At 64.1% G+C, this 53,321-nt stretch carries 59 protein-coding genes, 1 tRNA gene and 1 pseudogene; 32 read left to right on the top strand and 29 right to left on the bottom strand.

From position 1 onward, the window contains the following. The 3 genes from sufC to KBY72_RS06355 form a co-directional block, all read left to right on the top strand. On the top strand, positions 1 to 623 hold a 623-nt coding region (gene sufC / locus KBY72_RS06365), incomplete at its 5' end, for a Fe-S cluster assembly ATPase SufC (protein ID WP_254993283.1). Next, complete coding sequence (locus KBY72_RS06360; protein WP_254993282.1) at positions 623 to 1,735, top strand: SufD family Fe-S cluster assembly protein; 1,113 nt, start codon at positions 623 to 625, stop codon at positions 1,733 to 1,735. The genes sufC and KBY72_RS06360, both read left to right, overlap by 1 nt. Next, complete coding sequence (locus tag KBY72_RS06355) at positions 1,732 to 3,057, top strand: SufS family cysteine desulfurase (protein ID WP_254960458.1); 1,326 nt, start codon at positions 1,732 to 1,734, stop codon at positions 3,055 to 3,057. The genes KBY72_RS06360 and KBY72_RS06355 overlap by 4 nt, the downstream gene beginning before the upstream one ends. A 9-nt stretch (positions 3,058 to 3,066) precedes the next feature. On the opposite strand, the gene KBY72_RS06350 is transcribed toward KBY72_RS06355, so the two are convergent. After that, positions 3,067 to 3,777, bottom strand: coding sequence for a class I SAM-dependent methyltransferase (locus KBY72_RS06350; RefSeq protein WP_254993281.1), 711 nt, complete (start codon positions 3,775 to 3,777; stop codon positions 3,067 to 3,069). Between the two features lie 73 nt (positions 3,778 to 3,850). On the opposite strand from KBY72_RS06350, the gene KBY72_RS06345 reads away from it, so the two are divergent. Further along, a complete protein-coding gene (locus tag KBY72_RS06345) occupies positions 3,851 to 4,000 on the top strand; it encodes a hypothetical protein (protein WP_254993279.1) in 150 nt (49 codons plus the stop codon). Next, positions 3,982 to 4,527, top strand: a complete 546-nt coding sequence (locus KBY72_RS06340; protein WP_254930951.1) for a hypothetical protein — start codon at positions 3,982 to 3,984, stop codon at positions 4,525 to 4,527. The genes KBY72_RS06345 and KBY72_RS06340 overlap by 19 nt, the downstream gene beginning before the upstream one ends. Here the strand turns inward: KBY72_RS06340 and KBY72_RS06335 are convergent. Next, positions 4,500 to 5,333 (bottom strand): methyltransferase domain-containing protein, encoded by an 834-nt coding sequence (locus KBY72_RS06335; protein ID WP_254930952.1) that lies wholly within the window; start codon positions 5,331 to 5,333, stop codon positions 4,500 to 4,502. The genes KBY72_RS06340 and KBY72_RS06335 overlap by 28 nt on opposite strands. Further along, positions 5,330 to 6,778, bottom strand: a complete 1,449-nt coding sequence (locus tag KBY72_RS06330; RefSeq protein ID WP_254960454.1) for a flavin monoamine oxidase family protein — start codon at positions 6,776 to 6,778, stop codon at positions 5,330 to 5,332. Before KBY72_RS06330 ends, KBY72_RS06335 begins: the two co-directional genes overlap by 4 nt. Positions 6,779 to 6,843: 65 nt before the next feature. Here KBY72_RS06330 and KBY72_RS06325 point away from each other — a divergent pair, with 65 nt between their 5' ends. The 3 genes from KBY72_RS06325 (at position 6,844) to KBY72_RS06315 (ending at position 9,288) form a co-directional block, all read left to right on the top strand. Then, positions 6,844 to 7,374, top strand: a complete 531-nt coding sequence (locus KBY72_RS06325; RefSeq protein ID WP_254930954.1) for a DUF1543 domain-containing protein — start codon at positions 6,844 to 6,846, stop codon at positions 7,372 to 7,374. Positions 7,375 to 7,550: 176 nt separating this feature from the next. Beyond that, complete coding sequence (mtnA, locus tag KBY72_RS06320) at positions 7,551 to 8,639, top strand: S-methyl-5-thioribose-1-phosphate isomerase (RefSeq protein WP_254960452.1); 1,089 nt, start codon at positions 7,551 to 7,553, stop codon at positions 8,637 to 8,639. Next, positions 8,632 to 9,288: a class II aldolase/adducin family protein gene (locus tag KBY72_RS06315; protein ID WP_254993277.1), complete on the top strand. Its 657-nt coding sequence runs from the start codon at positions 8,632 to 8,634 to the stop codon at positions 9,286 to 9,288. The genes mtnA and KBY72_RS06315 overlap by 8 nt, the downstream gene beginning before the upstream one ends. Here KBY72_RS06315 and KBY72_RS06310 read toward each other — a convergent pair. Together KBY72_RS06310 and KBY72_RS06305 are read right to left on the bottom strand one after the other, a co-directional pair. Next, a complete protein-coding gene (locus KBY72_RS06310; protein WP_254930956.1) occupies positions 9,270 to 10,640 on the bottom strand; it encodes a sodium:solute symporter in 1,371 nt (456 codons plus the stop codon). The genes KBY72_RS06315 and KBY72_RS06310 overlap by 19 nt on opposite strands. Continuing rightward, complete coding sequence (locus KBY72_RS06305) at positions 10,637 to 12,565, bottom strand: prolyl oligopeptidase family serine peptidase (RefSeq protein WP_254930957.1); 1,929 nt, start codon at positions 12,563 to 12,565, stop codon at positions 10,637 to 10,639. The genes KBY72_RS06310 and KBY72_RS06305 overlap by 4 nt, the downstream gene beginning before the upstream one ends. A gap of 88 nt (positions 12,566 to 12,653) precedes the next feature. Between KBY72_RS06305 and def the strand changes: the two genes are divergently transcribed. The 4 genes from def (at position 12,654) to rpsU (ending at position 14,389) form a co-directional block, all read left to right on the top strand. Continuing rightward, positions 12,654 to 13,238, top strand: a complete 585-nt coding sequence (def, locus tag KBY72_RS06300) for a peptide deformylase (protein WP_254930958.1) — start codon at positions 12,654 to 12,656, stop codon at positions 13,236 to 13,238. A gap of 12 nt (positions 13,239 to 13,250) precedes the next feature. Continuing rightward, a complete protein-coding gene (locus tag KBY72_RS06295) occupies positions 13,251 to 13,448 on the top strand; it encodes a hypothetical protein (RefSeq protein WP_254960449.1) in 198 nt (65 codons plus the stop codon). A gap of 90 nt (positions 13,449 to 13,538) precedes the next feature. Further along, entirely contained in the window at positions 13,539 to 14,141 is a 603-nt protein-coding gene (locus tag KBY72_RS06290; RefSeq protein WP_254993275.1) for a DUF3747 domain-containing protein, read from the top strand. A gap of 77 nt (positions 14,142 to 14,218) precedes the next feature. Next, positions 14,219 to 14,389, top strand: coding sequence for a 30S ribosomal protein S21 (gene rpsU, locus KBY72_RS06285; protein WP_010304532.1), 171 nt, complete (start codon positions 14,219 to 14,221; stop codon positions 14,387 to 14,389). 22 nt (positions 14,390 to 14,411) lie between these two features. Here rpsU and KBY72_RS06280 read toward each other — a convergent pair whose 3' ends face one another. Beyond that, on the bottom strand, positions 14,412 to 15,995 hold the full coding sequence (locus KBY72_RS06280; protein WP_254930961.1) for a YifB family Mg chelatase-like AAA ATPase: 1,584 nt from the start codon (positions 15,993 to 15,995) through the stop codon (positions 14,412 to 14,414). Positions 15,996 to 16,051: 56 nt separating this feature from the next. Here KBY72_RS06280 and KBY72_RS06275 point away from each other — a divergent pair, with 56 nt between their 5' ends. From KBY72_RS06275 to KBY72_RS06265, 3 genes are read left to right on the top strand one after another with little or no spacing between them, the layout of a single operon-like run. After that, a complete protein-coding gene (locus KBY72_RS06275) occupies positions 16,052 to 16,393 on the top strand; it encodes a histidine triad nucleotide-binding protein (RefSeq protein WP_254930962.1) in 342 nt (113 codons plus the stop codon). 38 nt (positions 16,394 to 16,431) lie between these two features. After that, positions 16,432 to 18,423 (top strand): ABC transporter ATP-binding protein/permease, encoded by a 1,992-nt coding sequence (locus KBY72_RS06270; protein WP_254960447.1) that lies wholly within the window; start codon positions 16,432 to 16,434, stop codon positions 18,421 to 18,423. Positions 18,424 to 18,439: 16 nt separating this feature from the next. Beyond that, a complete protein-coding gene (locus tag KBY72_RS06265; protein ID WP_254960446.1) occupies positions 18,440 to 18,640 on the top strand; it encodes a chlorophyll a/b-binding protein in 201 nt (66 codons plus the stop codon). 12 nt (positions 18,641 to 18,652) lie between these two features. Here KBY72_RS06265 and KBY72_RS06260 read toward each other — a convergent pair whose 3' ends face one another. From KBY72_RS06260 to psbX, 4 genes are all read right to left on the bottom strand, one after another. Next, on the bottom strand, positions 18,653 to 19,141 hold the full coding sequence (locus KBY72_RS06260) for a TolB family protein (RefSeq protein WP_254960445.1): 489 nt from the start codon (positions 19,139 to 19,141) through the stop codon (positions 18,653 to 18,655). After that, positions 19,138 to 19,683 carry a Tol biopolymer transporter periplasmic protein gene (locus KBY72_RS06255; protein WP_254960444.1) on the bottom strand — a complete coding sequence of 182 codons (546 nt, stop codon included), beginning with the start codon at positions 19,681 to 19,683 and terminating at the stop codon, positions 19,138 to 19,140. The genes KBY72_RS06260 and KBY72_RS06255 overlap by 4 nt, the downstream gene beginning before the upstream one ends. A gap of 35 nt (positions 19,684 to 19,718) precedes the next feature. Beyond that, entirely contained in the window at positions 19,719 to 20,615 is an 897-nt protein-coding gene (locus KBY72_RS06250) for a Ycf66 family protein (RefSeq protein ID WP_254993274.1), read from the bottom strand. 85 nt (positions 20,616 to 20,700) lie between these two features. Beyond that, positions 20,701 to 20,823, bottom strand: coding sequence for a photosystem II reaction center X protein (psbX, locus tag KBY72_RS06245; RefSeq protein ID WP_106632598.1), 123 nt, complete (start codon positions 20,821 to 20,823; stop codon positions 20,701 to 20,703). Positions 20,824 to 20,913: 90 nt separating this feature from the next. On the opposite strand from psbX, the gene KBY72_RS06240 reads away from it, so the two are divergent. Beyond that, positions 20,914 to 21,258 (top strand): YggT family protein, encoded by a 345-nt coding sequence (locus KBY72_RS06240; protein ID WP_106632599.1) that lies wholly within the window; start codon positions 20,914 to 20,916, stop codon positions 21,256 to 21,258. Positions 21,259 to 21,271: 13 nt separating this feature from the next. On the opposite strand, the gene accC is transcribed toward KBY72_RS06240, so the two are convergent. Beyond that, positions 21,272 to 22,630, bottom strand: a complete 1,359-nt coding sequence (gene accC / locus KBY72_RS06235) for an acetyl-CoA carboxylase biotin carboxylase subunit (RefSeq protein ID WP_254937700.1) — start codon at positions 22,628 to 22,630, stop codon at positions 21,272 to 21,274. 130 nt (positions 22,631 to 22,760) lie between these two features. On the opposite strand from accC, the gene KBY72_RS06230 reads away from it, so the two are divergent. The 3 genes from KBY72_RS06230 to msrB all read left to right on the top strand — a co-directional run bounded on the left by KBY72_RS06230 (position 22,761) and on the right by msrB (position 24,633). Next, positions 22,761 to 22,842, top strand: a tRNA-Leu gene (locus tag KBY72_RS06230). A gap of 16 nt (positions 22,843 to 22,858) precedes the next feature. Further along, complete coding sequence (locus KBY72_RS06225; RefSeq protein ID WP_254960485.1) at positions 22,859 to 24,154, top strand: glycosyl transferase; 1,296 nt, start codon at positions 22,859 to 22,861, stop codon at positions 24,152 to 24,154. 35 nt (positions 24,155 to 24,189) lie between these two features. Then, positions 24,190 to 24,633: a peptide-methionine (R)-S-oxide reductase MsrB gene (msrB, locus tag KBY72_RS06220; protein ID WP_254960442.1), complete on the top strand. Its 444-nt coding sequence runs from the start codon at positions 24,190 to 24,192 to the stop codon at positions 24,631 to 24,633. Positions 24,634 to 24,664: 31 nt separating this feature from the next. Here the strand turns inward: msrB and KBY72_RS06215 are convergent, their stop codons facing one another. Continuing rightward, a complete protein-coding gene (locus tag KBY72_RS06215) occupies positions 24,665 to 25,756 on the bottom strand; it encodes a PRC-barrel domain-containing protein (RefSeq protein WP_254960441.1) in 1,092 nt (363 codons plus the stop codon). 68 nt (positions 25,757 to 25,824) lie between these two features. Continuing rightward, on the bottom strand, positions 25,825 to 29,448 hold the full coding sequence (gene smc, locus KBY72_RS06210; protein ID WP_254960440.1) for a chromosome segregation protein SMC: 3,624 nt from the start codon (positions 29,446 to 29,448) through the stop codon (positions 25,825 to 25,827). Between the two features lie 117 nt (positions 29,449 to 29,565). Between smc and KBY72_RS06205 the strand changes: the two genes are divergently transcribed. Then, a complete protein-coding gene (locus KBY72_RS06205; protein ID WP_254960439.1) occupies positions 29,566 to 29,988 on the top strand; it encodes a glycine zipper domain-containing protein in 423 nt (140 codons plus the stop codon). Beyond that, positions 29,985 to 30,371 (top strand): phage holin family protein, encoded by a 387-nt coding sequence (locus KBY72_RS06200; RefSeq protein WP_254931635.1) that lies wholly within the window; start codon positions 29,985 to 29,987, stop codon positions 30,369 to 30,371. The genes KBY72_RS06205 and KBY72_RS06200 overlap by 4 nt, the downstream gene beginning before the upstream one ends. Here the strand turns inward: KBY72_RS06200 and KBY72_RS06195 are convergent. The 4 genes from KBY72_RS06195 to KBY72_RS06175 all read right to left on the bottom strand — a co-directional run bounded on the left by KBY72_RS06195 (position 30,368) and on the right by KBY72_RS06175 (position 35,050). Beyond that, a complete protein-coding gene (locus tag KBY72_RS06195) occupies positions 30,368 to 31,534 on the bottom strand; it encodes a class I SAM-dependent RNA methyltransferase (protein ID WP_254931636.1) in 1,167 nt (388 codons plus the stop codon). The genes KBY72_RS06200 and KBY72_RS06195 overlap by 4 nt on opposite strands. 854 nt (positions 31,535 to 32,388) lie before the next feature. Continuing rightward, on the bottom strand, positions 32,389 to 33,141 hold the full coding sequence (locus KBY72_RS06185) for an amino acid ABC transporter ATP-binding protein (RefSeq protein ID WP_254993271.1): 753 nt from the start codon (positions 33,139 to 33,141) through the stop codon (positions 32,389 to 32,391). A gap of 35 nt (positions 33,142 to 33,176) precedes the next feature. Then, the gene (locus KBY72_RS06180; protein ID WP_254960437.1) at positions 33,177 to 34,007 is read right to left on the bottom strand and encodes an amino acid ABC transporter permease; all 831 of its coding nucleotides are present in this window, start codon (positions 34,005 to 34,007) and stop codon (positions 33,177 to 33,179) included. Between the two features lie 179 nt (positions 34,008 to 34,186). Further along, positions 34,187 to 35,050: an ABC transporter substrate-binding protein gene (locus tag KBY72_RS06175; RefSeq protein ID WP_254993267.1), complete on the bottom strand. Its 864-nt coding sequence runs from the start codon at positions 35,048 to 35,050 to the stop codon at positions 34,187 to 34,189. A gap of 360 nt (positions 35,051 to 35,410) precedes the next feature. On the opposite strand from KBY72_RS06175, the gene KBY72_RS06170 reads away from it, so the two are divergent. Further along, on the top strand, positions 35,411 to 35,812 hold the full coding sequence (locus KBY72_RS06170; protein WP_254993263.1) for a hypothetical protein: 402 nt from the start codon (positions 35,411 to 35,413) through the stop codon (positions 35,810 to 35,812). A 177-nt stretch (positions 35,813 to 35,989) separates the two neighbouring features. Here the strand turns inward: KBY72_RS06170 and KBY72_RS06165 are convergent, their stop codons facing one another. After that, positions 35,990 to 36,169, bottom strand: a complete 180-nt coding sequence (locus tag KBY72_RS06165) for a hypothetical protein (protein ID WP_254960483.1) — start codon at positions 36,167 to 36,169, stop codon at positions 35,990 to 35,992. 220 nt (positions 36,170 to 36,389) lie between these two features. Between KBY72_RS06165 and KBY72_RS06160 the strand changes: the two genes are divergently transcribed. After that, positions 36,390 to 36,752, top strand: coding sequence for a hypothetical protein (locus tag KBY72_RS06160; RefSeq protein ID WP_254993260.1), 363 nt, complete (start codon positions 36,390 to 36,392; stop codon positions 36,750 to 36,752). Here KBY72_RS06160 and KBY72_RS06155 read toward each other — a convergent pair. Continuing rightward, entirely contained in the window at positions 36,749 to 37,111 is a 363-nt protein-coding gene (locus KBY72_RS06155) for a SemiSWEET transporter (RefSeq protein ID WP_254960433.1), read from the bottom strand. The two genes, KBY72_RS06160 and KBY72_RS06155, sit on opposite strands and share 4 nt — an antisense overlap. A gap of 72 nt (positions 37,112 to 37,183) precedes the next feature. After that, positions 37,184 to 37,393 carry a hypothetical protein gene (locus KBY72_RS06150; protein WP_315859526.1) on the bottom strand — a complete coding sequence of 70 codons (210 nt, stop codon included), beginning with the start codon at positions 37,391 to 37,393 and terminating at the stop codon, positions 37,184 to 37,186. A gap of 120 nt (positions 37,394 to 37,513) precedes the next feature. Here KBY72_RS06150 and KBY72_RS06145 point away from each other — a divergent pair, with 120 nt between their 5' ends. Next, a complete protein-coding gene (locus tag KBY72_RS06145; protein WP_254993257.1) occupies positions 37,514 to 37,753 on the top strand; it encodes a hypothetical protein in 240 nt (79 codons plus the stop codon). A 184-nt stretch (positions 37,754 to 37,937) separates the two neighbouring features. Here KBY72_RS06145 and KBY72_RS06140 read toward each other — a convergent pair whose 3' ends face one another. Beyond that, positions 37,938 to 38,306: a hypothetical protein gene (locus KBY72_RS06140; protein WP_254993256.1), complete on the bottom strand. Its 369-nt coding sequence runs from the start codon at positions 38,304 to 38,306 to the stop codon at positions 37,938 to 37,940. Positions 38,307 to 38,325: 19 nt separating this feature from the next. Next, the gene (locus KBY72_RS06135) at positions 38,326 to 38,778 is read right to left on the bottom strand and encodes a hypothetical protein (RefSeq protein WP_254960431.1); all 453 of its coding nucleotides are present in this window, start codon (positions 38,776 to 38,778) and stop codon (positions 38,326 to 38,328) included. A gap of 171 nt (positions 38,779 to 38,949) precedes the next feature. Between KBY72_RS06135 and KBY72_RS06130 the strand changes: the two genes are divergently transcribed. The 5 genes from KBY72_RS06130 to KBY72_RS06110 all read left to right on the top strand — a co-directional run bounded on the left by KBY72_RS06130 (position 38,950) and on the right by KBY72_RS06110 (position 44,751). After that, positions 38,950 to 39,918: a DnaJ C-terminal domain-containing protein gene (locus KBY72_RS06130; protein WP_254960430.1), complete on the top strand. Its 969-nt coding sequence runs from the start codon at positions 38,950 to 38,952 to the stop codon at positions 39,916 to 39,918. Positions 39,919 to 39,943: 25 nt separating this feature from the next. Further along, complete coding sequence (gene hemB / locus KBY72_RS06125) at positions 39,944 to 40,945, top strand: porphobilinogen synthase (RefSeq protein WP_254960429.1); 1,002 nt, start codon at positions 39,944 to 39,946, stop codon at positions 40,943 to 40,945. Between the two features lie 64 nt (positions 40,946 to 41,009). After that, on the top strand, positions 41,010 to 41,906 hold the full coding sequence (locus KBY72_RS06120) for a hypothetical protein (RefSeq protein WP_254960428.1): 897 nt from the start codon (positions 41,010 to 41,012) through the stop codon (positions 41,904 to 41,906). A gap of 20 nt (positions 41,907 to 41,926) precedes the next feature. After that, positions 41,927 to 42,316: a VOC family protein gene (locus KBY72_RS06115; protein ID WP_254960427.1), complete on the top strand. Its 390-nt coding sequence runs from the start codon at positions 41,927 to 41,929 to the stop codon at positions 42,314 to 42,316. Then, entirely contained in the window at positions 42,313 to 44,751 is a 2,439-nt protein-coding gene (locus KBY72_RS06110) for an endonuclease MutS2 (protein ID WP_254960426.1), read from the top strand. Before KBY72_RS06115 ends, KBY72_RS06110 begins: the two co-directional genes overlap by 4 nt. Here KBY72_RS06110 and KBY72_RS06105 read toward each other — a convergent pair. Further along, complete coding sequence (locus KBY72_RS06105; protein ID WP_254960425.1) at positions 44,739 to 45,965, bottom strand: ABC transporter ATP-binding protein; 1,227 nt, start codon at positions 45,963 to 45,965, stop codon at positions 44,739 to 44,741. The two genes, KBY72_RS06110 and KBY72_RS06105, sit on opposite strands and share 13 nt — an antisense overlap. Before the next feature lie 38 nt (positions 45,966 to 46,003). On the opposite strand from KBY72_RS06105, the gene obgE reads away from it, so the two are divergent. Continuing rightward, on the top strand, positions 46,004 to 47,014 hold the full coding sequence (obgE, locus tag KBY72_RS06100; protein ID WP_254960424.1) for a GTPase ObgE: 1,011 nt from the start codon (positions 46,004 to 46,006) through the stop codon (positions 47,012 to 47,014). 5 nt (positions 47,015 to 47,019) lie between these two features. On the opposite strand, the gene KBY72_RS06095 is transcribed toward obgE, so the two are convergent. From KBY72_RS06095 to KBY72_RS06080, 4 genes are all read right to left on the bottom strand, one after another. Further along, on the bottom strand, positions 47,020 to 47,238 hold the full coding sequence (locus tag KBY72_RS06095) for a CP12 domain-containing protein (RefSeq protein ID WP_106632635.1): 219 nt from the start codon (positions 47,236 to 47,238) through the stop codon (positions 47,020 to 47,022). Positions 47,239 to 47,442: 204 nt separating this feature from the next. Continuing rightward, positions 47,443 to 49,332, bottom strand: a complete 1,890-nt coding sequence (locus KBY72_RS06090; protein WP_254960423.1) for an ABC-F family ATP-binding cassette domain-containing protein — start codon at positions 49,330 to 49,332, stop codon at positions 47,443 to 47,445. Further along, complete coding sequence (locus KBY72_RS06085; RefSeq protein ID WP_254960422.1) at positions 49,329 to 49,970, bottom strand: DUF2301 domain-containing membrane protein; 642 nt, start codon at positions 49,968 to 49,970, stop codon at positions 49,329 to 49,331. The genes KBY72_RS06090 and KBY72_RS06085 overlap by 4 nt, the downstream gene beginning before the upstream one ends. Beyond that, positions 49,967 to 50,920, bottom strand: a complete 954-nt coding sequence (locus KBY72_RS06080) for a glutathione S-transferase C-terminal domain-containing protein (protein WP_254960421.1) — start codon at positions 50,918 to 50,920, stop codon at positions 49,967 to 49,969. The genes KBY72_RS06085 and KBY72_RS06080 overlap by 4 nt, the downstream gene beginning before the upstream one ends. 71 nt (positions 50,921 to 50,991) lie before the next feature. Here KBY72_RS06080 and KBY72_RS06075 point away from each other — a divergent pair, with 71 nt between their 5' ends. Continuing rightward, positions 50,992 to 51,960 (top strand): aspartoacylase, encoded by a 969-nt coding sequence (locus KBY72_RS06075; protein ID WP_254960419.1) that lies wholly within the window; start codon positions 50,992 to 50,994, stop codon positions 51,958 to 51,960. Here KBY72_RS06075 and KBY72_RS06070 read toward each other — a convergent pair. Together KBY72_RS06070 and KBY72_RS06065 are read right to left on the bottom strand one after the other, a co-directional pair. Continuing rightward, entirely contained in the window at positions 51,939 to 52,364 is a 426-nt protein-coding gene (locus tag KBY72_RS06070) for a hypothetical protein (RefSeq protein ID WP_254960418.1), read from the bottom strand. The two genes, KBY72_RS06075 and KBY72_RS06070, sit on opposite strands and share 22 nt — an antisense overlap. Positions 52,365 to 52,423: 59 nt before the next feature. Next, positions 52,424 to 52,780, bottom strand: a complete 357-nt coding sequence (locus KBY72_RS06065) for a hypothetical protein (RefSeq protein ID WP_106632617.1) — start codon at positions 52,778 to 52,780, stop codon at positions 52,424 to 52,426. Between the two features lie 260 nt (positions 52,781 to 53,040). Between KBY72_RS06065 and KBY72_RS06060 the strand changes: the two are divergent. Continuing rightward, a pseudogene (locus KBY72_RS06060) lies at positions 53,041 to 53,321 on the top strand (photosystem II q(b) protein); the annotation flags it as partial.

Raw genomic sequence — 53,321 nt, 5'->3', positions numbered from 1 at the left:
ATGCGGTGACATCCGGGTCGGTTTCCTATATGGGCGCAGACCTACTTGAGCTAGAGCCAGACCAGCGCTCTCGACTGGGCTTGTTTCTGGGATTTCAATACCCGGTGGAGATCCCAGGGGTTAGCAACCTTGAATTTCTGCGAGTCGCTACTAATTCCCGCCGCGCTCAAAGGGGTGAGGAGGAGCTGGACACCTTTGCCTTCGAAGACCTGGTGCGCGAGCGCCTCAAGGTGGTGCAAATGGATCCGGCCTTCTTAGATCGCAGTGTCAACGAAGGCTTCTCGGGTGGCGAAAAAAAGCGTAACGAGATCTTGCAGATGGCGCTACTTGAGCCTCTAGTGGCGATCCTCGATGAAACCGATTCTGGCCTTGATATTGACGCCCTACGCATCGTGGCTGATGGGGTCAATCAACTCGCGGGCCCGGACAATGCCACCTTGCTGATCACCCACTACCAGCGCTTGCTGGATCTGATCACCCCCGATTACGTCCATGTGATGGCGGCTGGCCAGATCCTGCGAACCGGAGGCAAGGAGCTGGCCTTGGAGCTTGAGCGCACTGGTTACGAATGGGTGGATCAGGAGCTGGCCAGCCTGAGCCGGGAACCTGCGGAGGTGCTGTGATGCCAGCTGCGGTTATGCCAAATACTGCTGATTGGCTCACCCAGCTTGCTGGCGTGCCCCTGCCGGGCCGAAGTCAGGAGGAGTGGCGATTCACAGGCCTGGCTGCCCTAGAGGCCTTGGAGCCCGAGCTCTGGAGTGGTGTAGACCCATTCGCCCAACTCAGCTTGCCCGCTGGCATTAGTCGCATCGGAGCTGATCAGGTGCAGGAGTTGCAGCAGCTGGTGCTCAAAGCCACAGGCGGCAGCGATGCTTGGTCGGTGCGGCTAAATCAAGGCGCTTCGCCCCGCTGTCTGGCTTTGCGGGTGGCTGGAGCGGCTGGTCCGCTGCAATTGAATTGTGACGCCGGTCCGGCGCCGGGGCTGCTGGCATTGCAGCTGGTGCTCGTGCTTGAGGAGGGCGCCAGCTTGGAGCTGCTGATCCAGCACGGCTCCAGTGGCCCCAATGCCACCAGCTTGGTAGCGGTTGCCCAGCTTGGCCGTGGCGCCCAGCTCAATCTGGGGCTGCTGGCTCCTGGCGATGCCAGCGCCAGCCTGCTCAGCCACCTGTCGATTAGCCAGGCCCCCGCCAGCTCCCTCCAGCTAACCACCGCAGTTGGGGGTTGGGCCCTAAGCCGGCTCGAGCCCTGCATCAGCCAGCTGGAGGGAGCGGCCCAGACCCGGCTGCGGGCCCTGCAGCTGGTGGATGGCCAAGAGTTGGCCGACACCCACAGCCAAGTGCGTTTTGAAGGCCCCGATGGGCAGCTCGACCAGCTCCACAAGGTGGTAGCTGATGGGGCCGGACGCAGCGTGTTCAACGGGGCCGTGCGGGTGCCGCGCAGCGCCCAGCAAACCAACGCCGCCCAGCTCAGCCGCACCCTCTTGCTCTCCGATCGGGCCCGAGTGGATACCAAACCCGAGCTGGAAATCGTCGCGGACGATGTCAAGTGCGCCCACGGCGCCACCATTAGTCGGCTGCAGCAGAACGAGCTTTTTTATCTGCAGAGCCGGGGTATTGGCGCTGAACAAGCCTCACGCTTGCTGTTGCGGGGCTACTGCGAGGAGGTGTTGCGCGAGCTTCCCGCGGCGGCGGCGGCCCTGAATCCGCTAAAGCTGCTGCTGCGGGAGCATCCATGACCACCAGCACTACCACTGCGGCTGCAGCAACCACCTCAGCAAACACCGCCGCAACCCCGCCCAGCATTGAGGTGGTCGCGCCAAATCTTGCTGCCCTGACCCGGCCCGATTTCCCCCTGCTGGCCCAGACGGCCTGCCTGGGTCAGCCGCTGATCTATCTGGATTACGCCGCCACCAGCCAGAAGCCGCGCCAAGTGCTGGCGGCCCTGCAGCACTACTACGACCACGACAACGCCAATGTTCACCGCGGCGCCCACCAGCTCAGCGCCCGCGCCACCGAGGGCTTTGAGGCTGCCCGGGCCAAGGTTGCCGCCTTCATAGGTGCGGCGAGTGCGCGGGAGATCGTGTTCACCCGCAACGCCAGCGAGGCGATCAACCTGGTGGCCCGCAGCTGGGGCGATGCCAATCTCGGTCCCGGCGATGAGGTGCTGCTCACGGTGATGGAGCACCACTCCAATCTGGTGCCCTGGCAGCTGCTGGCGGCCCGCACCGGCTGCGTGCTGCGCCACGCCGGGCTCACCGAAAGCGGCGAGCTGGATCTGGAGGATCTGCGCAGCCAGATCACCGAGCGCACCAGGTTGGTGAGCCTGGTGCAGGTGAGCAACACCCTCGGCTGCCTCAATCCGATCGAGCAGGTGGTGCCGCTGGCCCACGCCGCCGGTGCCCTGGTGCTGGTGGACGCCTGTCAGAGCCTGCCCCACCTGCCGGTGAATGTGGCTGCGCTCGGCTGCGATTTCCTGGTGGGCAGCTCCCACAAGCTCTGCGGCCCCACGGGCATGGGCTTCCTCTGGGCCCGCGAGGCCCTGCTGGAGGCGATGCCCCCCTTCCTCGGCGGCGGCGAAATGATCCAGGACGTGTACCTGGACCACAGCAGCTGGGCGGAGCTGCCCCACAAGTTTGAGGCGGGCACGCCGGCCATCGGCGAAGCGATCGGTATGGGCGCCGCCCTCGATTACCTCAACGCCCTGGGCCTGGAGCGCATCCACGCCTGGGAGCAGGTGCTCACCCGCCAGCTGTTTGATCGTCTACGGGCGATCGAAGGCGTGCGGATCCTGGGTCCCACGCCCGAGCAACAGCCCGATCGGGGTGCCCTGGCGGCCTTCACGGTGGATGGGTTGCATGCCAACGACATCGCTGCCCTGCTGGATTCAGCCGGCATCTGCATCCGCAGCGGCCACCACTGCACCCAGCCCCTGCATCGCCTTTACGGCATTCCGAGCTCGGCCCGCGCCAGCCTCAGCTTCACCACCACCCCCGAGGAGATCGAGCGCTTCGGCGAGGAGCTGGAGGGCACGATCGCCTTCCTGCGGGAGCACAGCTGAGCGCCTGAATCAGGCCGGCGTCAGCACCGCCAGCGCCTCGGCCTGGTCGGGTCCAGCCCAGATCCAGGCAAGGCTCCAGCCCTGGTTGCGGGCTGTGGTGCCGATGGCGGCTCGGTCAGCGGGAAGGTCGTAATGACTCACATGGAAGCAGGCATGGGCCAGTTGCTGCGGCTGGAGGACACCCCCCCAGTGGTCGGTCATCCGTTGGGTGTAGCGCAGTCGAAAGTCGTCAACTGATTCACCGGGTTCCCGAAAAATGTCCGCCCAGAGAAAAATGCCTTTGGGGTTGATCTTCTTCCGAACCCCCGCCAGGAAGGCCTCTTGGCTCTCCCCATCCAGGTGGTGGATGGCGAACGAGGAATAGAGGATGTCAACCGGATTGGTTTGTGGCGTTGCCGCTGTGGCCCACTCCAGGAGCTCAGCCTGGATCCAGTCGCAGGGATAGGGCACCTCCCCCAGGGCTTTGGCAGCAAGAGGCAGGACGGAGGAGGCCTGATCCAGACCCAGGAGCGAACCGAGGGGGAGGTCCCGTAGAACGGCCGCCAGGGGGTCGGCATCGCCACAGCCCAGGTCTACAAAGTGGGGGCGGTGCCCAGCTGGTGCTCCGTCGAAGTAGTGCTTCAGAACCTGCTCCACCGCCCCAACCAGGGCCCGATGGTGCATGAAGTCGTGTTGGACGATTGTTTTATAGGTGCTCCATTGGTTTTCAAAGAAGTCCATGGGTGCTCGGCAACCTGTTCATTCTGCTCGCCCCAGGCTGGTCCAATCTCTGAGTCCAAGTCTGTTTCTGGTGGTGCTCCATCAGGTCGTGCTCCACGATCGCCCGGTAGGAGCTCCATTGCCGATCGAAGAAATCCATCACCCTGGAGTCGATCTCCTCATCCTGCTGGACGATGCCGTGATGCCCTGGAATGCCAATCCGCCATGCCGCCTCAGACGCTGACCCCATTGCACCCCTGGCGATCGCTCTGGCTGGCTGTTGCCCTGGCCGCGCCGCTGCCCTGGAGTCCGGCGGTTGCGGCTCCCGGCCCGCTCCCTTGCGTTGCGCCGGCCGACCTCAGCACGCTCTCGGGCGCCTGGCAGGCCGAGGCGCAGACGCATGTGAACGGGGGAGTGGCGCCCAGCCTGCAGCGCTTGCAGCTGCAGGTGGGCCGTGACGGCCGCGTGCGGGGCCAGCGCGACTGGAGGGCGGTGCACACCGGCCCCGGGGCCGTGCAGGGCCACAACCGCCAGGGCCAACCCTCGTTTCAGGGGGTGGAACCCCTGATCGGCTGGATCGAGTCCCGCAGCTGCCGGGTGCTGCTGGTCGAAACCGAAGACAGCGGTCGGGTGAGCGGTTGGCTGCGCCGCGATGCGAGCGGGCCGTTTCTGGAGCTTGAGATCAGCCAGAGCGGCAGCGGCGCTGTCGTGCTGTTCGCCGACTTCCGTCGCCCGGCCAGCACTCAGGCGTCGGCGATGCCGCGCCCCTGATAGATGCTGAGGCTGATGGCCCCATCGGGGCGCTGGCCCAGCTGGCCAAACCGCTGCGCACCGAGCGCGATCCGCGCTGCCACCTCGGCGCTGGGAGCTGCCGCCAGCAGGGCCGGCAGTTCGGGTTCAATGAACCCCAGCAGGTAGGTGCAGAAGTCGTGCACCTGCTCGCGCCCACTGGGGCACCAGTGATGGATGCCCACCATCTGATTGCTCACGGCTGTGAAGCCCGCCTGCTCCAGCAGGGGCCCGAGTCGCGGGCCGGCATGGGCATCGCCGTGGCGGTTGAAGTGGGCCACAAAGGCGGTCAGCAGAGCCTGGATCGCCCTGTCCGGGGGCGACACCTGGAGGCTGGTGTAGTCGGTTTCGGTGAGGTGGATCGTGCCGCCGGGCCGCAGCACCCTGCGCGCCTCCCGCAGCAGCGTCGATGGATCCCCCAGGTGCTCGATCACCCACACCAGCCGCACCCGATCGAAGTGCCCATCGGGCCAGGGCAGCGCAGCGCCATCGCCCACCACCAGCTCCACAGGGTTGGAGCTGGCCGCACCCAGCCCCAGTGCATCCAGGTGACTGTGTGCTCCGGCGATCTGCTCGGGGCTGATGTCGATGCCGCTGAGCTGCGTCTGCGGATGGCTGCGCGCGATCTGGCCCAGCACGGCCCCCACGCCGCAGCCGATCTCGAGCAGCCGCTCGCCCGGGTGCAGCTCCAGATTGGCGGCCAGCAGGGGCGCCAGCAAGGCTGCCTGCGCGATCAGCCGTTGCTGTTCACGCGCGCTGCTGCCGTGGATGTAGGGCGGTTGGCTCATGCCGTCAGGAGCGCAGCGGCATCGCTGGCCGCCAGCTCACCGGCTTCGATCGCCCCTTCGAAATAGCCCGGCCAGCGGGGGGATGCTTCGGTGCCGGCCCAGAGCACCCGCCCGTGGTGGGCGGGGCCGGGGCCGCCCTCAGCGCCGGCGGCCAGGCGGGCGTGGCTGGTCCAGCAGCCCGGGGCAAGGAAGCTGGTGAAGGCGCCGCCGGTGAACGGCTCGCTGTTCCAGGCCTGCTCCACCAGCTCCAGCGGTTTGGCGGCCTCCGGACCCCAGTAGGCGGCGAGATCCTGCAGGATCAGCGCCCGCCGCTGGGCAGCGGGCAGGGCCGCCAGCGTCAGCGCCCGCTCGCCGGCCACGAAGCTCGCCAGCACGGCCGGCTGGCCGCTCGGCGGCCCGCTGTCGGCGGTGAGCTCCAGCCAGGGCCGATCGCCGATGCCCAGGCCGTTGAGGCCCTGCTCGCGCCAGAACGGACGGGCGTAGCGGGCCAGGATCTTGGTCATGCCTCCCATGGCCGTGCGCTGCAGCAGCGCCTGGTGGGCGGCAGGCAGCGCCGGCTCAAAGCGGATCGCCAGCCGCTGCGGCGGCGGCACGGCCGTGATCACGGCCTGCGCCTGCAGCGGTGCCAGGCCTTCGGCCATCACCTGCACCGTGTCGCCCTGTTGGGCGATGGCCTGCACGGGTGCGCCGAGCTGGAGACAGCCCGGGCTGTGGGCGTCGAGATCGGCCGCCAGTCGCTGGGCCACCGAGCCGGCACCGCCCTGCACGAGCCAGGCTTCGGGGCTCTCGGCCTGGGGTGCCACCGCCTGGGTCCAGGCGAGATGGAGGATCGAGGTTTCCCAGGGTTCGAAGCCGCCGGAGCCGCCCACCCGGCAGAGCCAGTCGAGCGGCAGCCGGGCCAGGGGAAGGCTGGTGTGCTGTGCGGCCCAGGCGGCCACGCTGAGCCGATCGAGCGACTCGGCCTGGGGGCTGCGCCAGGGCTGGCGCGGATCGATCCCCTCCACCAGCTCCGAGAAGGTCCGCTGCAAGGCCTGGGCTGCCGCCAACGCTTCGGCGTCCAGGTGCAGAGCATCGGGTTCAAAGAAGAGGAGGCTGTCGGCGAAGCGGGCCGCCAGGGGGGCCTGCAGCCGCTCACCGCGCCAGCACCAGATCCCGTCTCCGGTGTAGTGGCTGGGGTAGCGGCTGATGCCTAGCTCGCTCAGCAGCGCCGCGAAGCGGTGGTGGGTCGTGCCGCCCCACTGGCCGCCCAGATCCACCACGCTGCCATCGCTGAGGGTGCGGCTCACCATCCGCCCGCCCAGCCGCGTCCGCGCCTCCAGCACGCGCACGCGCAGCCCCTGCTGTTGCAGGCGGCGTGCGGCAACCAGCCCGGAGAGGCCCGCACCAACCACCAGCACATCCACCGCCAGCCCATCCATCACCAGCACATCCATCGCGGTGCCCATCCAGCAGCCAACAGCTCAGCTGCTGGGATGCTGGCGCTGATTTCTCCGCCCGACCAGCAACAGCCGTGAGCGCACCCGAGTTGTTTCTGGTGGTGCTGGGCGGCCGCGCCCCGGGCTGCCACATCGAGCTCCACGACGTGCGCTTCGTGGCGGGCGCCACGATCGAAGCGGCGCTTCCGGAGCTGCGGCGGCAGTGGTTCGGGAGGCGTGAGGGCCTGCACCTGGACAGCTACCTGGCGGTGCGGGCGGTGGATGGCTTCGCGGTGAGCCTCAGGCGCGAGCCGGCCGCGCCCCGGCCCGAGCGGCTGTGGTTTGTGAACCTGGGCGCCTACCGCCCCGATTGCCTCGCGGAGCTGCATCATTTCGGCCTGGTGGTGGCCCGCTCGCCCCAGGCGGCCAAGGCAGCGGCCAAGCGGCAGTGGCTGCGTGGGGCCCTGCAGCAGCACAAGGATGACCTGGCGGCCGTGGACGACTGCCTGGCGATCGAGCAGCTGGAGCTGCTGGGCGGTGAGCGCTGGCATGTGCAGCTGGAGCCCCACCTTGAGGGCCTGAGCCAGAGCCAGGTGCCGGATTGGTTTGGCTACCGGCTGATTTGAGCAGGTGGCAGGGGTGTGTGGTTGGGTTTGCGACAGGCTCCGGGAATCTGTACAGGTTGTACGAATTGCGAGACGGTCCTTCCCAAAATCTTTCTGCTGCTGTTCCTGGCGCTGATCTGCCCCAGTTCCCCACCCCCAGAGATGATCAGGAGAAGACTCGGCCCACTTCCGCAGCCATGAACATCGACGGCAAGCCCTGGCGCACGATCTGGCTGGAGCCGGATGGCCGCGCAGTGGGGGTGATCGATCAGACCCTGCTGCCCCACCAGTTCACGACGCGCACCCTGCGCAGCTGCGCTGAGGCGGCTGATGCGATCCGCACGATGGTGGTGCGCGGGGCGCCGCTGATCGGCGTGACGGGCGCCTACGGGCTGATGCTGGCCCTGCAGGCCGATCCGGGCGACGCCTCTCTGGCGGCAGCCTTTGAGCAACTCAATGCCACCCGGCCCACGGCGATCAACCTGCGCTGGGCCCTGGAGCGGGTGCGGGCCAAGGTGCAGCCGCTGCCGCCGGTCGAGCGGGCCGAGGCGGCCAGGTTGGAGGCCGCGGCGATCGCCGATGAGGACGTGGCCATGGGCGAGGCCATCGGCGAGCACGGGCTGGCGATCTTCCGGCAGCTGGCGGCGGCCAGGCCAGGCGCCAGGCTCAATGTGCTCACCCACTGCAACGCCGGCTGGCTGGCCACCGTCGACTGGGGCACGGCCCTGGCGCCGATATACAAGGCCCACCGCGCCGGGCTCAACATTCATGTGTGGGTCGATGAAACCCGGCCGCGCAACCAGGGCGCCTCGCTCACCGCCTTTGAGCTGGCTCAGGAGGGCGTGCCCCACACCGTGATCGTCGACAACGCCGGCGGCCACCTGATGCAGCACGGCCAGGTGGACGCGGTGATCGTGGGCACCGACCGCACCACCCGCCGCGGCGATGTGTGCAACAAGATCGGCACCTACCTCAAGGCCCTGGCCGCCCACGACAACGGTGTGCCCTTTTATGTGGCCTTGCCCGCCTCCACGATCGACTGGACGATTGGCGATGGCGTGGCCGAGATCCCGATCGAGGCCCGCAGCGCCGAGGAGGTGACCCACATCCAGGGGCGGGCGCCGGATGGCGCGATCACCACGGTGCAGCTAGCGCCAACGGGCAGCGCCGGCTTCAACCCGGCCTTTGATGTCACGCCGGCGCGGCTGGTGACGGGCCTGATCACCGAGCGGGGCGTGGCCGCGGCCACGGAGGCTGGGCTGCAGGAGCTTTATGGCAATGACTGAGCAGGAGCTGCGCCAGCAGCTCGTGGAGGTGTCCCGGCGCCTAAACGCCAGCGGGCTCAATCAGGGCACCTCCGGCAACCTATCGGTGCGGATTCCGGGTGGTCTGCTGATCACGCCCAGCTCTCTGCCCTTCGAGCAGATGCAGCCGCAGGATCTGGTGGCGATTGATCCCAGCGGCAAGCCGCTCGCGGCGGTGGCTGGTGGGTGGCGGCCCTCCTCCGAGTGGCGGCTGCACGCCGATCTCCTCACCAGCCGGCCTGAGATCCAGGCGGTGCTGCATTGCCATTCGATCCATGCCACGGCCCTCGCCTGCCACGGCAGCCCCATTCCCCCCTTCCACTACATGACCGCGGTGGCCGGCGGTGATGACATCCGCTGCGCGGCCTACGCCACCTTTGGCACAGCCGAGCTTTCGGCCCTGGCAGTGCAGGCCATGGAGGATCGGCTGGCCTGCTTGTTGGCCCAGCACGGCCAGGTAACCCTCGGCACCAGCCTCGATCAAGCCCTGCGCATCGCCGTTGAGGTGGAAACCCTGGCCCAGATGTATCTGCAGGCCCTGCAACTCGGCGAGCCACCGCTGCTCAGCGCCGCCCAGATGGCCGCGGTGCATCAGCAGTTTCGCTCCCTGCACTACGGCGCCGGCGCCTGATTGCGCGCCAGCCACAGCCCGGTGCCGCCAAACAGCAGCACCAGGGCAAAGCAGAAGCCGGTCCAAAGCGGCAGCCCCCAGCCCGCCACCGCCAGCGGCGCCACCACCGTCACCACCCCTCCAGCCAAAAACGGCTGCAGCATCAGCTGCTTGATCGAGAAGGCCGGTAGGGCGTCGCTGCGGTCGTCTGGATCGGCCATGCGCAGCAGCAGCAGGCCGCTAGCCGCCACTCCCGTGGCCTGGCCAAACTCAATCACCGCCCGCTCAAACCAGTCGGCGGGCAGCAGCCGCGGGGCTAGCAGCAGGGTCACCGCCAGGTTCCACACCAGGCCGCCTAGGGCAAGCACCGTGAGCGGCAGCCAGTCGGCCTTGAGCAGGGCCAGATCCAGCCCGGCGGTGGCGGCGGTGATCAGCAAATCTGCCGAAAGGGTGCCCACCTGGCCCTGCACCGCGGAAGAGGCCCAATGGGCTTTGCCGCTGCGCTCCAGCGCTAAACGCACCAGCAGCGACCCCACGATCGCTAACGGAAACACCGGCAGCGCATCAACAACGCTGGCAACGCCATCCCCCAACCCAGCGGTGAGCCAGCGCAATCCGGCCAGTAGCGCCACGCCCGTGAGCACGGCCATGCCCGCCAGGGCTAGGTTCACCGCCCAAGCCGCCGCCCTGGCCGCCACGCCACCTGAATCGCCGCTGGCCGTGCTGGTGGGTTCGCTGGGTGCGCTGCCTGGGGCATCGGCCAACAGCCAGCCGCGGCTGCGGGCCACCACCACCACCAGCCCCCCAACCAAAGTGGAGCTCAGCAGCCCCACCGTGGCCATGGCTAGGCCCAGGGCCTGGCCGCCGGGAAAGCCCAGGGCCGCATAGCTCGGCCCCATCGCCGCGGCGGAGCCATGGCCGCCCTCGTAGGCCACCTCGATCAGGCAGGCCATCACCGGGCTCACCCCCAGCCAGGGCTGCAGCACCAGCAGCACCGCCAGGCCCCCCACCACGAATTGCCCAAAGGCCAGCACCAGCGCCAGCGACACCTGCCCCGACACCGGCCGCCACAGCCCCTCCAGTTTGGGCAGGGGTTTGCCGAGCAGCAGCGAGCCAAACACCAGGGTGAGCAGCACCAGCGGCAGATCGGCCCATAGCTGCATCACCTGAGGAGGCAGCAGCGGCAGGGGGCCGTCCGGGGCCAGTAGCAGGCCCAGCAGGCCGGCCAGCAGGGCTTCGGGGATGCCCCAGAGTCGCAGCTGCAAGCGGGCACCAAGGGCTCGCCCCACCGCCAGGATCAGGCTGAGGCAGGCCAGGGCCAGGGCCAACCAGCCGAAGCTGGGCAGCAGGTCGCTCGCCAAGGTTGCGATCACAGGTTGAAGTGCCGGCGGAAGAAAGCCTCAGTGGCCTCCAGGACGCGGATCAAGGTGGCACCATCGCGGAAACCGTGGCCCTCCTGCGGGAAGCGGTGCACCTCCACCGGGATGGCGTTGGCTTCGAGCGCTGCTGCCATGCGGTCTGTTTGCTCCGGTGGCACCACCTTGTCATCGAGGCCCTGAAAAAAGATCACCGGGCAGCGGATTTGATCGGCGTGGGCCAGCGGTGAGCGGGCCTCGTAGGTGGCGCGCGCTTCCGGCCAGGGGCCGATCAGCCCATCGAGATAGCGGGCTTCAAAGCGATGGCTCTCAGACGCCAACGCGCTGGGGTCGGCTACGCCGTAGCGGCTCGCGCCGGCGCGAAATACGTCCGTAAAGCACAGGGCGGCCAGGGTGGTGAAGCCGCCGGCACTGCCGCCTTCGATGGCGATGCGGTCGGGATCGGCCTGGCCCGCCGCCACCAGGCTCTGGGCTGCTGCGGCGCAATCGTCCACATCCACCACGCCCCACTGGCCAGCGAGCCGCTGCCGATAGGCGCGGCCGAAGCCGGTCGAGCCGCCGTAGTTCACATCCACCACCCCCCAGCCTCGAGTTGTCCAAAACTGAATGGCCAAGTTCAGGGCCGTGCGGGCCATGGCGGTGGGGCCGCTGTGGCTTTTCACCAGCAATGGTGCCTCCCGGTGGGCTCCCCCGGCTGGAGGGTAAAACCAGGCGTGGCTGCGGGCGCCGCCGTGGCCCTCAAACCACAGCTCCTGCGGCAGGCTGATCGCCTGCGTCGCCAGAGGGCAGGCGGCAGCAGGGCTATGCCACCAGTTGCCGCTGGCCAGGTCCAGCTCGAGCAGGCCCGCTGGTTCAGTTGCTGAAGCGGCGATGCAGGCCAGCCGTCCCCGTTCGGCACAAATACCAGCCAGATCATCAAAGGCGATGGCCAGGGGCTGCCACTGGCCGGCACCTCCGCTCTGGCTCGGCAGCTCCACGCGGCCCAGCTGCCAGCGCCCCTGCAGGCAGGCGATGGCCAGCAGCTGCTCGCCATCCCAGGCCTGGGTGCCCATGCCGAAAACCCACTGGGGCAGGCCGAATTCCGCCTGCATGGGCAGCAGCGGCCGCCAGGCAAGCGGCGCCTCTGCGCTCAGGGTTTCTGCGTCGAATCCCTCGGCGTTGTCGAGCTGTTCGAGGTTCCAGAAGCCTGAGCGATCGTTTGCCACCACCAGGTGGGGCCCGCACCAGAGTGGCTGGAACACCGAAATGTTCGGGTTTGGTTCCACCCCCGATCCTGCGAGCAGGCGGCGGCCGCTGAGCTGGCCTGCCGCATCGAAGTGCCCCAGCCAGAGCTGGCTGCGCTCCCAGGGCATGAAGGGCTGCTGCCACTCCACCCAGGCCAGCCCTGCGCCGGAGGGGCTCAGGGCCGGGTAGCCGCAGAAGTCGGCTGGCACCACCAACGGCTGGGGCTCGCCACCTTCCAGCCCAACAGCCACCAGCTGGTCGCAGCCAGCACCTTTATCACTGCCGCTTTCCCGCACGCCGATCCAGCGGTCGCGGCCGGCATCGATCAAGCCGCCGCCGTAGCCACCTGGCGGGCTGAGCCGTCGCGGCTGGCGATCGCTGCCATCGAGCTCCAGCAGCCAGAGGCAGCGGTCACCGTCGTGGCTGAACACTGCTACTGGCCGGCCATCGCTCCTGTGGCCCAGGGCCGTACTGCCGCCACCGTATTCATGCACCCGGCTGCGCAGATTCCAGCTGCCAGGGGTTAGCTCCTCTGCTGGCTGGTCTGGCCCCAGGCGCCGCAGCAGGGTCGTGCGCCCCCCTTCATGGGGTCGCTGCTCCAGCCAATAGAGCACCCCGTCAAGTAGCCGTGGCTCCCGCAGGCTGGGGGTTTGGCCCACCACAACAGCGGCGGGAAGGGCTCCAGGGGGGTCAGCCACCGCATGCACCGAGGGATAACGACATAAAGTGGATGTCGTTCGTTCAAGTATCGCGTTGGCCCGCAGTTCAGCCGGCAGCTTTGCCCAGATGGCACGCTCCGCCGTTCAGGCCAGCCGCGGCGTTCAAGTGCCCAAGGATGCCCTTGAGGAGTCCCCCCTCACGATCCACACCCTTGGCGATGGGGTGCTGCGCACCCCGGCCAAGCGGATCAGCAAGGTTGATGAGAGTGTGCGAGATCTGGCCCGGGACATGCTGCGCAGCATGTATGCGGCCAAGGGCATTGGTTTAGCGGCACCCCAAGTGGGAGTGCATAAGCAGCTACTGGTGATTGATCTTGATCCCGAGAATGCCGCCGCGGCGCCGATGGTCCTGATCAATCCCGAGATCGCCTGCTTCGGTGCTGCAATCGAGACTTATGAGGAAGGCTGCCTCAGCATCCCTGGCGTTTATCTGAATGTAGTGCGCCCGGCCACGATTGAGGTCAGCTATCGCGACGAGATGGGCCGCCCCCAACGGGTCAAGGCTGATGGCCTACTGGCCCGCTGCATCCAGCACGAGATGGACCACCTCGAAGGTGTGCTTTTTGTTGACCGGGTCACCGATGAGCTCAGCCTCAATGAAGGCCTGCTGGAAAAGGGCTTTCAACGGGCAGATGTCCGTTCCATCCGCTGATCGTTCTTCTCCATGCCCATGAAACCCCTGGCCGGCCTGTTCCTGGCTCTTGCCTGCATACTTGGCATCGCCTCCACGGGCTCGGTGTTTGAGCTCGCCTACGGCGAACCCGACCTGGGACAGCAGACCACCCTCTGGATCCTGGGCCTGAGCCTGCCCGGCACGGTTGCGGCCCTGTTGGTGGCCATCCGGATCAACAAGCCGGCCTAGACCTTGCCGGATACCGCGCATACGATTAAGCACATGTTGCTTGCCAATGCCGTGATGAGATTGCCCCATCTGGGCGTCAATTCCCTCCCCATGGCAGCTGGAGCTTTCGCCGCTGGGGTGGCATTTGCTGCCACCCCAGCCATGGCCAGCGCCCTGTTTCAAGCTGCGGATCTCAGCCAGGAGCGTTTTGTTCTGGTGGCAGCGCCCATCGGCGATGGCGTCCGCGCCCAACTCAACATCTATGAGCAGGTCAAGCCGACTCGGCCTTGTTTTGCCGTGGCCCCAGGGTCACCAGCTCCGGTGAGCCCCCTGCTTGCAACTTTTGATTTCAGCGGCATCTGCAGCCGCTTCATCGATGCCAACGGCTACTCGGTGCGAGTCGGCGGTGCAGATCTGGCCACGAGTTACCGCCTAACAGTTCTGCGTCAGAGCGGCGACAACGTGCTGTTGGCCGTGCCAACCAAGGCCGGAGCGGGCCCTGAAATGCTAGTTGCTCGCACTAAGGGCCAGGGCGCTGGCTTCCTCCAGTTGGTGTTTGAACCGGGCTGGCAGCTCAAGCGCCGGGCCTACGGCGGTCGCAATCTGGGCCACGTGTATCTCTACCGCGATACCTGGCCTGATGCTGCGATCCAGCCTGGGCTGCCGGTAGTTGCGCCCAGCCCCATTTCAGGCCTCTCTGGCACCAAGCGCTGACCTCGAAGCAGGGGGGAGTGGTGTGAGCGGAAAGGCAGTTGCTACATTGGCAAGCTCTGTGAGCAGCGCAGCGCTTCATGACCCAGGTCACCGTCGGCGAAAACGAAGGGATTGAATCGGCCCTGCGTCGCTTTAAGCGCCAGGTGTCTAAGGCGGGCATCTTCGCTGACCTAAAGCGTCTGCGTCACCACGAGACACCTGTTGAGAAGTACAAGCGCAAGGCCCAGCAGCGCCGCCGCCGCCGTTGATCGCTTTGATCTGGTCTCCCGCTTAGCGAGATACCCCTTGATCAAACGACCGGTAGGTAAGCGCTTCGGCAATTGCAGTTGCGTCAATACTGGCTTGATCGTTTAGGTCGGCGATCGTTTGGGCAACCCGCAGCAGCCGGGCGCCAGCCCGGGCACTGAGCTGCCGGTGCTGAATCGCAGCATCCCACACTTCTAAGGCTTCGCTTTCCAGTTGAAGCACTTGCTGCAGCTGACCTCCGGCGATGCGGCTGTTGCAGCAGCCCCCGGGATTGCGGGCAGCCATGTGGGCCCGGGCCCGGCGGACTCTTGCTCGCACCTCAGCGCTTGATTCGTCGCTGGCCGGGCTGCCGCCCTGGTCCCTAAACGGTGCCGTTAGGGCGGCGCTGGATGGCCGTCTCATCACCACCTGCAAATCAATGCGATCCAGCAGGGGGCCCGACAACCGGCCCCAGTAGCGCCGCCGCTGGCCCTCCCCGCAGCTGCAGCTGCGCTCTGGGTCGCCAAACCAGCCACAGGGGCAGGGATTGGCCGCGGCCACCAGGGTGATGCGGCAGGGGAAGCGAGTTCGCTGGCGGGCGCGGTGAATCCAGACTTCGCCGTCTTCTAGGGGCTGGCGCAATTGGTCGAGCACGGACCGGCGAAATTCGGCCAGCTCATCGAGAAACAGCACTCCGTGGTGGGCCAGGGCCAGCTCTCCCGGTCTGGGTTGGCCACCTCCACCTATCAGCCCCGGCCCGGAGCAGCTGTGGTGGGGGCTGCGAAACGGGCGCGTTTGCAGCAAGCCCTGGCTGCTGTCCAGTAGTCCCGCCACCGAGTGGACGGCGGTGAGCTCAAGGGCCTCCGCTGGATCGAGCGGGGGTAGCAGCCCCGCCAGGCGCTGGGCCAGCATTGTTTTGCCGCTGCCGGGTGGGCCGCAGAGCAGCAGGTGGTGGCCTCCGGCTGCTGCGATCTCCAGGGCCCGGCGTCCGTGGGGCTGCCCTTTGACGTCGGCAAGATCTTCAGCTGCGGGCCTGGCGGTTATCGGCGCGTTGGCTTGTTTAAGCGCGATGGCGGAGGCGGGGGCACGGGCACGGGCAGGGGCGGCCGGACGGGCCCGCGGATGCTGCAGTCGCCATAAGGCCTGGCCGAGATCGGCGGCGCCCCACACCCGCAGCCCCTCCACCAATGCGGCCTCCCAGGCATTGGCCTGGGGCACGACCAAGGCCCGGGCGCCATGGTTCCGGGCTGCAATCGCAATCGCCAGCACCCCCCGGATCGGCCGCAAGCTGCCGTCCAGCCCCAGCTCCCCGGCGCTCCAAACCTCGTTGTTGCTGGCGGCATCCAGCTGGCCACTGGCCAGTAGCAGGCCCAGGGCGATCGGCAGGTCAAAAGCCGGCCCCTCCTTGCGCAGGTCGGCGGGGGCCAGATTCACCACCACCCGCGTCAGCGGCACCTTCAGGCTGCTGTGGCGAATGGCCGAGCGCACCCGCTCCCGGGCTTCTTGCACAGCCGCATCGGCCAGGCCCACCAGCTGCAGGCCCGGCAAGCCGGGAGCCAGATCCACCTCCACCAGCACTGGCCTGGCCTCCAGACCCTGCAGCGCCGCCGTCTTGCACCGTGCCAACATCACGCCATGTGCTACTACACCGTTAGTGCCACCCCTGTCCCACCCCCGTTGCTTTTGTGAGCCAAGACACGATCTTTGGGCGCATCCTCCGCGGCGAGATCCCCTGCGATCAGGTGTATGCCGATGAGCATTGCCTGGCTTTTCGCGATGTAACGCCCCAGGCTCCGGTCCATGTGCTGGTGATTCCACGCCAGCCGATCGCCCAGCTTGCTGATGCCACTGCCGGGCACGAGCTCCTGCTCGGCCACCTCTTGCTTGTGGCTGCCCAGGTGGCCCGCCAGGAGGGTCTGGAGTCGTTTCGCACAGTGATCAACAGCGGCGCGGATGCGGGCCAGACCGTGTTTCACCTGCATGTGCATGTGCTAGGGGGGCGTCCGCTGGCCTGGCCCCCGGGCTGACCGCGGGCCCGCGACAATGACCTGATTCGACCTGCCCCATGAACCCCCTCAAGGCTCTTCGCGGTCAACTGGCGAAGTTGCAACGCCTGGCCCAGCCCTATTTCCTGCCGGTAGACGACACCAAGAGCTGGCAGTTTCTACTGCTGGTGGTGGCATTGCTTGCGGTGGTCGTAGGTAGCACCTTGTTGCTGCTCACTGGGGTTTTGGCCCTGACCGGCGCCGTGATTCCCGAATTGCGCAGCCGTTTCCTGCCCGGGGTGCCCGAGCAGGTGGCAGCAATTTGGAACAGCCCGATCGGGCCGCTGGTGATGGTGCTGCTGGCCGGTGGGCTGGGCTGTTTTGTGGCTTTCCGAGGCAAGTTGCGTCACGGGCGCTGGTTGCCCTGGTTGTTGATGGCGGTGATCACCCTGCTGATCCTGGTTGTCAATGGTATCAATGTGGGGATTAGCTATGTAGCTCGCAACATCGAAAATGCTCTGGTCGGCTACAAGGCTGAGGAGTTTTGGAAGATCGTTGCTATTTATGCTTTTTGCTTGGTTATAGCTCTGCCGATCAGGGCTATTCAGAGTTATTTAATCCCCAAGCTTGGCCTGCTGTGGCGCGAGTGGCTGAGCGGCCGCCTGTTGAGCCGATACCTTTCAAATCGGGCTTATTACGTTCTCAATCCAAATGATGAGTCAATCGAGGAGATTGATAACCCCGATCAGCGCATTTCACAAGACGCGGCCAGCTTCACCGGCACCAGTCTCAGTGTCACGGTTGAGATAATATCTGCCCTGCTCACTTTCGTCAGTTTTATAATTGTATTGTGGACTATCAGCGACAAGTTGGCCTTGGTGCTGCTTGTCTACTCTGTTGGTGGCACAGGTCTAATTGTTTTTGCCAGCCGGAAGCTGGTGAACTTGAACTATCAACAGCTCAAGCTTGAGGCTGATTTTCGCTATGGGCTGGTCCATATTCGCGATAACGCTGAATCGATTGCTTTCTATCGGGGCGAGCAACAGGAGGGTCGTGAGGCAGGCAGGAGGCTGGAAGGGGCTATTAGAAATTATGAGCGCCTGATCATCTGGGAAGCGCTCATTAGTGTCATTCAGCGTTCCTATGATTATTTTTCTCGCTTCCTGCCTTGGCTGGTAATAGCTCCTATTTATTTCGCTAAAGATGTCGATTTTGGAGTCTTTGGCCAGGCAAGTATTGCTTTCAGTCAGGTGCTATTTTCGGTGAGTTATATTGTTAATAACATCGATCGTCTTGCGGCGTTCTCTGCTTCGATCAGCCGGCTTGAGGGTTTTCAGGGCAAGGTTGATTCAATCGGCATTGAAGCTGCAGCGCTTGAAGCCCAGTTGGCCGCCACGAGCACCGGTAGCAGTGGAAATTCGATCCTGGTTAGCCATGTCGATTTGGTGCCGCCCCGCACCAATCGCACCTTGATCCGCGACCTCAGTGTTGAGGTGAATCTTCATCAGCGTTTACTGGTTGTGGGCCCATCGGGCTGCGGCAAAACCTCTTTTCTGCGCATGGTCAGTGGTCTGTGGCCCCCGGCTGCTGGCCGGGTGGAGCGTCCCAGCGAGGGAGATCTGCTGTTCATTCCCCAGAAGCCCTACATGCTGCTTGGCAGCCTGCGCGAGCAGCTTTGCTATCCGCTCCAGCCTGATCGCTTTAGTGACGAACAGCTGCGCCATGTTTTGGAGCAGGTGCGGCTGCCCGAGCTTGTTGGGCGCTACCCCGATCTCGACATCATTCAGGATTGGCCTCGCCTGCTTTCCCTGGGCGAGCAACAGCGTTTGGCCTTTGCACGTCTGCTGCTCAATTCACCGAGTTTTGTTGTCCTAGATGAGGCCACCAGCGCACTCGATGTGGCAACTGAGCGTCACCTTTATTGCCTGCTGGCTGAGCGGGAGATGGCTTTTGTGAGCGTCGGTCATAGGCCCACCCTCACCGCCTTCCATGACACCGTGCTGGAGCTCGATGGCAGCGGCAACTGGCGGCTGCTACCCGCGGCCGGCTATGAAGTGGGCCGCCACGCCTGATCCCCTACCTGACCCCATGCCTGAACCAAGCCCCGACCAGACCCCAGAAATCAGCCCTACAACCAGTGCAACAACTAGCGAAGTGCCTGCCTTTGGTTGGAGCGGCTACGCCGAGCGGGTGAATGGTCGCTTTGCCATGGTGGGCTTCATTGCCCTGCTGCTGATCGAAGCCCTGAGCGGCGAGACGTTTCTGCGCTGGTCTGGCCTGGTGCCCTGAGCGTCTGGTGCCCTATGGAATTTGCACCAGATCCACCTGCCAGATCCCGCCCCTGCTCACCTGAACAGCTAGCTGGCGACCATCGGCCTGCAGCTGCACCTGGCGGGCAACTCCGCTGGGGACCATCGGTATGGGTTGCAGGCTCTGCACCGAACGCCGGTAGAGCACCAGCTCGGTGCGTCCCTCCAGCTGCCGCACCAGGGCAATTCGCTCTCCTGCTGCGTCGACGCTGACGCTCACCGGTTGGGCATCGGCCCGGTTGAGGCCCGGTAGGTCTATGGGCTGCTGGCGCTCCAGATCCAGCAGCAGCACTTGTTCGCGGCCGCCCCTGCCGCTGATTAGGGCCAGCCAGCGCCCTGAAAGGGCTGGATCCCGGTTGGCACCTATGGCTTCCAGCCGGGAGTTGAGCGGCACTATGGGCTGCGGCATGGGGGCAAGGCAGCCACCCAGCAGCAGGCCGGTTGCTGCCGCAATGGCTCTTTTTGCTAATGAGCTCCTCATGGCGAGGGCTCCGCTCCGCCCCCCTGAACGGCAAGGCCGCCGGGCAGGTCTGGCTCAAGAAGGCTGCGCAGATCAAACAGCTGCACGCGCCACTGGCCAGCCTGGGCCACCTGCACCGCCAGCTGGCGTGCCTCCGGGGACAGGCTGAGGCGCACTGAAGTGCTGTCCGCCGGTAGGGGAAGCCGGTGCAGGTTGCCGTTGGCTCGGTCTTCGATCAGGGCCAGTCTTTGGTTTCCCTGTTGCACCAGGGCCGCCACGTAGCGACCGTTCCAGCTGAGGGAGGGGGAGCTGTGGGGCTGGCGGTTTTGGAAATGGCGCAGGGGCACTATTCGGCCGCTGGGCTGCTCCTGCAAAAGCAGGGTGGCCCGGCCACCTCGATCAACCACTGAGGCAAGAAATCGCCCCTGGCCGCTGAGGGCGGGTTCTTGGCGGCTGTTGCCGTTGAACACCCCAACCGGGCCAGCACTGCGACGGGCCAGCCACGCTCCACCTGAACAGCCGCTGATAAGCAAGCTCAGGGTTGTCAGCAGCAGGGCAGACACCCCTAGGGGACCAAATATGTTGACGGCGAAAAGCTTCAGTCGTCGAAGCGGGAGCTGTTGTCCCGGGGGCTAATGCCTCGGGGGCTGGGCTCGGGGCGACTGGAGGGTTTCACTGGCGTGAAGTCCGCATCACTGATATCGCTTGCCGCTGGGCGATTGCTTCTGCCGCTGGCAGGGGTTGCTGGGCTGATCGGTGAGCCTTGGGGTACTCCCGCTGGTTGGGATGCCCTAGGAGCTTCTGAGGCCGAAGCAGGGGTCGTGGGCGCGGGCCTGCGGCTGGAGCGAGGCATGGCCTCACTAGCGGCTGTCGGCCGGCTGCCCCGTCGTGGCTCTACTGCGCCATCTCGATCACGCCTGCGGGCACCGAAATCGATACTGGGCCGGCTAGAGCTTTGGGGTGCCCAATCCTCTTGGGGAGGGCGGCGGCTGGCGGCCCTTTCAGGGATTGCGGCCCTACTGCTGGGACGGGGTGCCCGGTAAAAATCTTCCTCATCTGGCTCATCGCTTTCGCCGCGGGAGGGGATGCGGCGCCTAAGCGGCTCGGGCTCATCAAAGCTATCTGTAGAGGCCTCCCCCCAGGCGCGGCCACCCATCCTCGGCCTGTAGGGGCCTGGTTCAGGCATTGGTTCGTCGTCGTCGAAGTAGGACGACCGGCGAGCCTGCTCCGTGGTTACCCCCCGCAGGCGCACACTTTCGTAGGCGAAAAAGACCGTGGTGCCGGCGAGCAGAAACTGACCAAATTGCAGGATTGGATCGAGGCGCCAACCCTGAAAAAACAGGATGCCGCCGCAGAGTAACCCAATTGCAGCGAAAAAGACGTCGTAATCGCGGGCGAGTGCGGGCTTGAAGCTCCGCATGAAATAAAGCAGTGCACCGCCCACCGCAAGCACTATGCCCACGATGCTGGCCCAATTCAGGCTGGCATTAACCACGGTTTTTCACCCGACAGTCAGTCTCGTCAGTGTAGGCAGTTGAGCCCGAGCAGCTAGAGACCTGGAGATACTCAGGTGCAGGAGCTCAAAGGCGACGATCAAGCTGATCGTTTTGGCTGATCAGCACTAGCCCGATTGTGATGGGCACCACCACGATCACGGCGCCGGCAAGCAGGCTGGTCAGGAAATTGGCCAGGGATGGCGTCATGGCAGGAACAGCTCTATGGCTTGATTCGTGGCCCGATCCTAGGCAGTGGTGGCGGCTTCCTACGCTGGGAGCCCAGCTACTTAGAGCTTTGTGACGGCAGCCACCTCCCTACCCCAGTCCTGGCTGCCGTTGTTGTCGGGCTTGCACTTGGCCCTGGCCTTGGGACTGGCGCTTTGGACCTTGCTTTTTCTGTTTCGTATCGTGCTCACCTGGTATCCCCAGATTGATCTGAGCCGCGGAGCGATGCGCCTGGTCGGAGCCCCTACCGAGCCCTTGCTTGCCCTCACCCGTCGGCTGATCAAACCGATCGGTGGCGTTGATGTGACGCCGGTGGTGTGGGTGGGTCTGCTCAGCCTGGTGCGAGAAATTTTGGTGGGGCAGCAGGGGCTTGTCAGTCAGGTGCTGTTTCGGGCCCAGAGCGTCGGGATCGGCTGAACTCAGATCCGGCTTAGCTGCCCTTCTGCGGAAGCATGTCCTGTTCGACAAATTTGGTGTGTACGTCGCCCGCCTGGAATTCAGGGCGATCCAGCAATTGCAGGTGAAAGTCGATGGTGGTGGGAATGCCGGTCACCGCGCATTCCGATAGGGCCCGGCGCAGCCGCCTGAGGGCGTGGGGGCGATCGGTGCCCCAGACGATCACCTTGCCGATCAAGGAGTCGTAGAAGGGCGGGATCTCATAGCCGGTGTACACGTGGCTATCGACCCGCACGCCGGGGCCGCCAGGAGGTAGCCAGCCGGTGATTTTGCCGGGGGCGGGCCGGAAGTTTTGGCGGGGGTCTTCGGCATTAATGCGCGCCTCGATGGCGTGCCCGCAGAGCTTGATCTGGTCTTGGGTGACCGAGATCGGCTCCCCACCGGCAATACGCAACTGCTCGGCGATCAGATCTACCCCTGTGACCATCTCGGTGACCGGATGTTCCACCTGGATCCGGGTATTCATTTCCATGAAATAAAACGCCCCGCTGCGGTCCACCAGGAATTCCACGGTGCCGGCGCCCTCGTAGCCAATGGTGCGGGCGGCGGCCACGGCGGCATCGCCCATCTGGCGGCGCAGGTCGGCGTTGATGGCCACGCTCGGGGCCTCTTCCAGCAGCTTTTGGTGGCGGCGCTGGATCGAGCAGTCGCGTTCGCCCAGGTGAATCACGTTGCCGTGGCGATCGGCCAGCACCTGCACTTCCACGTGCCGGGGCCGGTCGATAAATTTCTCCATGTACAGGCCAGGGTTGCCGAAGGCAGCCTCCGCTTCTCCTTGGGCCGCTTTGAACAGGCTCTCGAGTTGATCGGGCCCAGGCACCAGGCGCATGCCGCGGCCGCCGCCACCAGCGGTGGCTTTGATCATCACCGGGTAGCCCATCGATTCGGCCAATCGCGCAGCCGCCTCCGGGCTGGCCAGCAAGCCGGCACTACCGGGGATGGTGGGCACCCCCACCCGCTCCATTGTGGCCTTAGCGGTCGACTTATCTCCCATCGAGCGGATGGCCTCGGGGGAGGGACCCACAAACGTGATGCCGTGGTCGGCGCAGATCTCGGCGAAGCGATCGTTTTCGGCCAGGAAGCCGTAGCCGGGGTGAATTGCGTCAGCACCCCGGGAGGTGGCCGCCGCCAAAATGTTTGGGATGTGGAGGTAGCTCTTGCTGCTGGGCGCCTCTCCAACGCAAACGGCTTCGTCGGCGAGCTGCACGTGCAGGGCGTTTTTATCCACCGTGCTGTAAACGGCGACGGTGGGAATGCCGAGCTCCCGGCAGGTGCGCAGGATGCGTAGGGCTATTTCGCCACGGTTGGCGATCAGCAACTTGCCGATGGGCATCCGCGGCGTCTCAGCTGATATGGGCTGAGGCGGACTGTATCAGTGCTGCCTGGACAGCTCCCTCAGACGATTCTGGTGCCGGCGATGGGTATATTGCTCGCACCGGAACGCTTAGCGATCCGAACCACATGCGGATGTGGTGGAATTGGTAGACACGCACGTTTGAGGGGCGTGTGGCTTCGGCCTTACGAGTTCAAGTCTCGTCATCCGCATTTCTTAATTCGAGCCATCCAGGCCTTGCCCGAATCGATCCGGCCCTCGGCAGCGATCGTGCTTGTCAGCAACGGCCCCGGAGAGCTGTCTACTTGGGTTCGTCCCCTCGCCCAGCGCCTGCATCGCCAGATACCGCTGCGGCCTGAGGTGCCTACGGCCGCCTGCAGCCTCAAGTTGCTGCTTGTGCCCTGTCCAAACGGCACGGGACAGGAGCATCGAGCCGCCGCCGCTTGGGGCCTGTTTGAGCGCATAGTGCCAGCTCGTCAATTTTGGTCGCTGCTACTGCGCCCCAAGCGGTTTGGTCCCTGGCCCCGCCAGGGACTGGTGGTGTTTTTAGGGGGTGATCAGTTTTGGACTGTGCTGCTCTCGGCACGGCTGGGTTACCGCCATCTCACCTATGCGGAATGGGTGGCCCGCTGGCCCCGCTGGAACGACCGCATCGCTGCCATGGGACCCCTGGCTGCTGACCAGTTGGCACCGCGTTGGGCATCCCGCTGCACGGTGGTAGGTGACCTGATGGCAGACCTCTCGGAGTCGGCCCGCAGCGAGGCGCCCTTGCCGGCAGGGGAGTGGTTGGCGCTGCTGCCGGGCTCGAAGCGGGCCAAGTTGCGTGTGGGCATGCCGTTTTTGCTGGAGACGGCCGATCGGCTGGCGGCCCTTCGTCCTGGCTGTCGCTTTCTGTTGCCCCTGGCTCCCACCACTGCGGTGGAGGAGCTGCTGAATCAGGCTGGCCCCGCCAATCCGATCGCCCGTACCTACCGGTCGGGTCAGCCCCGCCTGCTGGCTCCGGATCTACTTGAGACGCCAGCTGGCACCAGGATTCGGCTGGTTCGGGAGAATCCGGCTTACGGCAGCTTGAGCCAGTGTTCCCTGGCCCTCACCACCGTGGGCGCCAACACCGCCGAACTGGCTGCTTTGGGGGTGCCGATGCTGGTGCTGGTGCCAACCCAGCACTTGCACGTCATGCAGGCCTGGGATGGACTGGCCGGAATGCTGGGGCGGTTGCCCCTGCTGCGCTGGCTGTTTGGGGTGCTGATTACGGCCTGGCGCCTGCGCCACCGGGGCTTTCTGGCCTCTCCCAACATTGCCGCTGGCCGCTTGGTGGTGCCTGAGCGGGTTGGGGCGATCACCCCTGAGGCCATCGCCGCCGAAGCCGCCGACTGGCTGGCGGCACCGGAGCGACTGGAGCAGATGCGCGCCGATCTGCGCAGCCTGCGAGGCCAGCCGGGGGCGGTGGCCAGCCTGGCGGCCCTGGTGCAGGAGCTGCTGCCCCCAGAGCTGAGTGCCTCTGACCTGAACATCCCCAACTGAGCTGCCTAGGCTTGCGACTCATTTCGCTGAGTTCGATGGTCGACGCTGCTAGTTCTTCCGACCCTTCAGCCTGCGGCCTCGACAGTGGCTTGGCCCGCGGGGCCAGCGAGGAGCAGTGGCGCCAGCAGCTGACGCCTGAGCAGTTCCGGGTTGCCCGCCAGGGCGGCACCGAGCGTGCCTTCAGCGGCGCTTACTGGACCCAGAATGGCAATGGCAGCTACCACTGCATCTGCTGTGATGCCGAGCTTTACAGCAGCGCCACTAAGTTTGATTCCGGTACCGGCTGGCCCAGCTTCTGGGATGGGGTAAGCGCTGCTGCCATCAGCACCCACACCGATAACGCCCACGGCATGGTGCGCACCGAAATTCGCTGCGCTAATTGCGACGCCCACCTTGGCCACGTCTTCAACGACGGCCCGGCCCCAACCGGTCAGCGCCACTGCGTCAATTCGGCGTCCCTTGCTTTCAAGGCGAGCTGAGAGGGCTATTGAGCCTCGATCCTGGACTGTTTCACCAGGGATCTTCTAGGTCGTTGCTGGCCAGGTCTTCAGCCTCCACATCCAGGGGTTCGCGGTAGGGGGTGGGGGCGGGCCGCCTCTCTAGGGGGCGAGTTTCTCGTGGTCGAGGTTCTAGTGGTCGAGCATCAAGAGATCGAGCCTCGATGGGGCGTGCCTGCTTGGGCAGGGGTTCGGCCTGCAGGGGGCGGCGACTGGGTTCAGCTGGACGCTCGTCGTAGCGGGGTTCTTCGTAACTTGATTCCTCGTAACGCGGTTGCTCGTAGCGGCTCTCCTCCTCGTCGAGGTAGCGGCGCTGGCGCAGGGGTTCCCGTTGGCGCTGCTCATCGAGTTCGACGTAATCGAACTCCTCATCGGGCTCGAAGGTCTGGCTGGTGGCCGGCTGGATGCGGCGCTGTTCCTGCACTGCCGGCTGGCCTGCAGCCAGTTGGTTTTCCACGGGCACCATTCCGGTGCGGTATCGATCCCGCTCCTCTTGCTCCCAGCTCGGCCCACCAATACCAAGCTTCTCCAGTAGCCCGGAGCCCAACTGCTTGAGCTTGTCTTCGGCGCCCTCGTAAACAATGATTCGATCCGGCCCGCTGCTGACGATTTCCTCAACCGTGAGCTCCCAGGTGCTCAGCACGCCTTCACCCAGCAGGGGCACTCCCAGGGCGCCGATCACCAGGGTGGCCAGCTCGCCGGTTTCGATGTCGAAGCTGAAGCCCAGCACCCGGCCCAGCTGGTCGCCCGCTTCGGTGATCACCTGGCAGTTGATCACCTTGCTGTAACGGTCAGGGTTGAAGCCCTCCGCCAGCGAATCGGCGGAATCAACCAGGATCACATCGCCCACCTGGCGGATCCGGTCGAGGGGCATCCAGCGCGGCAGGCCTGGCAGGAAGCGGGTCAGAGGGTTGTCGCGCAGGCCCAGCGCCACCACTTCGCGCCGGTCGACATCCACCACTACCTCGCCCACCACGCCCAGCCGGCGGCCGGTGTCGCGGGTGATCACCTGGGTGCCCATCAGCTCGGAGCGCAACCAGAGGCGATCACTTGGGGCGGCAGCCGTTGCCCCGGGATCAGAGGAAGGGGGGATGGAGGAGGTCAATGAAAGGGTCGTACCCGTGGCCCAGTCGGCCCATTGTGGCTCACCTGCTCCGCTGGGGAAGGGGCGGCTCAGGCAGCGGGCGGTAACCCGACCACCTGGGTGTGGGCGCCCCGGGCCTGGGTGACACCAATGGTGCGGGTTGCGGCGGCGATCATCGGGCGCCGGTGGCTCACCACCATGAATTGGGCCTGGTCTGCCTGGCCGGCAATCAGGGCGGCGAGGCGCTCCACGTTGACGCCGTCGAGAAAGCTGTCGACTTCGTCTAATGCATAGAAGGGCGAAGGGCGGAAGCGCTGCAGGGCAAACAGGAAGCTCAGCGCCGTGAGCGATTTCTCGCCGCCACTCATGGAGTTGAGCCGCCGCACCGCCTTGCCCTTGGGGTGGGCCACCAAGGTGAGGCCACCTTCAAGGGGTGCTTCCGGGTTTTCCAGCTGCAGTTGCCCCTCGCCGTCGGATAGCCCTTCAAAAATTGTGCGGAAATGGCCATCCACCGCTGTGAAGGCTTCAAGGAAGGCCTCCTGGCGCAGGGTGGCCACGGTTTCGATGCGCAGCAGCAGCTCTTCGCGCTCCTTGCTGAGCACTTCGAGCCGCTCCTCTAATTCCGCCAAGCGGGTTTCGAGCTGCTCAAGCTCCTCGAGGGCGAGCATGTTCACCGGTTCGAGGGCTTCCATCCGGCCCTGCAGGCTGCGCAGCTCCGCCTGCAGGGCTTCCAGACCCGCCTCCCGCACTTCTGCGGGAATCTCCGGCCTTGGCTCAGGCAGTTCCCGCTCCAGTTGTTCGAGGCGCAGCTGGTCGCCACGCTGCTGTTCGGCCAGCGATTCGATCTCCTCGCCGAGGCGTTGCAGTTCCCATTGGCGCTGTTGCAGGGCCTGGCGCTGGGCGGCCAGCTGGGCTTCGGCGGCATCGCGGGCGCGGCGGCTTTCGCCAAAGCGGGTTTGCAGCTGCTGCTGCTCGGCTGCCAAGGTGCTGCGCCGCAACTGATCCGCCTGGTGCTGCTCTTTCCAGCGAGCTCGCTCCTCCACCAGGGTGTGAACAGCGGCCACCAGCCGCTGTTCATCGGCGCTCAGGGCCTCGAGCTGGTTGCTGAGGCGCTCGGCGCTCAGGGCCCGTTCGCGCCGGGCCGCCAGCAGCCCATCACGCTGGCTGCGGGCCGCGGCCAGGGCCGAGTCGGCCGCCTCCAGCTCGCTCTGCAGCCCCTGCCAGCGGGCTGCATCGCCGGAGGATTGCACTGCAGCTTCGGCCTCTTCCAAGGCGAGGCGTTGTTGCTGCAGCGGCAACAGCAGGGATTCGAGTTGCTGCTGGCGCTGCAGATCGCTCTGCAAGGCCTCCTGCAGTTGGCCCAGGCGACTGCCCAGCTGCTGCTGCCGTTGCAGCTGGGGGGCTAGGGCTCGCTGGGCGGCGCTGCGCTCGGCCTCCAGGCCCGCCTGGCGCTGCTGGTGTGAGAGCAGCCGGGGGCGCAGGGTCTCGAGCTGCTGGCCCAGCTCGGCTTCCTTGCGTCGGCAGGCCAGCAGGCTCTCGCCCAGCTCCAGCAAGCGCTGGCGCAGGGGTGCGGCTTCGTCGCCGTCCTGGCTGCGCCCGAAGCTGAGCTGGCTGCCCCGCTGTTGCAGGCTGCCGCCGGTCATGGCGCCGCTCTTCTCCAGCAGTTCGCCGTCGAGGGTCACGGCCCGGCAGCGGCCCAGTTCGCGTCTGGCATTGGCCAGGCTGTCGAACACCAGGGTGTCGCCGAAGACGTAGCGGAACACCTCGGCGTAAACGGGCTCGTAACCCACCAGATCCACCGCCTTGCCCACCAGCCCACCGCTTGCAGGGCCACCGCTGCCCGCACCGCCTGCCGCGCCACCGCGTTGCAGGGCGGCTCCGCCACTACCACCGGAGCCCCCTCGAATCTTGTTGAGCGGCAGGAAGGTGAGCCGGCCTGCCCGGCGACTTTTGAGCAGCTCGATCGCGCGGGCGGCGATGCGGTCGTCGTCGACCACCACCTGGCCAAGGCGGCCGCCGGCGGCCACTTCCAGCGCCAGGCGCACCCGCTCCTCCACTTCGCCGAGCTGGGCCACCGGCCCGTGGATGCCGTCCATGCCAGCCTCCAGCAATACCCGCAGGGCACCGGTACCGCGGCTTTCCTGCAGGGTTTCGCGGCGGCTGTCCAGTCGGGCGATCTCGCGCTCGAGCTGGGTTTGCTCCTGCTCGAGGCGGCTGCGGGTTCGCTGCTGAAGGGCCAGGGCTTCGGCTAGCTCCTGCACCTGCTGCTGCTCCAGGCGGGTGGCTTCCAGCACCTGCTGCCAGCTGCTTTCGGTGGCCTCCAGTTGCTGCTGGGCACTGCGATGGCTGGCCCCTTCCTGCTGCTCTTCGGCGCCGAGCTCGGCCAGGCGCTCCTGGTGCTGCCGCAGCCGCTCCTGTAATTGCTGCCGCTCGGCCTCCAGGGGGCTGATCTGCTCGCCCAGCTGCTGGCGGGCGCGGCTGCGCTGTTGCTGTTCTTCCAACCAGCTGCCGGAGCGCCCCGCCACCTCGCCAAGCCGGCGGCGCGATAGCTCCACGGCGGCTTCGGCATCGCGGCAGCCGGCTTCGGCATCGCTGAGAGCGGCTTGGTCGGAACTGGCCTCGAGGGCCTGCTGCTGCTGGCGCAGCTCGCCCTGAGTGCGGGCCAGCTCGTGGCGCTGGCGTTGCAGGGCCTCGGCATCGAGCTGGTGTTTGCCTGCCTGGCGGGTTAGTTCGCGGCCACTGGCCTCAAGGCCTGCCAGCTCGGCCTGCACGGCGATCAGCTGATCTTCACCTAGGGCTTTTACCTCAGCTTGGAGTTGCTCGAGCACGGTGGCGGCGGCAGCCAGGCCCGTTTCTCCCTCGCTGATCGCCTCGCGTTCAGCCTGTTGCTGACTGGCGAGGCTGGCGCTGCGTTGCCGCAGGGCAGCCTGGTTCGCCTGGGCTGCTTCAAAGGCCAGCACCTGCTCCTGCAGGCGGCCGTTGTGGTGGCGCTGGCGCAGGTCTTGATAGGTGCGGGCTTTAGCGCAGTCGCGCTCAAGTTTCTGGCGGGAGCTGAGCAGCTCCTGCTGCACGATTGAGCAGCGCTCCTGACGCTCCTGCACCTCATCAAGCTTGCCGCGGCTCTGTTCGATGCGGCTGTCGAATAGGGCTACACCAGCCAGCTCGTCGATGATGCCGCGCCGGTCCCGGGCGCCCATCGAGACGATGCGGGTGACGTCACCCTGCATCACCACATTGCTGCCTTCAGGATCCACCCGTAGGCGCCGCAGCTGGCTTTGGAGCTGTTGCAAATTGCAACTCACCCCATCGGCGCTGAAGCTGCTGGCATAGGTGCCGCCGGGGGCAACCCGCAGGCGCCGGCTCACCGTCCACTCCTGTTGGCCTGGCTTGATCCAGGGCCCTTCTTCGGGCGGCTCCAGGCCTGCTTCGGCCTGGTCGGGTTGCCACTCACTGAGGTCAAAGCGCACGCTCACCGAGGTTTCGGCGGCCTTGCCCTCGCGCAGCATGGCGCTGTTGATTAGATCCGGCAGGCGATCTGCCCGCATGCCGCGGCTGCTGGCCAGGCCCAGACAAAACAACACCGCATCAAGGATGTTGCTTTTGCCGGAGCCGTTGGGGCCCGTGACCACCGTGAAACCTTCTTGCAGCGGGATCGTGATCGAGCCGCCAAAGGACTTGAAGTGGGTGAGCTCGACCTGATTGATGTGAACCAACAGGCCCGTGCGCCGAGCAGCAGAAATGTAGCGGAGGGTTTCGAAAGCTCAACCCCCTCCTTACCTTGAGGACTGAGCTTCGCAGTCGCCCCCTGTCCCCATGACCGCAGAACTGCCATGACCGCTGAAACGCCTCCCCGCGCCGCCAGCCCAGAGGGCTTCCGCGACCGTTTTGAGACCCTTATCCCCACGATTCAGCGGGAGTGGCCGGCCGTTGCCCGCCAGACCCTGGAGGCGACTCGGGGCAGTTTTGATGAAGTGGTTGAGGTGATTTCCAGCCAGACCGGCCGCACCGCTAGTGCGGTGAAGGACCAGTTGCTTGAGCTGCTCGAGGTGGCCGGGGACCAGACCAGCCGCCTAGCGGACAACCTGGCGCCCTTGGAGGCCCAGTTGGAAAACCTGCTCGATGAGCTCAACACCACCTTGCGGCCTCGTATTGAGAAGCCGGTGCGGGAGCGTCCGCTGATGGCGATCGGCATCGCCACCGGCGTCGGGGTGCTGCTCGGTCTGCTGCTCGCCTCAGGCCGGCGTTCCTCATGACGGATCCGAACTCGCCAGGCCCAGCCCGGGTGGCGGCCGGTCGGGTCGGCGCCTTGATGACCTCGGTGATGGACCTGCACGTGCGCATCGCCCTGCAGGAGGTGGACCGGGAGAAGCGGCGCCTGATCAGCGGTGGCCTGCTGATCAGCGGTGGCCTGGCGCTGCTGCTGTTGGCGCTGATCGGCGCCGAGCTGGCCCTGCTGCTGTGGCTGCACGACGCCCAGGGGCTGAGCTGGATCCACGCCGCCCTGGCGGTGGCTGCCCTGGATCTGGTGCTGGCCGGGGTGTTCGTGCGGTTGGGCGGCCAGCTGCTCAAGGGGCCCTACCTGCCCCAGACCACCGCCGGTCTCAGCAAAACCACTCGCGCAATCTTGGGTCGTTAACGCACCTCATAGTGCAGCCAGCGGCAGTCAATGCCTCCGTTGCTGATTGGGATGCGGCGGCTGGCCTTCATTTTGAGGGCGCCGGTGAGCTCCGGGTTGCCGCTCAGCAGCCACAGGCTCCAGCCGCCGCAACGCTCTTTCACTATGCGGCCCAGGTCGGCGTAGAGAGGCTCCAGAGCATCACGCTCGCCGATGCGCTCGCCATAGGGCGGGTTGCACACCAAGATGCCCGGCCCTGGTGGAGGCACGAAGTCGCGGCAGTCGCCCAGGCTCAGTTCCAGGGCACTTGCGATGCCGGCAGCCTCAGCGTTGCTGTGGGCTTGATCAAGCACGCCGGGTTCCTGTTCCATGCCAACGATCGGCGCCATGGGGTCTCCGCTGGGGAGCGTCTCTCGGGCCAGGGAGCTGGCCGCTTGCCGCTCTTGCTGCCAGAGCTGGGAGTCGAACTTTGGCCAGCGCTCCAGGGCGAAGCGGCGGCCCAGACCCGGCGCCCGGCCCAGGGCCATGCAGGCCGCCTCAATCAGCAGGGTGCCGGAGCCGCAAAGGGGGTCGGCCAGGGGCACCGAGCCATCCCAGCCGGTGAGGGCGATCAGGCCGGCGGCGAGGTTTTCCTTGAGCGGGGCCAGGCCCATGGCAGCCCGGTAGCCGCGGCGGTGCATGCTGCCGCCGCTGCCATCGAGGCTCAGGGCTGCTTCGCCGCCGCCAAGGTGCAGATGGATGGAGAGGTCGGGATCGTCTAGGTCAACGGAGGAGCGGGCGCCCCACTGCTGGCGCTGCAGATCCACCAGGGCATTTTTGACCTGCAGGGCGCTGTAGTGACTGTGGTTGAGGCCAGGAGCGCTGCCGGTGGCATCGACGCGGAAGGTGGCGCCAGGAGGCAGCCAGCGGCTCCAGTCGACGGCGCGCTGCACACCGTCGTAGAGCTCGTCCTTGCTGCGGCAGGGAAATTGAGCCAGTTCAAGCAGGAGCCGGAAGGGCAGGCGGGCTTGCAGGTGCAGCCGGTAGAAGCCAGCCAGGTCTGTTTGGAAGCGCACGGCCCGGCGTAGGCGTGCTGCGGCTTGGCAGCCCAAGGCCGTGAGCTCAGCTGCCGCGGCTTCTTCGAGCCCCGGTGGCACAACCGCTATGCCGCTGATTGATGTGCTGTTTGGTTCGGTGATGCCCACCCCTGCGCCTGCCCTTGCTTGCTGCCACAATGAACCAGTCTGGTTTCGGCCTGACTAGGTGGCTCACACCAGTGCTTCGGACAGCGGTTCGATTCCGCTCAGCTCCACTTAAACGGGGCTGCAATGGTTTCGACGGGGTATAAGGAGGGTGACTGAAGCCTGCTCGGTAAGAGCACACACGTAACAGCGAACAACATCGTTGCTTTCTCCCGTCAGACCGCCCCTGTGGCTGCCTGACCCTGTAAGGGAGATGGGGTGAGGTCAGCCTTATCACCCAAATGATCCATGGGCCCTGGAAGGGGCCTTTTTAGTAGGTGCAAAAAAACGGTTTTTGGCGACAAGCTTTTGGGCCATGTCCAGGGGCTTGTGCAAGTTTTGTGCAAAATGAACCCAGTACAGCTTCAGAGCCTTCCTGTGCTGGCACTCGCGATGGTACCGCTGGCTCTGCTGTGTTGGGTCTGGATCCGGATGCTGCATTGATCACTACAGCAGTTGACCTGTTGGGCGCCAACCAAGACCGTTATCAAAAGGCTTCCAGACTGCAGACGCTCAAATCACCAGCAAGTGATGAGCAGCTATCAGATCCGTAGCTACTACACAGATGTCTGCTGCTCAGATGATCGCGAGTACTACTGGATTGAGGCCCTTGATGCCACCGGCGTATATCGGCCAGCGCCATTACAAGCTCTCATCATCGATGTAAGAGGGGGTGCCGTATCACTCCGCGAGGTCGGAGACTTGAACTCCACTGATGGCAATCTGGGTCGACGGTCTGGAATTTCAAGGATGCTGGAGTAGCGTTTGCGCTCTGTTCTTTGAAGGCGGCTAAATGTTGTCTAGAGCCTACAATATGGTCAGCGTACTTTAGTTAGGAACGCTTTCGTGCGAGCTTGCTGTGGGTTATCTAGCACTTGGTCGGGGGAGCCTCTCTCCACGACCATGCCGGCATCCATGAATACCATTTCGTCGGCCGCCTCACGGGCGAACCCCATTTCGTGGGTAACGACTACCATCGACATTCCAGACGCAGCCAAAGCTCGCATGGCTGACAGGACTTCGCCGACTAGCTCGGGGTCCAGCGCAGAGGTGGCTTCGTCAAAAAGCATCAATTTTGGTTTCATCGCAAGAGCACGAGCAATCGCGACTCGTTGCTGTTGTCCTCCAGAAAGTTGACTAGGAAAACTATCGCCTCGTGTGGACAGTCCAACCATGGCCAACAGTTCTCGAGCCGAATTGATCGCTTCCTCTTTGGATAGTTTGAGGACTCGTTGCGGTGCCTCAATGATGTTCTCAAGGGCACTCATGTGTTGGAATAGGTTAAAGTTTTGAAAAACCATGCCCACACTTGCACGATTCCTGCATGCTTCTCTCTCTTTGAGTTCGTGCAACCGCCCCTTCTCTTCTCGGTACCCCACGAGCTGACCGTTTACAGCTAGCCGACCGCCATCAATCGACTCGAGGTGATTGACGCAGCGCAGAAAGGTGGACTTTCCAGACCCAGAGGGTCCAACCAAGCAGGTTACTTGGCCGGGCATTACCACCAGGCTAATCCCAGAAAGCACCTCTACACTTCCGTATGACTTTCTGACCCCCTCGGCAACCAACATCGGCTCAACCATCGGTACTCTCCAGCTTCTTTTGATCAAGGCGCTGGTTTGGCCGCGGTCGCACGATACCGCCCGAGTAGCCACCGCAGCATTTGCGGAGGCTTTTGACGAGGGCTACCATTCGAAAGTTTTTGCTCAAGAATTGATTGCCCTACGGTGAGCACTGACGTGATGGTTATGTACCAAAGGCTAACCACAATAAGAAGGGGAATTGTTTGAAAAGTACGCGTGTAGATCGACTGCGCGGAATAGAGCAGATCGGCAAGCGCCAAAATGCTAACCAACGAGGTGGTCTTCAGCATCAGTATTGTCTGATTGCCGGTGGGCGGGAGGATGAGCCTAAGAGCCTGAGGTAGAACTATTCTTCGCAGAGTCTGGGAATGCGTCATCCCAAGGGCTTTTGCTGCCTGAGATTGCCCCGAATCGACACCAAGAATCCCACCGCGAACAATCTCAGCCATGTATGCCCCCTCATTTAGACCCAAGCCGAGGATGGCAACGGCAAGCGGTGTGATGAGTGCGTTTGCATTAAATGACACAAAGGGTTCAAGGAATGGTAGCCCTATGGTGAATTCTGGGTAGAGCGCTGAAATGTTGTACCAGAAAATCAACTGAACCAACAACGGAGTCCCTCGGAAAAACCACAGGTACACCCAGGCACAGCGAGCCACGGTGGGGTTGGGGGAGAGCCTCATAACAGCAAGACCCACTCCGACAACAATTCCAAGCAGTTGCGCTATCAATGTCAGACCAATGGTTAGTCGGACGCCACTGAGGATGATGTCGCTAAAAAGGTACTCGCCTACTATATCCCACCTAAAGCGTGGGTTGGTGATGACTGATATTAGAACTTGGGCCGCAATCATAAGAACTATGACCGACGCCACCCGCCTGCCAGGATGACGAGCGGGTATCGGGGGCAATTCGTGGGCCGGTCTACTTTCTGGCAAAGCCTTATACTTTTAGTCAGTGACTCGAAATGCATTTGGAAAAAGCTGTGCCTTGCCATGCCTGAACAGCCCGGCAAGTTACAGAGCTCTATGTGTTACTTGTCAACCGTTCCAGCGTTGATTGTTGCAGTGGAGAGAATCACGTTATGAAGTCCCCATTTGGTCCAAATGGTTTCAAAATCACCCGAGTCCATTAGCTGCTGAATAGCTGCTTGGAACACTGGTGCGAGATCTCCCTTGCGAAGCAAGATCCCGTTAATGTCCTTACCATCTTCGGGGCGAAGGAAGACCTCCAACTCGACCGCTTCACCCTCTGTTTGCTTAGCGATCCATGAGGCTGCGTGTGCGCCGAAGAAACTTAGGTCAGCACGTCCCGAGCGTACGGCTGTTACACCATCTGCCTGGGTTGGATATTCTTGAATATCAATTTCCGCTTTGCCACCTTTGACGCAGGCTGCGCTTTGCCTAACCACATTCTCAGCCGCTGAGGTCGCTAGGGCTACCGCTACCGCTTTCCCACATAGTTCAGCCGTTGCTTTCTTTAACTCGGGGTGTTGACCCTTGAGAACTAAGAGGCCTCTTGAGGTGGTGAAGTAATTTACGAAGTCAACAACCTGTTGTCTAGAGGGCCGGTCAGCAAATCCGGACACTGCGCCATCGAAACGTCCTGCCGCGACACCGGGTATGATGTTTCCAAAAGGGGACACAGTTAGCAAAATCTTAACACCGAGAATCCTGGCTAGAGCCTCCACCATGTCGACTTCCGAGCCAACGATAACGCCACCCTCGTCATAAAACTCAAGTGGAGGGTCTGTCGGATCAGTTGCCAAGACTATGTAGCCCTTGTCTTTAATGTCCTGGGGAAGCTGTTCGTACAGAGCCTCGTTGTAGGCGATTCCAACAGGCACTGCAGAAGGTGCGGCCGGCTCCGATGCTGTCTCCGCGACTGATTCGGTCACCCTAGGCGTACAGCCAGCTAAAATAAGACTCAAAGAAGCCAAACAGGCTGCCCAAAGGATCTTGGTACGAGTCATACTATTCATTCTTTCCTCTTTCCTAAGTGCAGTGCCAACGAGGACTCGCTGGCTAGTAATCTGAGGGGGAAGATCTTGGCAACCAGGAAGGTTTGCAGGTGCACAGATCTATTCGCTATGGTAATCCATAGCGGTGACTTTCAGGAAAGATGGCACTCCTTGGCTGCCATTCAGACATCTTTTATTAAGTGTAGCGCCAAGACCAGATCTGGCTCTTCTGTTGGCTTGTTTATCCACACTTCTGCCGGTTGACTCCAGCAGCGGCTTGCACAACTCATCGGCTTTGTGCTGCGCTGTCTGCGCATCGCTGCCAGGGAAAGGACATTGCTCAACGCGCTGGCTGCCATGGCCCTGACCCTGCTGCTGCTGCTGACGGCACCCGGCGCCGATGTGAGTAGCAGTACTGGGCAGCAGTTCCTCTGTGAGGGCGATCCCCTGGAAGCCTTGCCTTTCAAGGGCTCGGTGGATGCGGCGAATATCCCCAACAGCAAGGCCAACTCCGTGCCAGGAGCCTTCGTGGTGCTGCGTTGGCGGAACGTGAGTCTGCAACTCCCCCGCACCAACAACGCCGGCGTGCCCAGCTACTCCGATGGCCGCTGGTGGTGGCAGGAACTCGATCCGGATCACCCAGAGTTCGCCCAGCTGCGCGGTACTGTGAAGGGCTACAGGTGCGAGCGCCAAGACTGAGGGTTTGATTCATCACGCGCCGCTGACTCTTGGCTGCCGGTGCTCACCACCGTGAAGATCCAGTCTGCGTAGAGCGTCTTGGGCCTGACTTCTCTCTGAATCCAGGCGCCAAAAAGCACAACAACAATTGCAATGACGGTGGCGCCTGAGTCCCAATGGGTGTGAGTCCGGGCCCGCTCAGTTCCCGAACTGGCGGTCCAACCACTGGGTCAGTACATAGACCCCAATGAACATCGGCAGATAGGCGATCCACATGTTCGGTAGATCGAGCTCTGTGTTGTTGATCAATACCAGCCCGCCGTAGCTGATCGCGCCATAGATCAGGGCTCTGCGCAGTGGTCCGGTGATCTTGTTCAAGCGCAATCGGTGTAGGGCTTGGGCTCAGGCTAGGCCCAGGCCGCAGCTCCCCCCCCCCCCAGCTCTCCGCCTGGTAAGGCAAAGGATGGCTGGGCTAACAAAACAGAACCCCTGGGGCATACGACCACTCTAATTTCCAGGGCATGTTCAACCTGATCGTGCTATGCAAGGCCCTAATTCTCTTTAGTTTAGAATCCAGGCAAGTCAGCCATTCTCCTTTGTGGCCAAATTTCAATTTGAATTCACCCTTAAACAAGACGCCGAGTTCAGGCAGCTTGTGGCCAAACAGAGAATTGCTGCCATAGCCATCGCCGTGCTTATTCTTGTTAAGGCGTGGGGGTCTTTTGCTGGCGTGATGTCTGCGAACTGGCAACAATTGATGTTTGAGGCACTCTCTTTTGTGGCATCCATGTACTCCTGTTATGCGCTGTACTTGAGCAGCCTCAATCTCTATAGGATCACCAGGTCAAGTGGGAAGGACATGGACCATCTATTTGCTGGTTTGCAGGGGCTACAGAATTGCTTTGCCGCATTGGCTCTGGCCGTACTATTCAGCATTGTTCCCGATTATCTGATCGGCTAGGGATCTTGGTTGCGCTGCTTCCCGGATTTGATGATTCCACGTTTTGCTGTCATTCTGCCAGTGCGTATCTTTTTGTGGTTGCCCTTTTCCGTTAAATGATCTTCCAGCTTACGCTGCAGAATCAGGCCGGAGAGTACAACGGTGATTGCATTGGCAATGATTAGGGGGCCGTTACGCGCGAAGATGCCATAGACAAGCCAGAGGGCAATTCCACTGGTAAAAAGGGCATACATGCTGAGGGAGATGCCCCGAGTGTCTCCGCTGCTGAGGGTTCTCATGGCCTGGGGAATAAAGCTCAGCGTGGTTAAAGATGCAGCTATATACCCAAGGATTTCAATGGCTGGAGATGGTTGGCTCATGGTGATTTAATTAAAACATCTTAATATCTTCGCTGGTCTAATAATATCAAGGTAGTTATTAAGATTTTAAGGCTAGCAAGGCTTGAATTGAGACATGTTTTGATCGCCGGCGCGTGCGGCAATTTGCTGCCTCACAGGGGAGTCCTCAAGCTGGAAGATCAGGGTGAGGTTGTTGGCCGACATCGCCCCATAGGCAAGGGGCTGCAGTACCCGGGCGGCACCGGCCAGCAGTTGGGGCAGGGCCATCTCCGGCATGATGTGGCAGGTGTTGGCCGTGAACACGGCATCGAAGCTCTGGTGGGGCCACTGCCCGGCTTGTTCACATCGAGGGGAATCGGCGGCAACAGCTAGGCCCCTGTTGCCAGGAGGGTTGGGGTGAGAGCATCCAGCTGGGCCTGCAGCATGGCTATCTTGGGCGCCATGGCTACTCTGGCGGCCTGGCTTTGTGGTTGCCTGGAGGCTGGCACCCTCTGGTTGTTCTCCGAGCGATGGCCTGTCCCCACTGCGGCAGTTGGTCGGTTAAGGCGGATCGCAGCCTTGCTGGACGCCTGGTGTGTGGTCGTTGCGCCAGGCCGCTGGGGGCAGCCCAGACGCCCCGGCGTCAGCGGCGCTCCCGATCGAGGCGCCCAGGTCTGTCTTTAGGCATTGGCCTGGTTGCGTTGCTTGCCTTGGCGGCGCTGTTGGCAGCTTGGGACGAGCAGCGGCTCAGATTCACTGCGCCGCTCGAGCGCCTCGCCCCTAACTCGCAACTAAGAACCCCAGGATTGTTCTGAGCCTTGCGCTTCATAGATCGCCCAGGGCCCTCAGGGTTTGCACGGCGGCTGCTTCAGGGTCGCCCGATTGCCCGCATCACTGCGCCCTGGCATAGGCCGCCATGGGAGCAAAACGGAATCGCCTGGCCATTTACCGAAGCGCCGCTGGACGCACCGCTAGCCGTTTTTTTAGTTGAGCTAACCGGAGCGGAGGAAGGGCCTGGGCTGGAGCCTGAACCTGCTTCAGCTTGCTGGGTGGTGGCGGTGTTAACGGAGTTGCGGGCTTTATCGAGCGCACCTGTGTCAGCAGGCATGGAGGTGCCCTGCAGGGTGCCTTGAATAGCGCTGGCTCCAACCATGGGCGCCAATCCTTGGGCTATTGCATTGCCGGCTGGCAAAAAGACGGCCGCAACCAGAGCTGCTTTCAGCAGATTCGAAGACATATTGAGAGGCGACTAGGAATCAAGGCTGGATTGGCTTGGCAGCTCCGGTAAAGCCGCTCCACACTTTGAGCTCTTCAATTGTTTGTACACCTTCGCGGCGCTCCTTGCCCGCCAGGTCCCAGGTGGGGAAAGCCCGTATCTGGGCGGCCATGCAGCGGCTACGGCCATCGTCAGTTTTGTCGCACTCCACATAGGGGAGGGAATTGCCCCCTTCCTTGCCAAACAGGTTTTTTTGCTGGAAGCAGGCCGGGCACCACCAGGCGCCATAAAAAACAGCTCGCTTAGCGCGCAGGTGGGCACTTAGCGCTTTTTGCTCCGGGGTCGAAGCAGAAAGGGCCTCCCCCAGGGTGGCAGTGGTGGAGCTGCCGGAATCTGTGCCGCCGCTACCGGCGCTGGCAGTGGCCGTAAAGCCAAGCAGCACCGTGCTTAGGGCAATAAGCAGGCCGGAGCTCAGGGAGCCAAACCAGGGCATCAGCTTCCAGAAGCAATAATTAAAAATAGTTCCGTTGCTTGCTTTTGCCTGTGTGTGTGGGCAAAACACAGCCGATGGCCGCGCCGCCGCGTTCGGCCTTCCGCCCTTCCTTGGCCCAGCGGAAGTTCCCAGCGGCTGAGACACTAAACAGGTGCGGTGGTTTTGGGGTCGATGAGCGCGAACGGCTACCGCGATTACTTCAGTGTCCTCGGGGTTGAGCGTGGCGCTGATGCCGACGCCATCAAGCGTGCCTTTCGCAAGCTGGCCCGTCAGTACCACCCGGACGTGAACCCCGGCGATGCGGGGGCTGAGGCCAAGTTCAAAGAGGTGAGCGAGGCCTATGAAGTGCTCTCCGATCCAGATAAGCGCCGGCGCTACGAGCAATTTGGCCAGTACTGGAGCCAGGCGGGCGGTGGCTCGGCCAGTGGCGGCGTTGACGTTGATTTTGGCCGCTACGGCAACTTCGACGACTTCATCAACGACCTGCTGGGTCGTTTTGGCGGCCCCTCCCCCGGCGCAGCCCCGGGAGGTTTTGGTTTCAGTTCAGGCTTTCCTGGTGGCTTTGCTGGGGGCATGCCCGGCGGCGGCCGCGGCGCCCCGATCAATCTCGATGCCGAAGCCAGCATCAGCCTCTCCTTTGCCGATGCTTTCCGCGGCTCCGAGCGCACCTTGGCCGTCAACGACGAGCGGGTGCAGGTGCGCATCCCGCCCGGTGTTAAGCACGGCAGCCGCCTGCGGCTGAAGGGCAAGGGCAACCTGCAGCCCGGCACCGGCCGCCGCGGCGACCTGTACCTCAACCTGCAACTGCAGGAGCATCCGGTGTGGAAGCTCGATGGCGACCAGCTGCGCGCTGAGTTGCCCCTCAGCCTCGATGAATTGGCCCTTGGCGGCGAGGTGCGGGTGGCGACCCCCGACGGTGAGGCCTCCGTGCAGGTGCCGCCTGGGATGACCCTGGGCCGCAGCCTGCGGCTCAAGGGCATGGGCTGGCCCCTCAAGGACGGCCGCGGCGACCTGCTGCTTACGCCGGTGCTCAAGTTGCCCGAGCAGCTCAGCGCCGAGGAGCGCCAGCTGCTGGAGCAGTTGCGTGCTGTCCGCAGCGCCGATCCCCGCTCTGGCTGGATTCAGGCGGCCCGTCTCTAGGATCCGAGCCAGCCAGGCCGTTTTCATGGAGCTCACCTACCGTCCCCGCCGATTGCGCCGCACCCCGGCTTTGCGGGCGATGGTGCGGGAGCATCACCTAAGTGCTGCCGACTTTATTTATCCGCTCTTCGTGCACGAAGGCGCCACCAATGAGCCAATTGGTGCCATGCCAGGAGCTATGCGCTGGAGCCTCGAAGGCTTGGTGCAGGAGGTGGGCCGCGCTTGGGACTTGGGCATCCGCTGCGTTGTGCTGTTCCCCAAGGTGGCCGATGGCCTTAAAACCGAAGACGGCGCCGAATGCTTCAACGAAGGTGGCCTGATACCCCGAGCTATTCGCCGGCTTAAGGAGCTGCACCCCGAGATGGCGATCATGACGGACGTGGCCCTCGATCCCTACTCCTGTGACGGCCATGACGGCATCGTTAGCGAGGAAGGGGTAGTGCTCAACGATGAAACGGTGGCGATCCTCTGTCGCCAAGCCGTTGCCCAAGCTCGGGCCGGGGCGGATCTGATTGGCCCCAGCGACATGATGGATGGACGAGTTGGGGCTATCCGCGAAGCCCTCGATGAGGAGGGGTTCGAGCATATCGGCATTATTAGCTATACTGCTAAATATTCTTCCGCTTATTACGGCCCCTTCCGCGAAGCTCTTGATTCGGCCCCTCGGGTTGGCGCGGGCAAGCCGATTCCGAATGATAAATCAACCTATCAAATGGATCCGTCCAATGGACGTGAAGCGCTCACCGAAGCCCTGCTCGATGAACAGGAGGGTGCTGATATTTTAATGGTTAAGCCTGGCCTTGCCTACCTAGACATTATCTACCGTCTGCGTGGCGAAACCGAGCTGCCAATTGCGGCTTACAACGTAAGTGGTGAATACGCCATGGTGAAGGCCGCCGCTGAAAAGGGCTGGATCGACGAGCGGGCCGTGGTGCTGGAAACCCTGCTGTGCTTTAAGCGGGCTGGGGCTAATTTGATCCTCACTTATCACGCCTGTGATGCTGCGCAGTGGCTGCGCCAGGGGTAATTTTATTAATTCCCGATATTTTTGGATTTGGCCTTGTCTGGCTACAGCTACTTACATCGCTTTGATGACTGCGCTGGCTAGGGCTAGTGGCATCAGTTATCTGTTGTTTCCAGAGCTGGGGGCGCTCGCTTCTGTTGTGCTTGCCGATCCGCTCAGCAGCTGGGCCCGTTCCCCAAAACTCCTGGCCCTGACACCGGTATTAACTGCTGTCCCTGGAGTGCTGGTCACCCGCACCATGCCCTATGGCCCCACTGCGCTGATATTGGATCTGGCGATCTGCTTGCTTGTGATCCGGCTTCTACGCTCGCCGGTTATTCCGGCAATTTCAGCCGGGGTATTGCCCTTAGTGCTGGGAATTACGAGTTTTTTGTACCCGGTGGCGATTCTGGTGGGCACAGGTGGGCTGGCCCTAATCGTCATGCTTCGCTCTCAATTGATGCCGCCGCTGGCTCGGGCTCAAGTCTCCCCCACGGTGCCAACTATCTCAACTTTGGTTGCTCCCAAGTCCTGGTTGCAAAGGGTTCCTTGGCTGCTGCCTTTGGCTGTTTTCTTGCTGGGGGCTCTGGTAATGGTTCAGCTGCTGGGATCCCACTTGGTTTTGTATCCCCCTTTGCTGGTGATTGCCTGGGAGATGTTGGCTCATGCTAATGAGTGTCCCTGGCAAGGCCGCTCCTTAGCCGTCCTGGTGGTTACTGCTGGAGCGGCGGTTACTGGAATTGCATTGGTGCTGGCTCTGGGGGTGAGTCCGCTGGCCGCATTTTTGGCTGTTTTGGTTACTGCGTTGCTGCTCAGGTTGGCTCGCCTTCGTTGTGCTCCGGCTTTCGGTTTAGCCCTGCTTCCCTTCGTAATTACTGCACCCACGCTCGCCTATCCCCTCCTCACCTTGGCTGGCACCGCCTGGCTGATGTTGGTGGTGAAGCTCGACCAGATCCTCAAGATCCGCTTCTGTAACCCACAATGAACTCACCCGGTTCAGTTGCCATGGCTCCTGCTGCTGTTCATCACCTTGGCCATGTGGCACTGCGGGTGCAGGACATGGAGCGGGCTAAGGCCTTCTATGTCTCCCTGGGCCTGCAGCTCTGCTGGGATGCCCCCGATTGGGCCTATTTGCAGTGGCCTGGGGCCGGCACGGGCTTGGCCCTGCTCAGCCCTAGTTACAAAGCTGCCGGGCCCCATTTTGCGTTCCATTTCCGCGACCGCTCAGAGGTGGATGAGGTGCACGCCCAGCTTGTGGCGGCCGGCCGCTCCTGCGGCCCAGTGCATGACCACCGTGACGGAACTGCCAGCTTCTATCTCCAAGATCCGGAAGGCAACTGGCTAGAGATGCTCTACGAGCCCCCTGGCGGCATCCCCTCCAACCTGCCCGGGTGAACGACGTCACTGCCCCATTGGCTCCAATTCAGCAGGAGGCCCTGGAGCTGCTCGAGTGGCCGCGGCTCGCTGAACAACTGGCCAGCTTCGCCAGCACAGCTCCGGGCCGCTGTGCCTGCCTGGAGCTGGCCCTGCCCGCTTGCCTCGCAGCCAGCCGCAGCCTGCTCGCTGAAACCACCGAGCTGCTTGGCCTCGACGGGCTGCTGGAGGGGGGTCTGAGTTTTCAGGGAGTTGCCGATATCGCGGCGCTGGTGACCCTCTGCGCCAAGGGCGGCACGGCTCCGGGCGAGGAGTTGCTGGCTTTGGCTACCACTCTGGCTGCGGCCCGCCGGCTGCGGCGCCAGATCGACGATCCCCAGCTGCGGCCGGTATGTACGGCCCTAGTGGCCGAGCTGCGCACCCTGCCGGAGCTGGAGCAGCGGCTGCATTTTTGCCTTGAAGAGGGCGGCCGGGTGGCGGATCGGGCCAGTCCGCCCCTGGAGGGATTGCGGCGCCAGCTGCTTGGGGCTCGCTCAGATCGGCGTGATCGACTGCAGGAGCTGATGCGTCGCTGCGGCGCCATGCTCCAGGACACAGTGATCTCGGAGCGCAACGGCCGTCCTGTTCTGGCTGTGAAGGCTGGCGCTGCCGCTCAGTTGCCAGGGCTGGTGCACGACAGCTCGGCTTCGGGACAAACGGTGTTTATCGAACCCCAGGCGGTGATTGCCCTGGGCAATCGCATACGCGACCTGGAGGGGCGCGAGCGGGAGCTGGAGCGGGCCGTGCTGACGGCCCTGAGCGCCCAGGTGGGCGAGGAGGCTGAAGCTCTGGCCGCACTCCAGCAGGTGCTGGTGCGCCTGGATGCGGGGGTGGCTCGGGCGCGCTACGGCCAATGGTTGGGGGCGGTACGCCCGGAGCTGGCAGACGACCCCAGCGCCCCCTTCGAGCTGCGTGAGCTGCGCCACCCCCTGCTGCTTTGGCAGCAGCGGCGTCAGGGAGGTCATGCGGTGGTGCCCGTGAGCCTGCTGGTGGCAGGGGAGTTGCGGGTGGTGGCGATCACGGGCCCCAACACCGGCGGCAAAACCGTGACCCTCAAAAGCGTCGGCTTGGCAGCTCTTATGGCTCGGGCGGGCCTGTTCTTGCCCTGCAGCGGCACGCCTCGGCTGCCCTGGTGCAGCCAGGTGCTGGCTGACATCGGCGATGAGCAATCGCTGCAACAAAACCTCTCCACCTTCAGCGGCCACATCCGCCGCATCGCCCGCATCCTCGAAGCTCTTCCTGGGTCTGGAGCTGCTGGCGGCGCCTCCCTGGTGCTGCTCGATGAGGTGGGAGCCGGCACCGATCCCCTCGAGGGTTCGGCCCTGGCCACGGCCCTGCTCAAGCACCTGGCCGATCGGGCCCGGCTCACGATCGCTACCACCCACTTCGGTGAGCTCAAGGCGCTCAAATATGCCGATCCACGCTTCGAGAACGCTTCGGTGGCCTTCGATGTGGACACCCTCTCGCCTACTTACCGGCTGCAGTGGGGTATCCCGGGCCGCAGCAACGCCCTGGCGATTGCACGCCGGCTGGGACTGGGGGAGCCGGTGCTGGAGCTCGCCGCCGCCCAGCTGGAGCCCCTTGGCGAGGGCGAGGTGAACCAGGTGATCGCCGGCCTGGAAAATCAGCGTCAACGCCAGCAGGAAGCCGCCGAGGAAGCAGCCGTCCTACTGGCTCGCACCGAGCTGTTGCACGAGGAGTTGCTGTTGCGCTGGCAACAGCAGACCCAGCAGAGCGCCGAGCTTCAGGAACAGCGGCGCCAGCAGTTGGAGCGCTCGATTCGTCAGGGACAGAACGAGGTGAAGCGCATCATCAGGAGGCTGCGCCAGGGACCTGATGGGGGGGAGGCCAGCAGCGCTGCCCTAGGCGAAACCGCCCGCCAGGCCGGCCAGCGTTTGAAATCGCTGGAGCAGCAGCACCGCCCCACCCCGGAGCGGCGCGAGCACCGGGGCTGGATGCCCGCCGTTGGTGATCGGGTGCGGCTGTTATCGCTGGGCAAGGCCGGTGAGGTGCTTGCCATCGCCGATGACGGCCGGGAACTCACGGTGCGCTGTGGGGTGATGCGGCTGACCCTGGAGCTGGCTGGCATCGAGGGGCTGCATGGCGAAAAACCCTCACCCCCTGAGGTGCGCGTGCAGGTGAAGGGTCAGAGGGGGCTGGGGGGCCGGGGCCCGGATGTGCGCTCCGAGCGCAACACCGTTGATGTCCGCGGCCTGCGGGTGCATGAAGCCGAGGCGGCCTTGGAGGAGCGGCTGCGCGCCGCTAATGGTCCCGTGTGGGTGATCCACGGCATCGGCACGGGCAAACTCAAGCGCGGCCTGCGGGCCTGGTTGGCAACCGTGCCCTACGTGGAGCGGGTGAGTGACGCCGAGCAGGGCGACGGCGGGGCTGGCTGCAGCGTGATTTACGTGAAATAGGGCAGGGTCGGCTCCAGGCTTGCGGGCTCAGGGGGCAGGGGCAGGGCCTCGCCGCTCACATCAAACAGACGCCAGCCGCGGGGATCTATGTCGAGGTTCAGGCTGGCCCCCGGCGGCAGGATTGTTTCAGGGCCGACCCGCACCTGCACCAGGTGACCGCCCTCCTCCAGGCGGCAGGTGAGTAGTTGTTCGTTGCCCAGGGCTTCGCCATGGCTCACCTCGGCCCGCAGGTTGCGGTTGGTGGCGGGAGCTAGCTGGAAGTGCTCGGGCCGCAGTCCGCCAGTGAGCTCCTCCCCTGCCCGTGATGCCAGCATCTCGGCCAGGGGCCCCTCAACCGCCAGCTTGCGGCTGCCCAGTTGCACCTGGCCCGCACCTATCGCGGTTACCGGCAGCAGATTCATGGGCGGGCTGCCGATGAACTGGGCTACAAACAAATTGGCGGGCCACTGATAGAGCTCCATCGGTGTGCCGAGCTGCTGCAGCCTTCCGGCATTGAGCACGGCGATCCGGTGCCCCATGGTCATGGCCTCCACTTGGTCGTGGGTCACATACAGGGTGGTGGTGCCCAGGCGTCGCTGCAGCTCAACGATTTGGGTGCGGGTGCCGGTGCGCAGCTTGGCGTCGAGGTTGCTGAGCGGTTCGTCCATCAAAAACACCGCCGGCGCCCGGGCGATGGCCCGGCCCAGGGCAACCCGCTGCTTCTGGCCGCCGGAAAGCTCCTTTGGCAGCCGATCGAGTAGCTGGCCGAGCTCCAGGGTTTCCGCTACCTCGGCGATGCGCTGGGCGATGCGCTCCTCCCGCCGTGAGCGCAGCCGCAAGGGCCCTGGCAGCCGCCTGGTGGCCAGGTGCAGGCTGTCTTGAAGCTGCTCAAGGGCCGTGCGGTTGCGGCTGCGGCGCAGGCCGAAGCCGATGTTGCCGGCCACCGTGAGATGGGGATAGAGCGCATAGCTCTGGAACACCATGGCCACGTCTCGTTGGGCTGGGCGCAGCGAGCTCACGGGCCGATTGCCCACGTAGATCTCCCCCTGGCTGGGCTGCTCTAGGCCAGCCAGTAGGCGCAGCAGGGTGCTTTTGCCGCAGCCGGAGGGCCCAACCAACACCAAAAATTCGCCGTCCTGAATCTGTAGATCCAGCTGGCGCAGCACCTGCACCGGATCACCACCGCGCCGGGGTGGGTAGGTCTTGCTGACCTGCTGGAAGCGAACCTCTGCCAAGACGGGCCTTCAGACGGCGCGATCCTAGGTTTGTTCCAATGCAATTCATCGATCAAGCCCGCGTAACGGTCAAGGCCGGCCGAGGCGGCGACGGAATCGTGGCGTTTCGCCGCGAGAAATATGTGCCAGCCGGCGGCCCTTCCGGCGGCGATGGCGGCCGTGGTGCCGACGTGCTGCTGGTGGCTGACGCCAACCTCCAGACCCTGCTGGATTTCAAGTACAAGCGGCAGTTTTTGGCGGTCGATGGTCGCCGGGGCGGCCCCAACCGCTGCACCGGTGCCAGCGGTAACCATCTGGTGATCAAGGTGCCGTGCGGCACGGTGGTCCGCGATGCCCGCACCTCAATTTTGCTAGGTGATCTCACCGATGCAGGTGAGGAGCTACTGGTGGCCTTTGGCGGCCGCGGCGGCCTGGGCAATGCCCACTACCTCAGCAACCGCAACCGGGCCCCGGAGAAGTTCACCGAGGGCCGGGAGGGAGAGGAGTGGCTGCTGCAGCTGGAGCTCAAGCTGCTGGCTGAGGTTGGCATCATCGGCTTGCCCAATGCCGGCAAGAGCACCTTGATTTCGGTGCTTTCGGCAGCTCGTCCCAAGATCGCCGATTACCCCTTCACCACCCTGGTGCCCAACCTGGGGGTGGTGCGCCGTCCCAGTGGTGACGGCACCGTCTTTGCCGATATTCCTGGTTTGATCGCTGGAGCGGCCCAGGGGGCAGGGCTGGGGCACGACTTCCTACGCCACATCGAGCGCACCCGGCTGCTGATCCACCTGATCGATTCCAGCGCTGAGGATGTGGTCGCCGACCTCAACGTGGTCGAGGGGGAGCTCACGGCCTACGGCCATGGGCTCGACCAGAGGCCCCGCCTAGTAGTGCTCAATAAGATCGAATTGCTCGATCCAGCCAGCCTTGAAGAGCTGGTAGAGAAGGTGAGCCAGCAGGTGCAGGCCCGTGGCGGCTTGCCCGTTCTGGCTATTTCAGCTGCTGCCTCCAAAAATTTGCCGCAGCTGCTGGCCGCGGTGTGGCAGCAGCTCGGCATCATCCAGCCCTAGGCAATTCAGTCGTCGTAGACGCGGCACTCGGGGGCAGAAGGGTTCAGGTCACAGAACACTTCCAGTGGGGTTGGGTCGTGGCTGTCCTCGGGATGGTGCTCTTTGAACTCCTTGAGACCCTGGAGCTCTTCCTCCAAGTGGCGGACCTTGCCTAGGTCGCCAGCGGCCTTGGCGGCCTCGATCTCGCTCTGGTCTTTCTGGATGTGCTCGTCGATGCTTTTCATTCGGATACCGGTCACTAGGTACCGGAGCTCGTCGCCGATCACCTTACGGGCGCCTGTTCTGGATCGACGCCCCGAGGGTGCACTGCTAACTCTTTGAGCACTCCCAATGGCGCCGGGAGCTGAGCTTTGGCGATGTGTTGGATTGACAACAATGTGCGTCCAGCGTTTTCAGCGCTGCTGCCAGCCCTGGCTGCGGCCCCCGTTTCACCCCGTCAGCTCGCTGAGTTCGAGCCAGCGCTCCTCGCCGCAATGGATGCGCTCAGTTAACGCGGCGAGCTCCTGGGTGAGTCCCTCAAGGGCGGCGTAGTCGCTGCCTGAACTGGCCAGGGCCAGCTCCAGGTCACGGCGCTGCTGCTCCCAGGCCGGCAGGTTTACCTCCAGTTCGCCCAGCTCCCGGCTCTCCTTAAAGCTCCGCCGCCGCGACTGGGCCTTGCTGGCTTGGGGCGCTACCGGGGCTGGATTCTTGGGGTTCTTGGGTGCGGCCTGGCGGGTAGAGCTCGCTTCTAAGTAGGCGCTGTAGTTGCCCTCAAATCGCTGCAGCTCGCCATTCTCAAAGCAGAACAGCCGATCTACGGTGCGATCGAGGAAGTAGCGGTCGTGGGAGACCACCACCACGCAGCCGCGAAAGTCTTCAAGGAAGTCTTCGAGCACGCTCAGGGTCTGTACGTCCAGGTCGTTGGTGGGCTCGTCGAGCAGCAGCACGTTGGGGGCCTCAATCAGCAGCCGGCAGAGATGGAGCCGCCGCCGTTCGCCGCCGGAGAGCTTGGCCACCGGTTGGTGCTGTTGGGCTGGTGGAAACAGGAAGCGCTCCAGCAACTGGGAGGCGCTCAGCTCCTCGCCGTCCACTGCCACCCGACTGGCGGCAGCTTGAACCACCTCCAGCACCTTCTGGTCGGGCTTGAGCAGCACATCGCTGTGCTGGTCGAAGTAGGCGAGCTTCACGGTGGAGCCCAGCTCCAGGCTGCCGCTGCTGGGTTGGCGCCGGCCGGCGATCACCTCAAGCAGGCTCGACTTGCCCACCCCGTTTGGGCCAATGATGCCGACCCGGTCTTCCGGGCTGAAGTCGTAGCTGAAGGCGCGCAGCAGGGCCCTGGTCTCAGGTCCTTCGCCCACACTCACCTCCAGGTCCTTGGCGGTGATGGCCCGCTTGCCGAGCCGCCGGCTGGTGGTGGCCAAGCTCACCTGGCCGCGGCCCTGCCGCAGAGGTGCCTCCCGCATCGCCTCAATTCGCTGGATACGGGCCTTCTGCTTGGTGCTGCGGGCTTTGGGACCCTGCCTGAGCCAGGCCAGTTCCCGCCGCAGCGTGCCCTTGAACTTGGCGGCTGAGGCCGCTTCAGATGCCTCCTCTTCGGCTTTATGGGTGAGATAGGTGGCGTAGTTGCCGTCGTAGCTGCGGGCCAGGCCCCGATCTACCTCCACGATCCGGCGGGTGACCCGATCGAGCACGTAGCGGTCGTGGGTCACCAGCACCAGGGCGCCGGAGAAGCGCTCCAGATAGCTCTGCAGCCATTCCACCCCGTTGGCGTCGAGGTGGTTGGTGGGCTCATCCAGTAGCAGCACGTCCGGCTCGGCCACCAGGGCTGCAGCCAGGGCGACCCGCTTGCGATAGCCGCCGGAGAGGTCGCCCACCTTGCGTTCGATGTCGGCGATGCCTAGCCGCTCCAGCACCTCGCGGCACTGCTGCTCCAGCCCCCAGGCATTGAGCTGATCCATGCGGCCATGCAGGTCGCTGAGCTGGGCCAGGGTGATGGTGTTGTCGGGGCCATCAGCCACGGCCTGACTCAGGGCCGTGTGCTGCCGCAGCAAAGCCATCTTTTCGCCGCTACCGGCAAACACCTGCTCCAGCACGGTGTGCTCGGGGTCTAGCTCGGGCTCCTGGTCTACGAGCACCAACCGGGTGCGGGGGGCGCAGCGGCGCTGGCCGCTGCCGAGGGGCTCATTGCCCGCAAGCACCTTCAACAAGGTGCTCTTGCCGGCCCCATTGGGACCGATCAGTCCGAGCCGCTCCCGCTCGCCGATGTGCAGGGTGAGGCCCTCAAACAGGGTGCGGATGCCGAAGTCCTTACTGGCTTCCACCAGGCTGATCAAACTCAAAGTGCAGCCTCCTCAGCTGTGCCAGCTTGGCCTTTGAGGTAAGCAAACACGCTCTTGTCGCCCACATCTGCCGCGGCGGGCATGGGGAACTTGCGCAGGCATAGCAACAGCAAAAGCCCGCTCTCCAGGGCCAGCAGGGCCGTGGTGATCGCTCCTGGCAGCAAGCCGCTGAGGTGGCCCAGCAGGGCTATAGGCAGCAGCAGGGTCACGCCGATCGCCTCCGGCCGCCTGAAGCAGAAAAATTCCTTGAAGCCAACCCCCGCCAAGGCAGCGAAAAAGGGGCCAATGGCCAGGATCCACAGGGGCTGGCTGGCCAGGGCCGGCAGCATGGCGCCGGGGCCGCTGCGGATCGCCAATGCCAGGCCCCCCAGGCAGCCCAGTAGCCAGAAAAGCTGCAGGGCCCGGTGCAAGGGCACTAAGTAGATGTGAATCCAGCGCAGGGCAAGGCCCAGCCCCGCAGCCATCAGCAGCATCCAGGGCCAGAGCTGGTCGGCTCCCAGCTGCCGCCACTGCACTAGCAGGCCCGCTTGGCCAATGGCCACCGCCGTGAGGGCAAGGCGGTAGCCGAGCACCTCCCTCCGGTCGGTGGCGTCAATCGTGTAGGTGCCGTACACCCCTTCAAATATCGGATCAGTCATGGATGGGCACGGCCTTGCACCAGTGTGGCGAGTGGCGGCCCGGCCGGGATGATTCCCGAGGGATGGAGGGGAAAGAGGGCACCGAAGTAATCGCTGCGCCAGGCCTCCGGGAAGCAGGTCTCGGCCACGCCGGGCAGGCTGTATAAGCGCCGGCGCCAGTCCCATAGGGCTGGTAGCTGCCAAAGGGGTAGGCGGCTGCAACCGAACAGGGGTGCATAAACAAGCTCCAGCCGGATCAGGGTCGGGAAAAGCCCTATGTCGGCCAGGCTCAGTTGGGCCCCACTTAGCCAGGGAGATTGCTCCAAGGCCCCATTGGCGTCCAGGAGCGCTGCAAACAAGGCCGTCTCGGCCCGGTCGTAGGCAGCCTGGGTGCGGGCAAAACCACAGCGGTACACCCCGTCGTTGACGTCGTCCTGCAGCCGCGTGCGCCACTTCTTTGTGGCTTCATGCTGGTTATGGGGCTCCAGATCGGGCCCTGCTGGAGCGGGCCAGCGGTTGAGCAGCTCGATCAGCCTGGCGCTCTCCGTAACCAGGATCCGCCGCTCACTGCGGGAATAAAGCGCCGGCACCGTGGCCCGCTGCCCCGGATCAGAGCCTGATTGCTGGTAGAGCTCGATCAAGCTGGCGCAGCCTTCGAAGGGCTCGGCAAAGCGCCAGCGCCCCTCGGCTGGATCGGGGTCCACCACCACCAGGTTGATGCTGCTGCCCAGTTGGCGCAGGCTCCACACCAGCCAGGCCCGGTGGGCCCAGGGGCAGCTGCGCCCCACAATCAACACGTGCCCATCAGCCGCGCCGGCTTCGCTGGGCAGGGGCGGCAGCGCCGTGAAGGCTCCGCTGGGACGGCGGTAGTTGCCCTCGGCATCAGCAGGTCCCAGGCCACCCATTAACTGTTGCCATTGCCAGTGCCAGACCGCGCGGGCCGTGCGCACCAAGGGGGCGGGGGGAGGCATGGTTGCGGGGGCGGCAGAGCTCTGAATCTGCGTCAGGCTGGGGCCGAAATCCATTTCTGGCCTTCTTCTTTTTGATCAGCCAAATCGTCAAACCGGCCCAGGTGCTGATCGTGGCCGGCACCCACGGCAATGAACGCAACGCCCCCTGGCTGCTGGAGCACTGGCGCCGCCAGCCCGAGGCCCTGCAGCGCCACGGCCTTGATGTGGCGTTGGTGCTTGGCAACCCAGCTGCCCACAAAGCCAATCAGCGCTATGTGGAGCGGGATTTAAATCGCTGCTTTGCTCCCGAGCTGCTGGCGGATTCCTCGAGAAACGAAGCTGATCTGCAGCGCGCTCGCCAGCTGCTCGCTTGCCATGGCCCTGATGCTGAATCCCCTTCGTTGGTGGTGCTCGACCTGCACAGCACCACCAGCGCTATGGGTAACTCCTTGGTGCTCTATGGCCGGAGGCCGGCCGATCTAGCTCTGGCGGCGGGTTTGCAGGGGGAGCTGGGGCTGCCGATTTACTTGCACGAGGCCGATGCTTCCCAAACGGGTTTTTTGGTTGAGCGCTGGCCCTGCGGCCTGGTTATCGAGGTGGGTCCGGTGCCCCAGGGGGTTATCCAGGCTCAGATCTGCCGTCAAAGCCAGCTCGGCGTTGAGGCGGCCCTGGCCGTGTTGGCGGCAGCCCAGCGAGGCCGCCTGAGGCTGCCGGCTGAGCTAGTGGTGCATTGCCATCTGGGCAGCTTGGATTTGCCGCGCCATCCAGATGGTTCACCTGCCGCTTGCCTGCATCCGGAGTTAGAGCATCGCGACTGGCGTCCCTTGCGTTCGGGAGATCCGGTGTTTATTGATCCCTGCGGCAAGGAAATTGGCCTGGCCCTACCGCCGGATTTGGCGGGGGAGTCCGTTTGGCCCGTCTTTGTGAATGAGGCCGCCTACGGCGAAAAGGGCATTGCCCTAAGCCTCACTCGCAGGGAGTGTTGGCCGGTTGGGCCTGACTGGTTGCTGGCTTTAACAGACATTTCCTCCCAGTTGGCTCAACGCGGGGCGCCGTTGTAGTCGATGCCAAGGACGGTGCTCCCGTCACTGGAGATGCGGATTTCGGTTTCCACCGAAGCCGCCAGATTTAGTTGCTGCCAGCCAGGGGCGCCGCCTAGGAAGCGAAAGAGATAGCCATCGCTGGTTGAGCTGATCAGGCATTTGTTGCCGGCGCTAGCCGTTTCAAACATGCACTTGTCTGGTCGGTAGAGCCCCAAGCCCCCGTTGCTCTGCACTGCTGTGTTGCGAGCCAAGTTGAGGGCCCGCACGGCGCTTAATGGGACGGGTGCCTCCGCCTGGGCTCGGGCCGGCGCCGCATTCACAAATGAAAGGCTGCCAGCGCCCAGGCAACTGGCCACCAACAAGCCACCCGCCAGCAGTCGCGGATTCAACAACGCCGCTGCTGAAGCAAAAGGTGAACCCATGGGTTTATCGACGTGACAGATCCAGCTCAACGCAGCGGCTCTGTCAGTGTCAAGGCGACTTAACCACACACCAAGGTGGCCTGCTCCTTGGTGCAGGGCAGGTCGCTCTTGCTGCCATCAGCCCAATAAACGCGCAGGCGATCATCTGAAGTGCCGCTGCGGTACGTCAGGGATTTGATCGCTCCAGCCGGGGGCTTGCCAGCTGGGTCGGCGCCGTTAGCGGCGGGCGCCGCGTTGAGCTTTTGCTCTAGCTGCTGAATCTTTACTTCCAACTGCTCCTGGCGCTGCTGCAGCTTTTGCAGCTCGGCCGAGGGTTGGCGCTGACAGCCAGCAGAGAACAGGCAGGCTGCGGCCACGGTTGCTGTGGCCAGGCTGGCCCGTAGAGGCAGGGCTTTAAATCGAACGAGCAGGGCCATGCCGAGACGCATCCTGAGCAGTCCTCTGCTTAGCAGTGGGCTGGCCTGCTGGCTACGGATTGCCGCCGCCGCACCCCAACATAAGCGTTACCTATAGGATCCATCAGCAGGGCTTTGGCGCCTCCCGGCCGGCCTTCTCACTAATCCCGCAATCTTCCGTTACAGTCCTGTTACGCAATGTTCTTGCGCTCGACGGGATTCCGTCTGGTGGCTTGCCACCTTCCATACCCGTTCCTCTGGAACAACCTCTTCTCGTTCTCATGACAACCACTATTCAGCAGCGCCAAGGCGCTTCTGCGTGGAACCAGTTTTGCGACTGGGTCACCTCCACCAACAACCGCCTCTATGTGGGCTGGTTCGGTGTGCTGATGATCCCCTGCCTCCTGGCTGCCACCATCTGCTTCATCGTGGCCTTCATCGCCGCACCCCCTGTCGACATCGACGGCATCCGTGAGCCCGTAGCTGGCTCCCTGATGTACGGCAACAACATCATCTCCGGTGCTGTTGTTCCTTCCAGCAACGCCATCGGCCTGCACTTCTA

The organism is Cyanobium sp. BA5m-21 (assembly GCF_024346235.1).
Classification (GTDB): Bacteria; Cyanobacteriota; Cyanobacteriia; order PCC-6307; family Cyanobiaceae; genus Cyanobium_A; species Cyanobium_A usitatum.
This window is presented reverse-complemented; position numbering and strand designations above follow the sequence as displayed.

Excerpts from the sequence above, each read along its gene's own strand:
- KBY72_RS06130 (WP_254960430.1), top strand. The coding sequence starts at position 38,950 with ATGAGCGCGAACGGCTACCGCGATTACTTCAGTGTCCTCGGGGTTGAG.
- KBY72_RS06185 (WP_254993271.1), bottom strand. The coding sequence starts at position 33,141 with ATGTTGGTTGCCGAGGGGGTCAGAAAGTCATACGGAAGTGTAGAGGTG.
- KBY72_RS06360 (WP_254993282.1), top strand. The coding sequence starts at position 623 with ATGCCAGCTGCGGTTATGCCAAATACTGCTGATTGGCTCACCCAGCTT.
- KBY72_RS06295 (WP_254960449.1), top strand. The coding sequence starts at position 13,251 with ATGCCCATGAAACCCCTGGCCGGCCTGTTCCTGGCTCTTGCCTGCATA.
- KBY72_RS06265 (WP_254960446.1), top strand. The coding sequence starts at position 18,440 with ATGCCTGAACCAAGCCCCGACCAGACCCCAGAAATCAGCCCTACAACC.
- KBY72_RS06180 (WP_254960437.1), bottom strand. The coding sequence starts at position 34,007 with ATGATTGCGGCCCAAGTTCTAATATCAGTCATCACCAACCCACGCTTT.
- KBY72_RS06330 (WP_254960454.1), bottom strand. The coding sequence starts at position 6,778 with ATGGGCACCGCGATGGATGTGCTGGTGATGGATGGGCTGGCGGTGGAT.
- msrB (WP_254960442.1), top strand. The coding sequence starts at position 24,190 with ATGGTCGACGCTGCTAGTTCTTCCGACCCTTCAGCCTGCGGCCTCGAC.
- KBY72_RS06270 (WP_254960447.1), top strand. The coding sequence starts at position 16,432 with ATGAACCCCCTCAAGGCTCTTCGCGGTCAACTGGCGAAGTTGCAACGC.
- KBY72_RS06120 (WP_254960428.1), top strand. The coding sequence starts at position 41,010 with ATGACTGCGCTGGCTAGGGCTAGTGGCATCAGTTATCTGTTGTTTCCA.
- KBY72_RS06070 (WP_254960418.1), bottom strand. The coding sequence starts at position 52,364 with ATGGGTTCACCTTTTGCTTCAGCAGCGGCGTTGTTGAATCCGCGACTG.
- KBY72_RS06085 (WP_254960422.1), bottom strand. The coding sequence starts at position 49,970 with ATGACTGATCCGATATTTGAAGGGGTGTACGGCACCTACACGATTGAC.
- obgE (WP_254960424.1), top strand. The coding sequence starts at position 46,004 with ATGCAATTCATCGATCAAGCCCGCGTAACGGTCAAGGCCGGCCGAGGC.
- KBY72_RS06065 (WP_106632617.1), bottom strand. The coding sequence starts at position 52,780 with ATGGCCCTGCTCGTTCGATTTAAAGCCCTGCCTCTACGGGCCAGCCTG.
- accC (WP_254937700.1), bottom strand. The coding sequence starts at position 22,630 with ATGCCCATCGGCAAGTTGCTGATCGCCAACCGTGGCGAAATAGCCCTA.
- psbX (WP_106632598.1), bottom strand. The coding sequence starts at position 20,823 with ATGACGCCATCCCTGGCCAATTTCCTGACCAGCCTGCTTGCCGGCGCC.
- KBY72_RS06115 (WP_254960427.1), top strand. The coding sequence starts at position 41,927 with ATGGCTCCTGCTGCTGTTCATCACCTTGGCCATGTGGCACTGCGGGTG.
- KBY72_RS06290 (WP_254993275.1), top strand. The coding sequence starts at position 13,539 with ATGGCAGCTGGAGCTTTCGCCGCTGGGGTGGCATTTGCTGCCACCCCA.
- KBY72_RS06200 (WP_254931635.1), top strand. The coding sequence starts at position 29,985 with ATGACGGATCCGAACTCGCCAGGCCCAGCCCGGGTGGCGGCCGGTCGG.
- hemB (WP_254960429.1), top strand. The coding sequence starts at position 39,944 with ATGGAGCTCACCTACCGTCCCCGCCGATTGCGCCGCACCCCGGCTTTG.
- KBY72_RS06140 (WP_254993256.1), bottom strand. The coding sequence starts at position 38,306 with ATGTCTTCGAATCTGCTGAAAGCAGCTCTGGTTGCGGCCGTCTTTTTG.
- KBY72_RS06355 (WP_254960458.1), top strand. The coding sequence starts at position 1,732 with ATGACCACCAGCACTACCACTGCGGCTGCAGCAACCACCTCAGCAAAC.
- KBY72_RS06350 (WP_254993281.1), bottom strand. The coding sequence starts at position 3,777 with ATGGACTTCTTTGAAAACCAATGGAGCACCTATAAAACAATCGTCCAA.
- KBY72_RS06315 (WP_254993277.1), top strand. The coding sequence starts at position 8,632 with ATGACTGAGCAGGAGCTGCGCCAGCAGCTCGTGGAGGTGTCCCGGCGC.
- KBY72_RS06095 (WP_106632635.1), bottom strand. The coding sequence starts at position 47,238 with ATGAAAAGCATCGACGAGCACATCCAGAAAGACCAGAGCGAGATCGAG.
- KBY72_RS06145 (WP_254993257.1), top strand. The coding sequence starts at position 37,514 with ATGGCTATCTTGGGCGCCATGGCTACTCTGGCGGCCTGGCTTTGTGGT.
- KBY72_RS06205 (WP_254960439.1), top strand. The coding sequence starts at position 29,566 with ATGACCGCTGAAACGCCTCCCCGCGCCGCCAGCCCAGAGGGCTTCCGC.
- KBY72_RS06335 (WP_254930952.1), bottom strand. The coding sequence starts at position 5,333 with ATGAGCCAACCGCCCTACATCCACGGCAGCAGCGCGCGTGAACAGCAA.
- rpsU (WP_010304532.1), top strand. The coding sequence starts at position 14,219 with ATGACCCAGGTCACCGTCGGCGAAAACGAAGGGATTGAATCGGCCCTG.
- KBY72_RS06135 (WP_254960431.1), bottom strand. The coding sequence starts at position 38,778 with ATGCCCTGGTTTGGCTCCCTGAGCTCCGGCCTGCTTATTGCCCTAAGC.
- KBY72_RS06155 (WP_254960433.1), bottom strand. The coding sequence starts at position 37,111 with ATGAGCCAACCATCTCCAGCCATTGAAATCCTTGGGTATATAGCTGCA.
- KBY72_RS06260 (WP_254960445.1), bottom strand. The coding sequence starts at position 19,141 with ATGAGGAGCTCATTAGCAAAAAGAGCCATTGCGGCAGCAACCGGCCTG.
- def (WP_254930958.1), top strand. The coding sequence starts at position 12,654 with ATGGCACGCTCCGCCGTTCAGGCCAGCCGCGGCGTTCAAGTGCCCAAG.
- mtnA (WP_254960452.1), top strand. The coding sequence starts at position 7,551 with ATGAACATCGACGGCAAGCCCTGGCGCACGATCTGGCTGGAGCCGGAT.
- KBY72_RS06080 (WP_254960421.1), bottom strand. The coding sequence starts at position 50,920 with ATGCCTCCCCCCGCCCCCTTGGTGCGCACGGCCCGCGCGGTCTGGCAC.
- KBY72_RS06340 (WP_254930951.1), top strand. The coding sequence starts at position 3,982 with ATGCCGCCTCAGACGCTGACCCCATTGCACCCCTGGCGATCGCTCTGG.
- KBY72_RS06280 (WP_254930961.1), bottom strand. The coding sequence starts at position 15,995 with ATGTTGGCACGGTGCAAGACGGCGGCGCTGCAGGGTCTGGAGGCCAGG.